Genomic DNA, 55,527 nt, shown 5'->3' with positions numbered 1-55,527 from the left:
GAGTCCGACTCCAGGAGTTCCTGCAGCTTCGTCTCCCAGTACGCGACCGCGTTCTCCGGCATGTTCGGCGGGCCGTAGACACCGCGCCAATTGGTCAGCGTGACGTCGTAGCCGAGTTCAACGGCGGTCGGAATCCCAGCCAGCGGCTCTTCGAGTCGGTCCTCGGACAGGACGGCCAGGCCGCGGAGTTCGCCGGCCTCTATTTGCGGTCCGTACTCCGTGACGCCGGAGACACTGGCGAGCACGTCGCCGTTCATCAGGGCCGTGAGGTACTCGCCGCCGCTTTCAAACGCGATGAAGTTGATGGCGGACGGATCGCCGCCGGCAGCCTCGACCAGCAGCGCCAGCGGCAGCTGGTCGTCGCCGTCGGCCGCGACCGGTACCGACTTCGGATCCTTGACGATCGCGTCCAGCAAGGCGTCGAGGTCGGAGTACTTGGAATCGGCCGGCACCGCCACCAGGAAGTTCTCGATCAGCAACCGGGCGATCACGGTCACGTCCTTGTAGTTCACGTCGCACATGCCGCGCAGCTCCATCGACTGCAGCGGCACCGAGGTCATCGCGATCTCATTGGAGGCATCGGCGTTCTTGTTGATCATGTCGTTCAGCAGCACGCAGCCCACCGACCCAGGACGGTTCTGCACGTTGACCTGCACGGGCACGGCATCCTCGCGTTCCATCACCTCGACCAGTGCACGGGCGGTGCCGTCCCAGCCCGAGCCGGGTTCGGAGCCGACGCTGAAGTTGATGGGACGGTTCGGATAATCTTCGCCGGCGTCGCCGCTTGCGGCGGAACAACCAGTCAGGGCGACAGCGGCGACGAGCATTGCCGTGCCTGCCATAAGGACACGCTTCATCGGGTTCCTCTCAAGAAAACATTTCCGGTGCGACCGAACTTGCAACTCTCATATTTTGGGAGTACATTTCAATCTGTGACAACGGACACAGTAACAGGGGTCGGTGTACTCGACAAGGCCATGTCGATAGTTGACGCGGTCGAGTTCCACCCGATGACCGCAACGGATCTTGCCCAACTCCTCAAGATGAACCTGTCGACCACCCACCGGCTGGCCACTGCGTTGACGCAGCACGGACTGGTCAGCCGCGGCGACGACGGCCGTTACGGCCCGGGCGTCAGGTTCGACATGAGCAACATCGCCTGGGCTTCCCGGCCCCTGCTCACGCAGTTACGCGACGAGACGTCGGAGACCGCCCAGCTGTGGGTGCGGCGCGGAGATGCGCGCCTCTGCCTTGAATCGGTCGACGCAGCGCAGGAGTTGCGGGTGACCCTGCCGGCTGGATGGATGCTGCCGCTTTCAGAGGGCGGTTCTGCGGCGTTTGTCCTGCTCAATGAATCCAGGCGGCGTGATGACGGCTCGGATCCCGGCTGGATCGAGAGCGTGTCGCAACGCACCGTCGGACTGTCCTCGGTGAGCGCGCCCGTGCGGGTAGGCGGCAAGGTTGTTGCGGCGGTCTGCCTCGGCGTGCCGCTGCCCCGCGTCCAGACCTCGCCCGGCCAACAGTGGGGCGAACGCGTGGTGGCGGCGGCCAACGAGCTGGCGCAGCGCCTGAACCGCTAGCATTCCGGTGGCGGGTCCGCCCAAAAGGGAGCTAGGCCCTGGCGCTCGAAGGGGCCCGGGTCTACACCGCGCGCCGCCGCGTGAGGCCGACAGGCCAAGCATCCTCATGGCTGTACCGGATACGCCACAACGGACGCTGGGGAAGTTTTTTCAATCCGTACTTACGGAGAAAACAGCATCTTTGTTGTGCGGAAGCCGGTCAAGCGGCTGCGGCCCAACGTGGCGCATCCTTAACACAGCAGTCTCGGCAGCACCGGCCCCTAACAGCAGGGGCCAGCGGAACGGTCCAAACACTGCGGGTCAGCTGCGGCGGGGAGCGGCAGCAGCCGGCATGATTCAGCCGCGGTGTTTTGCGGCACAGCTGACGCAGTACTGCGCCTCCGGCCTGATCTCCAGCCGTTCGCGCGGAATCGGGTTGCCGCAGGACGTACACCGGCCATAAGTCCCGGCCTCCAGCCGTTCGCGGGCTGCAGCAATGTTGGCCAGCGCCTTTTCCGTGCTGACCAGCAGCGCCACCTCGCGGGCCCGTTCCAGCGTGGCCGTGGAACCTTCGGGGTCATGCTCGTCGTCGGCCGGGATGTCGCGGGTCGCCTCGGTGACTTCCGCAATGTCCATGGTGAGACGTTCTACTTGTGCCCGGTCGGACGCCTCCCGCGCATCCAGCAAGGCAGCGAAGTGCTCCACCTCGTCCTGGGTTAGCTGGTCGCTCATGCTGGCCTCCCATCCTCGCGCAGTCCGGCGGTTTCCGAACCGGAGTGCCCCTAGAATACGCCGTTGCCGCAGACCCGGCGCGGTCGGCCGGAGAAAAGGCCGGGTTACTGCGCCCGGTCAGCCGTTGAGCTTGCCGGCCATCCGCTCGCGCATCGCCACGCTGGCGGCGTTCAGCCCGATGATCTGCACGTTCTTTCCGTGCTGACGGTACTTCTCCGTGATCGCATCGAGCGCCGCCACGGTGGAGGCGTCCCAGAGGTGGGAGGCGTGCATGTCGATGACCACTTGGTCCGGGTCCAGCGCATAGTTGAACTGGGTGTAGAGGTCGTTGGAGGAGGCGAAGAACAACTCGCCGTCGACCACGTAGGTGGCCGTTTCTTCACCGTTCAGCTCCAACACCGTCCGCTCCACCGTCACCAGGTGGGAGACCCGGTTGGCGAAGAGCACCGTGGCGGTCAGCACGCCGAGGCCCACGCCGATGGCCAGGTTGTTGGTCGCTACGGTGGCGACGACGGTGACCAGCATGACGGCTGTCTCGCTCTTCGGCATCATCTTGAGGGTCGAGGGCTTGATGCTGTGCCAGTCGAAGGTTGCCCAGCAGACGAAGATCATCACGGCCACCAGCGCGGCCATCGGGATCAGCGCCACCACGTCGCCCAGGGCCACTACCAGGATCAACAGGAACACACCGGCCAGGAACGTGGAGATCCGGGTCCGGCTGCCCGACGCCCGGACGTTGATCATGGTCTGGCCGATCATCGCGCAGCCGCCCATGCCGCCGAAGAAGCCGGTGATGATGTTGGCCGCCCCCTGACCCCAAGACTCGCGGGTCTTGGACGAACGGGTGTCGGTGATGTCGTCCACCAGCTTCGCCGTCATCAGCGATTCGAGCAGCCCCACGAAGGCCATCGCCAAGGCATACGGGAAGATCACTCCGAAGGTGTCCCAGGTCAGCGGCAGCTGCGGAAAGAACAGTGCGGGCAGGCTGTCCGGCAATTCGCCCTTGTCTCCCACCGTCGGCACGGTGATGGATGCGAACACCGTGATCAGCGTCAGTACCACGATCGCCACCAGCGGCGCCGGCACCACCGTGGTCAATTTCGGCAGGCCAAAAACAATCACCAGTGCCAGCGCGGTCAACGGGTACACCAGCCACGGAACGCCCAGGAGTTCGGGCACCTGCGCCAGGAAAACCAGGATGGCCAGCGCGTTGACGAAGCCCACCATCACCTGCCGCGGAATGAACCGCATCAGTTTGGCCACCCCGAGCAGCGCCAGCAGCACCTGGAACACGCCCGCCAGGATCACGGCGGCCACTAAATAGTCCAGGCCGTGGCTGTCCACCAGCGGGGCGATCACCAGCGCCACCGCACCGGTGGCCGCGGAGATCATCGCGGGCCGGCCGCCCAGGAAAGCAATCGACACGGCCATGGTGAAGGAGGCAAACAACCCGATGCGCGGGTCCACGCCGGCAATGACGGAGAACGCAATGGCCTCCGGGATCAGGGCCAGCGCAACCACCAGGCCGCCGAGCACTTCGGTCTTCAGCAGCCGCGGCGATTTGAGCGTCCGGAGTACGGACTGGCGCTCCTCGGGGGTCAGCTCCGGCTGCGCTGTCGTGGTGGGCACCAGTGGGCTCCGATCTTCTTGCGGGGGACCGATCAATTCTACCGGCGGCCCTTGCCCGCTGGGCTTCCATCCCCTCTGCCGCTGCCGCACCACCAGCGGTACCCTCGGTTCAGGAGGTACCGCCATGGCAGCCGAACTGCAGACCGACGTGCTGGTCATCGGGGCCGGCCCCACCGGACTCATGCTCGCCAACTGGCTGGCCAAGCTGGACATCAAGCACATCATCGCCGACAGCAAGTCGGGCCCCACCCGGGAATCGCGGGCCTTGGGCGTGCAGTCGCGCAGCATGGAAATCTACGACCAACTGGGCCTCGCCGGGACCGTTGTGGCCGAAGGAAATCTGGCGGAGGCCATCATCATCGGATTCGGGCCCAGGCCCCGGGGTAGGATCCCGCTGGGCCGAATGGGCCGCGGCATCACGCCGTTCCCGGGCGTCATGTTCTACGAACAGAGCAAGAACGAAGAGATGCTGCTGCGAAACCTGAAGGCACTGGGCGGCGAGGTGCTCTGGGAGTGCCGGCTGGCCGAGCTGGACCTGGTGGACGGAGGCGCGCACCCGGACTACCCCGTCCGGGCCCAGCTGACAGGCCCGGCCGGCGAGGCCTCGGTCCGTGCCCGCTACTGCGTCGGGGCGGACGGGGCCTCGTCCACCGTGCGGGCCAGCCGCGGCATCGCCTTCGAAGGTTCCACCAGTCCGCACACGTTCTTCGTCTGCGACGCCACCGACGTGCAGGGCCTGTCCCATGAAGAGGTCAACGTCCGCGCCGGGATCGACGAATTCCTGCTGGGGTTCCCCATGACGGGTTCCGGCCACGAGCGGCTTATCGGTGTGGTCAGCGACGCCTCGTCCGCCACCCAAGGGCCCAGCAACGACGGCGGTGCGGACGTTTCGGAGGAGGCCATCCGGGAGCGTCTGGCCAAGAAGTTCAACGTCGGCTACGGCGGCTCGAATTGGTTCTCCACCTACCGCGTGCATCACCGGATCGCCGGGCAGTTCCGCGACGGCCCGGTGTTCCTCGCCGGGGACGCCGCGCACGTTCACTCCCCCGTGGGCGCGCAGGGCATGAACACCGGGCTTCAGGACGCCCATAATCTGGCCTTCAAGTTCGCCGACGTCCTGGGCGGCCGGGCCGCGGACTCCTATCTGGACCGCTACCAGGCCGAGCGGCGGCCGGTCGCGGTGCGGCTGCTGCAGACCACTGACCGGGTGTTCGGGTTCATCACGTCGACCGCGCGCTGGGCCATCGCCGCCCGAAAATGGGCGCTGCAGTTCCTCATCCCGGTTGTCACACGCATCGTGCCGCGGTCCCGGGGCGCCTCCCGCATGTTCGGCTACATATCGCAGACCCGGATCCACTACTGGATGAGCCCGGATGCGAAGGAAGCGGCCGGAGGCCGACGCGGCAAGGTCGTGGGACGGCGACTGCCGTACGCAGGCAGCAATTTCGATACGCTGCGCAGCCTGCAGTGGCAGGTGCACTCTTACGGCGAGCCGGGCCCCGCCGTCGTCAATCATGTGCAGTCGGCACTGGGGCTGGCCATGCACGTGCTACCGCGCGAAGGGAACACCACACTGGATCCGGAGCAACTGTATTTGGTGCGGCCGGACGGATTTGTTGCGGCCCAGGCGGTGCCCAGTTACGCCGTGTCAACGTTCGCCCAGGCGCTGCGGCGCGGGCGCCGGTCTGCCAAAGTCTGACCCGTCGTCCCGCCGCGGGCCGAACAGTTCGAAAGGAATGAAGATGGCGCTCTATCTATCGAAGTTCAGCTACACCCCGGAGGCCTGGGCCAGGATGGTCAACAACCCCGAGGATCGGCGGAAGGCGGCCAAGGCCTACATCGAATCCGTCGGCGGGAAGCTGCACGGCTTCTGGTACGCCTTCGGCGCGCACGACGGCTATACGGTCTGGGAGGCCCCGAACAACGTATCCATGGCCGCAGTGGCGCTGGCCATCAGCGGCGGCGGCGCCATGAGCTCCTTCGAAACCATCCTGCTGCTGACCGTCGAGGACACCATCGATGCCTTGCGCATGGCCGGAGAAGTCCGGTACCGGGCCCCCGGCACCGGAGGCACCGGCTAGACCTCCACGCCCTTGGGGACCACCATCATCGGGCACATTCCGTGGTGCAGCACGGCCTGGCTCACCGAGCCGAGCAACAGGCCCGGAAAGCCGCCGTGGCCGCGCGTGCCCAGCACCATCAGTTCGGCTGTGCGGGTGGCGTGGATCAGGATCTGGGCAGGTTTATCCAGGTAGAAATTCCAACTGGCATCCAGCTCCGGGAACCGGCCCCGGACCTCGCCCAGCGCGGCGTCCAGTTCGGCGGTGACTTCCTCACGGAACCGCTGCGCCCCTGCCACGTTGTCCAGCCAGAGCGAGTCGCGGTAGAACGGCGCCCGGGCGGATAGCATCCGGAGCGGGATGGCATGCCGGCCGGCTAATTCGGCGGCCGCCCACAATGCCGGATTGGAGCTGCCCGCGGCATCGACACCAACCACCACCTGGCCGGCATAGCTGAACTTCTCGTTGGGGTCCGGCGGATGCAGCCCCTGGTCCGTTCCACCCTGCGGCGACGGGACCAGCCACGGCACCGGGCCGCCGGGCAACGCCGCGGCGGCGTCACCGGATACTTCGGCCGCCGTTGTGCCGGGCGTCCACCGCTCCGGCACCACTACCGTGGGACACTCTCCGTGCGCTGCCAGCCCCGAGGAGACACTGCCCAGCAGCCGGCCCGCAAAGCCGCCGCGGCCACGTTTGCCCACCACGGCCAACCCTGCGGACGCCGTTTCGTCCACCAGCACCTCGCTCGGGTCGCCGGCGACCACGTGCCCTTCCGCCCGCAAGCCCAAGGCTCCCGCTCGGTCCAGCGCGGTCTGCAGCACACCCTCCCCGCCGCGCCGGGCGGACGCCAGATACTGGTGGTCCACCTGGGGATCGTCAACACCGGCGGACGAGATCACGGTGACCAGCCGCACCGACCATCCCCGCGAATGCGCCTCGGACAGCCCCCAGTCAAGCGCCCGGCCGCTGGTTTCCGAGCCGTCGAACCCCACCAAGACGACCTCTTCCATGCCCCCACCTTAGGGGAAGCCGGCGGCGCTGAGTAGGTGTGGCAGCAAGGACGACGGCGCGCCGGCGGCAGGGCACGGCAGGGGGGCGGTCCCGCCGTCGAGATCACACCACCACGGTTCCGGCGGCCCGGTCGTGCGGACCGCGACCGGTGACCAGCACCATGGCAATGTAGGCCACTGCCGCCGCTGTGGCGGCCTGCTGCCCGATGAAGATCCACGTGGGCGGCATGGCCTGATAGCCGTGCAGGTAGTAGAACCACATCATCTGCCAGACGAAAATGTGCGCACATTCCCACGGCAGCAGCTTCACGACCGTGCGGATCAGGATTTGCTTCCGAGACGGCGCCGTCCCATTCAGCGCGGCCACCGTCAGGCCCATCCGGCGCTTGCCCCAGGTGGCGTGCCTGGGGCCGGCTTCCGTCCGGTACAGATACACGCCGACCACGAACGTGAGCAGGAAGAAGAACAGGGTCTGGCTGCCCAGCGGCCCCAGCACGGCGAGCGTGTCGGGAAAGTCCCCGAAGACACCCCGCCACAGCAGCGACAGCAGGGCCAGCACCGCCATCCAGGTGAGGATCACCAGATAGTCCAGCAGCAGCGCCAGCAGGCGCCGTCTGAAGCCGGCTCCGGTGCGCGGTCTCGTCATGGCCATGCCATGGGACGCTACGCGAGGAAACCCAGACTGGAAAGGACTGCCCGAGGCGCCGGCACCGTCCTCCAGCAGGTCCCCTAGCCGGCGAGCACCATGGCGAGCAACCCCACCAGGGCGGACAGGAGGCCAACCCCGGTAAGGATCTTGCCCAACAGCAGCACAATCCGGCCCGGCGGCTCCGGTTCGGAAACCTGCCATCGGTCGGGCCGTCGGGCGTCGTAGTAGACCAACACATCCGAGCCGGCCGCCACATCGGCGCTGGTTCCGGCCGGAAAAACACCTTCCAGGAAGCCGTGCCGGGTGTCGAACCAGCGCACGCCCCGTCGGCGTCCGTCGTCGAACGCAACGCCATCGGCTCTGTGCCACCGAATCCCGGCCAGCCGCAGCACCGCGGCCACCAACAGCAACAGCACTCCCGGAACCAGGGCAGCCCACGTCAGCACCTCGGTGACTAATCCGATGGACGTGGCAAGATCTGGCATGGACAGATCGTATGCCACGCTGCGGAATCTCCGGGGAAAATTTTGCTGAACATTGCACGGCCGAAGCCATCTAACGACGACGGCGCTCACCCGGTCTCCGCGCGGGTCTCCACGCGCTCGCTGGCGCTCGCTAGGTCGACCACCGTGCGTTGGCGCTCGCTTGATCGACCATCGTGCGTTGGCGCTCGCTCGGTCGACCACCGTGCGTTGGTGCTCGCTTGATCGACCACCGGGCGCGCTAGGGCAAACCGAGGATGCCGGCAAGTACGTCCAGATGATGCTCAAACAGCAACCCGGGATCGGTGAAGGTTTCCCGCCCGTACTGGCCGAACACCTCGAAATTCAGCGCACCGAAGAGGGAAGTCCAGACCAGCGTGCCGCGGGCCACCAGCGCATCCGGAGCCGCCAGACCAAATTCGCGGCGAATGGCGGCGAGGTCATGCTGGAGCGGGTCGGGCAGGGCCGCTGCAGGATGCGCGGAGGCTGGCGGCGTCGGCTCCTGCACCAGCTGTGGTCCGGTGCCCGCCGGATTGGCCGCGAGTGCGCCGGCGCGGTAGGCGTCGTCGATAAGCCGCACCAGCGCGACCACCACCCGGATGCCGGGACCGGTGGTGCGCTCGGCCGGGGCCTGGTACCCGGGTACCGGCGAGCCGAACAGCAAGGCGTAGCGGGCCGGTTCTCGCAGGCCCCATTCCCGAACCGCCCTGCACAGGGCCCGGAACCTGCCCCCGGCGTCGTGTTCCCCCGCAGCAGCGACCGCTTGCTCCACTGCCTCGCCCAGTTCGTTGTAAGCCTCCACCACCAACAGGGTCAGCAGCTCGTCCCGGCTGCCCACGTAGCGATAGACCGCAGAGGACACCACGCCAAGTTCACGGGCCACGGCGCGCAGCGACAAAGCCGCGGCACCGACTTGGCTCAACTGTTCCCGGCCAATCCGGACAATTTCGTTGATCGTTTGCTCGCGGGCGCGTTCGCGCGGGGTCCCTGCCATGTCCCGATCCTGTCGCACCGGTGAGAGCAGTGTCAACTTTCGAGAGCACTGCTCTTGACAAGCGCGTGACTTGAGGTCCACAGTGGTTTCGAGAGCACTGCTCTCTCCGCCAGCGGAACGGCGAAATGCCGCCGCGGCCGCGGCGAACCAGACTTTGGACGCGGACAGGAAGATCATCATGAGCAACCTCTACATCGTCACCGGGGCCGGCCCGGTGGGCAGCACCATCGCCGAGCAACTGGCCGGGCAGGGCCACCGCGTGCGGATCCTGACCCGTTCCGGCAGCGGGCCGGACCACCCGCTGGTGGAGCGCCGGTCCGTGGATGTTTCCCGCCCGGAGGAGTTGGACGAACTCTTCGCAGGAGCTTCCGCGGTCTTCCACTGCATCCACGGCAGCGCCTACAGTGCCGCCGCATGGCAGGCCGAACTGCCGGCGGCCGAGCAGACTGTCCTGGCCGCGGCTGGCCCGGCCGGAGCGGTGGTGGTCTTCCCGGAAAGCCTCTACTCCTACGACCGGCCGGATCAGGTGATGACCGAAGCCAGCCCGCGCCGGGCCGACGGCGGCAAACGGGGCGTGCGCACCGAGCTGCTGGCCGGCCGCGCTTCGTCCCCCACGCCGACCGTGAGCGTGGTGGCCTCGGACTTCTTCGGCCCGCATGTGCTCAACGCGCACGCCGGCGAGCGCATGGTGCCGCTGGTGCTGTCCGGGAAGACCATCCGGGTGCTGGGCAAGCCGGACCAGCCGCACTCCTTCACCTATGTCCCGGACCTGGCCGCCGCAATGATTGCCGCCGCCGGCAACCGGAAGGTCTGGAATACGGTGCTGCACGCCCCGACGCTTCCGGCGGTCACGCAGCGCGGCATGGTCGAGGCCTATGCCCGGGCCGCCGGGACCCCTGCCCCCAAGGTCGGCTCCATTCCGGGCTGGCTGCTGCGCGGCCTGGGCCTCTTTTCAGCCGGGATGCGCGAACTGGCGGAGATGACGTACCAGTTCGAGCGGCCGTTCGTGATGTCCTCGGCACGGAGCGAAGAACTTCTGGGGCTCCGGCCGACGCCGCTGGACAAGGCCGCAGCGGAGACCGTGGGCTGGTGGCGGGACCGCCTGGCGTCCCGGCAGGAAGCCGGATCCGCCGCCTGAGCCGGACCGCCGCCGTCGTCATTTCAGCGGATGGAGATGGTCCGCAGGTCCAACTGCCGCAGCACGTGGTCAACGACTTCCGGATCCATGTCCGGTTCGCTGCGGGCAGCCACCACTTCCTGCCGGGCGGCATTAAGCGCAATGGTCTGGGCGGTGACCAGCACCTCGCGGCCGGCCTTGCGCGACTTGGGATACTTGCTTCCGGCAGCGCTCAGCAGGTCGGTGCCGAGCCGGTGCATCCGCTGCCGGACCGCTTCCACTTTTTCCTCCGGCAGGTCCTTCATTAGTTCGGAATCGCGAAGCGCGGCGATGGCCGCCTCCTGCGCGCGCCCGGCCAGGACGCGGGCCGCTTCACGTTCTACCGTGCCCGTGTCCTGGGCCTTGAGGATGCGCATCAGCCACGGCAGGGTCAGGCCGGGCAGCACCAGCGTGGCCAGCAGCACGGCGCAGGCGACCACCAGGATCTCGTGCCGGCCGGCGAAGGCCGTGCCGTCCGGCAGCGTTACCGGGATGGCCAGGGCCAGCGCCAGGGTCGCGAGCCCGCGCATGCCGCACCAGGTCAGGATCAGCACGTCCTTGGTCGAGGTCGGCGGCAGCGCATCGTCCTTGCCGCGGGACAGCCAGGCCAGCCCTGTCATCCACAGGAACCGCACCGCAATCACCAGGACGCAGACCGTCACCGCCAGGCCGAGCATGCCGAAGACGGCTGTGCCTTCCTCCACGACGACCTGCCGGATCTCCAGCCCCATCAGCCCGAAGGCCAGGCCGGTGGCCAGCAGTTCCACCACGTCCCAGAACGCCCGCCGCGTGACCCGCTCGGCGGCATCCTGCGGTCGGGAACGCCGTTGGATCTCCAGCGCCGTCACCACTACCGCCACCACCCCGGACGCGTGCAACTCTTCGGCCAGGATGTAGGCGGCAAACGGCACCACCAGCGTAATGGCGCTGCGGGCCACCAGCGAGGTGACGAAGTGGGTCATCATCATGGTGATCCAGCCCATCAGGATGCCGAGCGCGACGGCGAGGGCAGCCCCCAGCAGGAACTGGAGCAGCAGCCCCACGCCGATTTCGCCGCCGGACAGCGCCGCCCCGACGGCGGCCTGGAAGATCACGATGGCCGCGGCATCGTTGAAGAGTCCCTCGCTCTGCAGCACCGTGATCAGCCGCCGCGGCATCCGGACCCGCCCGGCAACGGATTCCACCGCCACCGGGTCGGGCGGCGCCATCACGGCGCCCAGCGCGATGGCGGCGGGCAGGCCAATGCTGCCGATCATCAGCCACGCTGCACCGGCCACCACCGCCGTGGTCACCGCTACCAGGGCCACCGCCAGCAGCACGATGGTGCGCCAGCGGATCCGGAACACCGCCCAGGAACTGCGCTGTGCGGTGGCGTAGAGCAGGGGCGGCAGGAAGAGCGGGAGGATCAGCTCCGGCGGAATGTGGATTTCCGGGAACCCCGGGATGAAGGTGAGGGCCACGGCCAACAGCAGCATCAACACCGGATAGGGCAGCCGCAGCCTTTCGCCAAGGCCCACCGCCACCACTGTGGCAAAGAGCAGTCCGATGATGAGTGCCAACTGGTCCACTGTCCCGCTTCCGTCGAGGTGTGCTGAGGATGAGCCGGGTCTGTGAACGCGGTTCCGGGTGCTACAAATCTACCGCTCCGCGCCGGACGCCCGGAGGCACCAGCACGGCCAGGCGGGTCCTTGTGGCCAGCCGCTGGCGGTGAGAAAGTGATTCCATGCCCGCCGATTCCGCCGCCGTGCGCCGTGGCCTCGCCGGACCCTAACTCGATGTACGGTCGCAGTAAGGTTCCTTACTGCCACGTAGTGCGGCGCCGCACCGCGCAGCGGCACCGCCCGTCAACCCATCCGCCCACGTCACCCATCGGTGGCACCAGCCCCACAACCGGCTGGCGCCACCATTTTCCGGAGGTTTAATGACCAGCATGCCTGCACCACAGGACGCGTTTTACGCCGAGCCCGAGCCCGACCTCGCACCCGAGGCGGCCGTCGAGATCAACTCTCCCGCCGCCGTCGTGCGCCTCACCGAGCGCGCCGATGTGGCCAGGGTCAAGGGGGTTTACGCACTGGTCAACACCTCCCTCACGCCGCACCAGGCGATGGTGGAGGACCTGCTGTTTGTCCGCAGGGTCCTTGACCAGGCGCAGATTCCCTACCTTCTGGTGCGTGGCAACGACGCCCGGCCGGTCATGGCTGTCAACTGGGAGCAGCGCGACGAGCTGCGGGCGGCCCTGGTGGCGGCCTGCGCGGACGAACCGTTCTATTCGCTGACCATGGACGCGAAAAAGAAGACCGCCCGGCTGGTGGCCGACGGTGAACTCGCCGACGGCGACCAGACGCGCGCAATCCGGTTGTACCGCCCGCGGATCGAGCCCACCGGCGGGCTGCGGTATGGCCAGGGCACTGGTGTGCAGGTGGAGCTGTGGCGCTGGGACAACGGGCTGATCCACCTGCCGATCGAGAACTCGCTGACCCGGCGCACGCTGCCGGCCGCGGAGGCTGTCCGCGGCGAGGTGGAGCGCTACGGGCACCGCTGGCCGACCATCGAGAACATGTTCGCCGACCATGCCACAGACATCGACTTCGAGATCGACATTGTCTTTTCGTGGGTGGACGGGAACAACCGGGAGTACCAGCAGTACCGGAACAGCTTCATGGAGAACGCGGTGCTGGGCGAGGGCGACGACGCCGATGCGCGCTTCCGCCAGATCGACGAGCTGCGCTATGCCCTGCGCTCGGTCTACATGTTCGCGCCGTGGATCCGGCGCATCTTCATCTGCACCGACTCGCCGCTGCCGGACTGGCTGGACGCGGAGCATCCGGACATTCGGGTGGTGCGCAGCGAGGAGCACTTCCGCGACTCCTCCGTGCTGCCGGTCTTCAATTCGCAGGCGATCGAGGCGCAGCTGCAGCACATCGAGGGGCTGGGCGAGCATTTCCTCTACTCCAACGACGACATGTTCTTTGGCCGGCCGGTGGGCCCGGACATGTTCTTCTCCCCCGGTGGGATCACCAAGTTCGTGGAGGCCGACACCCGGATTGGGCTCGGCGACAACCACCTGGACCGCTCCGGTTTCGAGAACGCGGCCCGGGTGAATCGCAAGCTGCTGCACGACCGCTTCGGACGGATCACCACCCGGCACCTGGAGCACTGCGCGGCGCCGCTGCGCAAATCGGTGCTGCTGGAGATGGAGGAAGAATTCGCGGACGAGTTCAAGTCCACCGCGGCCAGCCGGTTCCGTGCCAAGGACAACATCTCGGTGACCAACTCGCTGTACCACTACTACGCCCTGCTGACCGGGCGGGCGGTGACGAATCCCGGAGCCGAGGTCCTGTACGTGGACACCACCATGTACTCCGGCCTGAAGAAACTGGAGAAGCTGCTGCAGAAGCGCAACCGGGACTTCTTCTGCCTCAACGACGGCAGCTTCCCGGAGGTCCCCGCCGAGGAACGCCAGCGCGTGGTCACCGACTTCCTGGCCCGCTATTTCCCGTTCCGCGCACCGTGGGAGAAGGCACCGGGCGCCTAGCCGACGGCCCCGGCGTCAGGCCCTGGCCTCATCTCCGTGCCGCGGTTCGCCGGTCAGAGGTGGGCGGGGATCCTGCCCGGACGCACGGCGTCGGGAATGACGACGCCGGCGGCCTCCAACCGCTGCCGGGTCTGGGCTGCGGTGACCTGCCGTCCCACCGGCAGCCCGCCGCGGGCCGGAACCACCGAATGGACCACCGTGTCCTCGTAGACGTGGACCATGTTGTAGGCCTGCGCGGCATCGCGGCCGCGGGTGCTGCCGGCGTCGGCGGCCAGATCCTGGGTGTAGCAGGTTGCCGAGGCGACGGACACTGGGATGCCGGCGAACGTGGCGGTGGTGGAATAGTGCAGGTGGCCGGCGATGATCCCGTTCACATCGCTGCCGCGCAGCACCTCGGCCAGCTCGGCTTGGCCCCGCAGCTCCACCAGCACCGAGAGGTCCTGCACGCTGGGCACCGGCGGGTGGTGCATGGCCAGGATGGTTCCGTGCGGTGCGGGTTTGGCCAGCTCGTCGGCGAGCCACTGCAGCTGCTCGTCCTCCAGCCGGCCGTAGTGGGCACCCGGAACGGTCGAATCCAGCGTCATCACGCGCAGACCGTTGACGTCGTACACCCGGTCCAACGGTTCGGCGCCGGCGGGCTCGTCCAGCAGCATGGTCTTCAGCCCGGTGCGGTCGTCGTGGTTGCCCATCGCCCAGATCACTTGGGCGCCGAGGCTTACCGCCGCCGGTTCGACGATTCTCCGCAGTCTGGCGTAGGCCTCCGGTTCGCCCTTGTCCGCCAGATCGCCGGTAAACACCAGGGCTTCGGGCCGGGAGCCGGAGTCTTGCAGATCCTCGAAGATCTGCCCCAGTCTTGCTTCGCTGTCCACCGCCCCGTAAAGCCGGCCGTCGCCGCCCACCAAGTGGGTGTCGCTGATGTGGAGTAGGAAGTGGTTGGGCCGTGGATGCTCGGCCTGACGGAGGTCCATCATCTACCTTCTGCTGCTCGCCGGACGTGTGCTGTCCGGTCCACTACAAACCATACAAACAGAAAAACGCTGAACTGTGGGTGAATTTGGCGCGGCAATTACGTATATTCGGGCTAAGTTTTCTCCACGATGCCGAAATGGGCCGCGAACAACGGAGCTAGTTCACCGATCTGGAACGTTGTCATGGCCGCCCCGCGCAGGCCCTCCAACCCGGCCAGTTCCCGCATCTCCAAGCCCCGCAGGTCGACCTGCTTCAGCTTCGCCGCGGTCAGGTCCAGCCGCCGCACCCGGCTGTCGGCGAAGGCCAACCGGTGGGCAGTGGCGCCGCCGAGATCCAGTTCGTCCAGGATGCAGCCGGTGAACAGCACATCCTGCAGTTCGGCACCGCGCAGGTTCACATAGCCCAGTTTGCAGTTGCGGAACTCGACCGATTCCCACTCGGACTCGTATACCTCGGCCGAACCGAACCGGGAACCGTCGACCACCACCCGCCGGAACTGCGAGCGGGGAGCGCTGAACACCGGCGCGTTCAGCCGCTCGATCGCCACGTCCACGAAGCCGGCGGACCGCAGGTCGGCACCGTCAACCGAGACGTCTTGGAAGGTGCACTCCCTGAACGACACACCGGCCAGCCGCCGGCCGTCCAGCTCGGAGCCAACAAAGCTCAGGCCTGTCAGGCGCCCTTCCGGTGCCAAAGCTGACGCATCGCCGTCGGTCATCAGCCCCAGGTCCGGGGCATCGATACGCGGAGTGAAGTCGGTGGGTCTGGCCATCTTGGGAGCATAGCGGAGAAGACACCGGCGCGGAGGCGGCCTTGCCGGTTGGCGGAAGCGGCCGGCACGCCGTCTCAGGTGACCAACCCGCCAATTCCAGGTCCGTTCTCTGCGCTGGGTGAAGAACAGGTGCGCTGGCCGCCTAATCCGTGTTCGATGGGAATCATGCAGATTCTCATCCTGGGCGGTACCGCTTGGTTAGGACATGAAATCGCCGCCGAAGCACTGCGCCGCGGCCACCAGGTCACCTGCCTGGCCCGCGGGACCTCCGGATCGGTGCCGGCCGGAGCACGGCTGGTCCGTGCCGACCGCGATGCCCCGGACGGCCTGGACACCGTCGCGGAAGAGCGCTGGGACGCCGTGCTCGATGTCTCCCGTCAACCGGGCCAGGTCCGCCGAGCCGCGACCGCCTTGGCCGGCACGGCGGAGCATTTCACCTTCGTATCCTCCGGCAGCGTCTACGCCGACCACGGCAGCCCCGGCGCGGACGAAACCGCCGAATTGCTGCCGCCACTGGAGTCCGACGTGATGACCTCCCCGGACGTCTACGGCGCGGCGAAGGTCGCGTGCGAGGACGCAGCCCGGAACGCGTTCGGCCCCGGCCGCAGCCTGATTGTCCGGCCAGGCCTAATCGCCGGTCCCGGAGACACCACCGACCGCACCGGCTACTGGCCGCTGCGTTTCGCCCGACCAGTGGCCGACGACGGCGCCGTCCTCATCCCCGACGCGCCGGGCTTGGACGCCCAGGTCATTGACGCCCGCGACCTTGCCGCCTGGCTGGTCGCCGCAGCGGAAAAGCGGCTGGCGGGCGAGTTCAATGCCGTGGGTGACACACTCACCTTGGCCGAGCATCTGGAGATCGGCCGCGGCGTTGCGGGCCACACCGGTCCGGTCTTCATGCTGGACCAGCAAGAACTGGCCGCTGCCGAGGTCAACCCCTGGGCCGGCGAGCGGTCCCTGCCGCTCTGGCTGCCGTTGCCCGACTTCGCCGGCTTCATGTCCCGCAGCAACGCCGCCGCCAAAGCGGCCGGCTTGGCCTTGCGCCCGCTGGCGGAGACTCTGGCTGACACGCTGGCGTGGGAGCTGGCGACCGGACCCGAGCGCCCGCGCAGCGCCGGACTGACAGCGGAGGAAGAGCGCCGGCTGCTGACCATCGCGCACCCTCGGACGTAAGGAACTGACCCTTGAGACGTCGCGCCTGCGGTTGTAGCGTGACAGGACAGCAGGCCGACAGGCCCGCCGCTTCCCAAGGAGGCTGCCGTGACCATTCCCCCGCCGCCGGATCCGCCCGATCCGAACGAGCCCCGGCCCACCCCGCCGTTTCCGCCAGAACCGAACCCGGACCCCATGGCGCCGCCGGAACCGAATCCGGATCCCTTTGCGCCGCCGGACCCCGGACCTGGCCCTTTCCCCGATCCCGGGCCGATGGTTCCACCGCGCGGACCCTAGGCTTGGCCCACCGCACCCAGTACCCTGGCTCCGCTCTGCCGCCCGCGGCAACATCCGGCAACACAGCGGGGAAACAACGGCGGACCACCTTAGAATGAGCGGGTGACCGCTACTTTTTGGGCCGCATGAGTTCGCGCCTGCACAGCCTCGTCATCGAGACGCTCGGCAAGCGTATTGTCTCGGGGGAACTGACGGCCGGTGCCACCACCCATTCCGAGCACTTCGAGTCCGAGCTCGGGGTCTCCCGCTCCGTGATGCGCGAGGCCGTCCGCGTGCTGCAATCGCTGGGCTTGGTGGAGTCGGTCAAGCGGATCGGAATCCGTGTGCTGCCGCCCGAGCGGTGGAACAAGTTCGACCCGTCGGTCATTCGCTGGCGGCTGGCCGCCGACGGCAAGGGCGTCCAGTTGCGCTCCCTCACGGAGCTGCGCTCCGCCGTCGAACCCGCTGCCGCCGAACTGGCAGCACAGCACTCCCCGGAGGAGATGTCCGCCGAGCTGATGGCCATCGCCGCGAAGATGCGCGCGGTGGGCCGGGCCGGCGATCTGCAGCACTTCCTGGAATTGGACATCCAGTACCACGCGCTGGTTTTAGCGGCCTCCGGCAACGAGATGTTCGCGCAGATGCACTCGATGATCGCCGAAGTGCTGCGCGGCCGGACCGACTACGGTCTGATGCCCGCACACCCGCACGAAGAAGCGCTGCAGCTGCACGTGGACGTCGCGGACGCCATCCAGTCCGGCCGACCCGAAGCTGCGCGGCAGGCGATGGACCAGATCATGCGCCGGACCATCGAGGAAGTCCGCGGTGTCTGGGATGACGAGCCCCGGCTGTTCGAAGAGTCCGACTCCTAGACCCGGCAGCCGGGCGGAATCCCGTCCAACGGATCCCGCCCGGTCCGGCGCCTACTCGGCGTCGTTGAAGCGCAGCAGCACCTTGCCGCTCTGCGACGAGTCGCGCGCCATCCCGAACGCCTCCAGCGCGTCGACCGCGGCGTATTCGTGGGTCATCACCGGATCCGCGTAGAGCGATCCGTCGGCCAGCGCCGCAATCACCTCGTCGATCTCGTCATTGAAGCGGAAGGAACCCACCAGCTCCAGCTCGCGGGTGATGGCCAGCGAAATCAGCGCCGGCTGCTCCCCCGACGGCAGCAACCCCACCATCACCACGCGGCCGCCGCGGGCAGCACCGCGCACTGCCGACGCGAGTCCGTAGTGGTTGCCGGAGGACTCCAGGCAGATGTCCGCCTCGACCGCGGCGATCGCCTCTGCGTCGGTGGCCAGCAGGGTCCGGCTCGCGCCGACCTCGCGCGCGATCTCCAGCGGCTTCGCGTGCATGTCCACGGCGACAATCTCGGCCGCGCCGGCCCGCTTCAGCACGGCGATGATCAGCGCACCGATCGGACCGGACCCGATCACCAGCACCCGCTTGCCGGCCACGTCTCCCGCCCGAGAGACCGCGTGCCAGGCCACGCTGGCCGGTTCCACCAAAGCGGCCCGGCGCAGCGGCAGGTTTTCCGGCAGCGCGCGCAGCATCCGGGTGGGCAAGTTGATGTAGCGCGCGAACGCTCCCTCGGTGTGCGGGAATCGGGCGGCGCTGCCCAGGTAGGTGCAACCCGGGGACAGGTTGGGGCGGTCCGACGGGTACTTGGAGCCGTCCCCCGGCCCGGGCGTCGCCGGGTGAACGGCCACCGCGGTGCCCGCTGCCGGGCCGCTGCCGTCGGCCGCGGCTGCCGCCACGGTGCCCACCACTTCGTGGCCCAGGAGCATCGGTGCCTTCAGGATGGATTCGCCAGCTGCGCCGTGCTGCCAGTAGTGCAGGTCGGAGCCGCAGATCCCGCCATAGGCAATTTCCACCACTGCCTCGTCCGGCCGGGCGGGTGCCAGCGCCACCGGTTCAACCCGCAGGTCTCCGGCCGCATGGGCCACAACGCCAAGGGACTGCGTGGGAAGGGTTGTCATGGGAACTGCCTTTCACTCTGAAAAAGTACGACGGCGGTGCGCCGCCTGGGGTGCCCGGGGCCGGCGCACCTCGGTGCCGCTACCCCGGCCCGAACCTCTTCGCCTGGGCGGGCCCGGTCCGGCCGGGGTCGGTCCTGTCCGTTCAGACGACGGTGGTCATGCCGCCGTCGATGAAGACCACCTGGCCGTTGACAAAGTTGGACGCGTCGGACGCCAGCCAGATGGCCGGCCCCACGATGTCCTCCACCGTGCCCCAACGGTGTGCGGGGGTCCGGCCCAGGATCCAGCTGTTGAACGTCTCGTCGTCAACCAGGTTCTGGGTCATCTCGGTGTGGATGTAGCCCGGAGCGATCGCGTTGATCTGCAGCCCCTGGGCAGCCCACTCGGCGGTCATCGCCCGGGTCAGGTTGCGGATGCCGCCCTTGGAGGCGGTGTACGGAGCGATCGTCGGACGGGCCAGGTCGGTCTGCACCGAAGCGATGTTGATGATCTTGCCCGCGCCGCGTTCGATCATGTGCCGGGCGGCCTCGCGGCCCACCAGGAACGCGCTGGTCAGGTTCGTGCGCAGCACGCGTTCCCAGTCCTCCACCGCCAGGTCCAGCATCGGCACCCGATGCTGGACGCCGGCATTGTTGACCAGCACCCACAGAGGTCCCACTTCGCGCTCGACCCAAGCCACGCCGTCGGCCGCTGCCTGCGCATCGGTGACGTCAAAGGCGCGGGCAAAGATCTTTTCCTCGCCGAACTCGGCCGCCAATTCCGCCCGGGTGGCTTCCAGCCGATCCTCGTCCAGCCCATTGAGCACCACGACGGCGCCGGCGGCGGCCAGCCCGCGGGCGATGGCCTTGCCGATGCCGCGGCTGGAGCCGGTCACCAGTGCTACGCGGGAGGAAATGTCGAACAGGTTCACAGTCATCTAACTCTCCAAATGCGGACGGGACGGCCGCAGCCGCCCCGTCCTTGATGCTCAGGTTGGTACTAGAACGACGAGGCGATCAGGAAGATGGCCAGTGCCAGCACGAAGCCGACAACGCCCACCAGCGCCTGGCCCACGGTCCAGGTCTTCAGCGTGGTCTTAGTGTCCATCTGGAAGAACCGGCTGACCAGCCAGAAGCCCGAGTCGTTCACGTGGCCAGCGAAGACCGAACCCGCGGCCAGTGCCAGCACAATGGCGGCCAGTTCCACCGGGTTGTACTCCGGGTTGCCCATCACTACCGGCTGGACCAGCGCGGCAGCAGTGGTCAGCGCCACCGTGGCGGAGCCCTGTGCCACGCGGACCACAGCTGCGATGACGAAGCCGGCCACAATGATCGGCAGCCCGATCGCGTCAAGCGAGTCGGCAATCGCGTTGCCGATGCCACTGGCACGCAGCACGCCGCCGAACATGCCGCCGGCACCGGTGATCAGGATGATCGAGCAGACCGGGCCGAGCGCGCTGTCCACCACGGTCTCAATCAGGCTGCGTTCCTTGCCCTGACGGCTGCCCAGCAGCCACATCGCCAGCAGCACTGTGATCAACAGCGCCACCGGGGTCTCGCCCAGCATCCGAAGGATCTGCACCCAGGTGTCCTCCAGCGAAACCACCTTGGCTGTGGCCAGCATGTTCAGGCCGGTGTTCAGGAAGATCAGCGCCAGCGGCAGCAGCAGCAGGAAGAAGATGGTTCCCAGCTTCGGTGCGGAGCGGAATTCGGATTCGACCGAGCCCTTCGGAGCATCCAGGATGTCCGGCACGGCGATGTTGAACTTGCGGCCCAGATAGTGGCCGAACAGGTAGCCCACCACGTACCAGGTGGGAATGGCTATGACGAGGCCCAGGATGAGGACCAGTCCGACGTCGGCGCCCAGCAGGCCGGTGGCGGCCACGGGACCTGGGTGCGGCGGCACGAAGATGTGCATGACCGAGAAGGCGGTAGCTGCGGGGAACGCATAGGTCAGCAGCGATCCACCGAGGCGGCGTGCCACGGTGAAGATGATCGGCAGCATGACTACCAGGCCGGCGTCGAAGAAGATCGGGAAGCCGAACAGCAGCGATGCCACGGACAGCGCCAGCGGTGCGCGCTTCTCACCGAACTTGTTGATCAACGCCTTGGTCATCACATCCGCGCCGCCGGAGACCTCCAGCATGCGGCCAAGCATGGCGCCCAGCCCGACCAGCAGGGCCACACTGGCCAGCGTCCCGCCGAAACCGCCCAAGAGCGTCGGCATTATCTCTGCGGTCGGAATGCCAGTGGCGACGGCGGTGAGCAGGCTGACGATAATCAGCGACAGGAAGGCGTGCACCCGGAACCGCATGATCAGCACCAGCAGCAGCGCGATGGCTGCCACGGCGACAAGCAAGAGGCCCGGCGTGCTCAACGTCCAGTTGAGCTCGAGTTCGGTCATCATTGTCCTTCGTTATTTCGGATGGTTATCCGTTTAGTTGTGTGTTTGAGCCTCAGGCGCCGGCGGAGCCGGCTGTTTCCCGCAGATAGTTCTCCACCCGCACCGAGATCTGGTCCGGCGAATCGGTAACGGGCACCTCCAGCCCTGCCTCGTCGTCGCCGAGCGGTTCCAGGGTCTGGAACTGCGAATCCAGCAAGGTCGGCGGCATGTATTCGTGGTCGCGCCCGCTGATCCGTGCGGCGATCAGTTCACGGCTGCCGGTGAGGTGGATGAATCTGGTCCCCGGCGCAAACGAGCGGATCAGGTCGCGGTAGCTGCGCTTCAAAGACGAACACGCAACGACTGCGGTGGTTCCCTCCGCCAGTTTGTCCGCCATGACCTGGCCGATCGCGGACAGCCAGGGCTGCCGGTCAACGTCGGTGAGCGGGTGCCCAGAGGCCATTTTTTCCTTGTTGGCAGCGCTGTGCAGATCATCGCCGTCGATGAATTCCAGGCCTAGATGCAAAGCGACGGCGGCGCCCACCGTGGATTTTCCGCATCCTTGGACACCCATGACCACCAGCGGGGGATATTGCAGAGACATGGGACAGAACTCCTCAGACGCACCATTACATCTGATTTGGTGACTAATCTCTCGCCAATAAATCAGATTTATCCGAAACAAAGTACCACTGGCTGACGGACTCCGGCAAAACACGAAACACTGATCAGGACGGGATATCCGCCGGACCGTAACGAATTGGCCCCCGCTTGCTTCCGGACCGTACCGCAGGCTCCATCCCGGGGCTAGATTGGTCTATACACGGTGTCCCGGCGCGGCACCATCTGCGGCGCCGCTGAGCCCGAGGAGGTCGGTATGTCCTTATCGGATGAAGAACGGCAGCGCCTGGACAAACTGGGGCATGAACTAGAGGACGACGATCCCCGCCTCGCCCGTTCGCTGTCCGGTCGCGGAGTCGTGGTGTTCGGCCACATCATCAGCGCCGGAACGCTGTGGGCCGTTGCCGGCGCACTACTACTGTTTATCGGCATCGCGGGAAATTCACTGGTTCTGGCCATGCTGGGACTCATCGCCCTGGCGGCTGGCGCCATCCGCGGCGGAGTCGGCTTTGCGGCCCGCCACCGCCGGCTTTAACACGGGCCCGATTGGCACAGTGCGGATTGGCGCAGTACCGATTGGCAGGGTCGGGCTGACACGTTCTCCAGCATGCCTTCGCTGTTCCGATTAGCTTGCACACCTTGTCCGGCAGGGCACAGGCCGGGCTTGGCAGACCGACTATGACCCGCACCGGCTGATGGTGACTCACCGTTGCTGAACGGAGCGGGACCCAACATCTTTCCGCGACTTTCTGCGATTTTCCGCGTCTTTCCGCTCCACACCCCTCGCCCTCCCTCTTCCCGAACAACGCACGGACCCGGCTTACCCCAGCAGGAAAACCTGAATTCGCCAATGCGAACCACGTCACGTTCGTTACCTCGCCGTGTCACAGGGACGGTGGCATAACACACCTCATCATGTACTTTTGCTCAAGCGCATTCGTCGTGAACCGTGCACCCGCACGAGAAGAATGCAGCGGTTGAGTTCGATTCAAAGGTGAAAGAGGTCTCCCTGTGACACAGGTTCAAAAGGAAGCAGTCGCAGCTGAGCAGCAGCCCGGCCGCAAGTCGGCAGGACATGTCATTGTCGATTCGCTGATTGCGCACGGCGTCGAACGAACCTACGTCGTTCCCGGCGAGAGCTACCTGGAAGTGTTGGACGGCCTCCACAACTCCACCATTGACACCATCGTCTGCCGCCACGAAGGCGGCGCGGCCTACATGGCCGAGGCTGACGGAAAGATGAACCAGCGGCCCGGTATCGCCATGGTCACCCGCGGGCCCGGCGCCGCCAACGCCCACGTCGGCCTGCACACCGCATGGCAGGACTCCACCCCCATGGTGCTGTTCGTGGGCCTGATCCCGTTCGAGCACCGCGACCGCGAAGCCTTCCAGGAATTCGACATCAAGTCTTGGTTCGACACCGGCGCCAAGCGCGTGATGGTCCTGGACCACCCCGAACGCGCCTCCGAAATCGTCGCCGAGGCGATGTTCGCGGCAACCAGCGGCCGGCCGGGCCCGGTCGTCGTCGGCCTTCCGGAAGATGTCATCCGCGAAGAAACGGACGCCACGCTGCACCCGGTGATTCCCGTTGCCCAGGGCGGCATGACGGTCACCGACTGGAAGGCGCTACAGGCCGCCCTGAAGGAAGCCGAAAAGCCGCTGTTCGTCGTCGGCGGCAATGACTGGACCCAGGAAGGCTCCAGCGCGCTGACCACCTGGCTCGAAGAGCACAACATTGCGGCCGCCGTTGAGTGGCGCTGCGAGGGAACCATTCCCTTCGACTCCCCGTCCTACGTCGGCCCGATCGGTTACGGCCGGCCGAAGCCCACCTACGATCTGCTCGAGGAAACGGACCTGCTGGTCTTCGTCGGCACCGTGCCCGGCGACGTCATCACCGACGGCTTCCTGGTCCGCCAGGACTGGTCCAAGAAGAACTTCCTGGTCACCATCGACCCGTCGCTGCGCGGGCGCTCCGGCCCCGTCTCCTACCAGATCGTGGCCAAGCCCGACGTATTTGTCCGCGACCTGATCATGATGGACCTGCCGCTGAAGGAAGAGTGGAAAGACTTTACCCAGCGCATGCGCGGCGAACAGGAGAAGTTTGCTGCCCTGCCGCCGGCTGAGCCCACCGACGGACCGGCCCGGATGGACACCATGATGGCCAACCTGGTCGGCGGCCTGCCGCGCGACGCCATGATCACGCTGGGCGCCGGCGAACACACCAACTGGGCGCACCGGTACTTCCCCACCCATGACTACGCCTCCATGCTCTCCGCACGGAACGGATCGATGGGCTACTCCGTTCCCTCCGCCATCGCGGCATCGCTGGCCTACCCCGGACGCCGGGTGGTGACCATCGCCGGCGACGGCGAGTTCCTCATGAACGGCCAGGAACTGGCGACCGCCGCCCAGTACGGCGCCACCCCGTTGGTCATCGTCATGGACAACCAGGAATACGGAACCATCCGCACCCACCAGGAACGCTGGTACCCCGAGCGCATCTCCGGTACCCAGCTGAAGAACCCGGACTTCGCGCTAATGGCACAGGCCTTCGGTGGCTTCGGTGTAAAGGTGGAGCGCGATGCCGATGTGCCCGCCGCCCTCGAAGCTGCCCTGAAAGCCATTGATGAGGACAAGACCTTTGCGCTGATCCACTTGGTAGTGGAGCAGCGGGTCAGGGCATACTGATTCTGAGCAGATCATCGCAATGCCGGTGGGCGGGACGACTTGTCCCGGCCACCGGTATTTTCTTGTCCCGGGTGAGTTTCGCTCGGGTCATCCCCTGGCTTGCAAGGTGTGCGGCCGGCGCACCAATCGTGCCCGACGGCTGTCGCGTGCTCTTCGCCGTTCCACCTCGCCCCTGAAGCGGCCAGCGTCGTGTCTGGCTCCGGTCTCCCCCGCTTCGCGTCCTTCCGGCGACTGGCGCTCGGGCTGCTCCACCGGCGTCCGTTGATGCCAATCCGGCTCGGGCGTGGACGCGCCGGGAAGCGGCGGTGCGTTGGAGGTGTAGACGTGGCCGGTCGGGGTGGTCGTCGCGACGCTGTGCGCCGGGCCCCCGACGGTTCTGGCGGACCAGCCCTCGGCTTCATGGGCATAGTTGCATTCTTCACAGAGACCGCGCCCATTGCTCAGCGTGGTCTCCCCGCCTTCCGACCACGCAACGATGTGGTCAATATGCCGGATCGGGGCATCACACCACGGGCCGGTGCAGGAGGCGTCTCGGGCAACAATCATCCGGCGCAGCCCGTCCGGGAACTTCCGCGCCTTCGAGTCCATCCCCAGCAGCTGGCCCGTACCCGGAGCTGTGAACAGGCGCCGAACCCAGACGTCCTCCAGTCCGCCGACCCTGAGGGTTTTCATTCTCACCTGACGTGCTTCTTCGCGCGCGGTTTTCCAACCCGGTTCAGTTCCCGCTGGCGGTGCATTCTGTTCGGTGCCGGGCGGCCCGGTTTTCGTGGGTGGGTTGTACGGGAGACGGATGAGGTCGCGGGCATACTGAGCCGGGACGATTCCGTACCCTGTCAGCCAGGCTGGTTCGCTGTCGCCCTGCAGCAGCGAACGGTCTGTCATCACCAGCTGTATTTCGGTGCGCGCCGGATCTTTAGTGGAGGCGCCTGTGAGGCGTTCAAACACCGTATCCGCCATCGCCTGGCCCCGGGACCTAGGGTCCCCGGCATTGCGCAGCCGGTCCGCTTCCCGGTTCAATGCCGCCATCACTGCAACCCCCTGGACCACGGGCAACAAGGTGCGAACCGAAACCATGGTGTCGGGTTCGGGCCGCGAGGAAACATGTCGGTCGGCTTCGGCCTTCGCGGCGCGATTCACCACCGAGTGCGGGTCCAACCGGTAGGCCATCCGCTTCGCCTCCGCCGTCAGGGCCTTATCGCCCAGTCCGTGGAGGCGTGCCGGGTTACCGGCCAATTCTTCATCCACTCGTGCCCGGTCCTCACGCCTCAGGCACATGGTTTCGCTGACTAGGATCGAGGCGCGCCGCTCATTCAGACGTCCCCGTTCCAAGGCTTTCAACGTGTGCGGCATCTCGCTGACCAGGGCCTTGGCTGTACCCAGCAGGAGTCCGCCGCGGTGCGCGGATTGCCGCCTGGCCAACCCGATCTGCTTCGCAATCCCGCGGCCGCACCGGTCCTTCGGCACCCCGGCTGCGGCCCGCCGAGCGCGGATAGAGGCATCCACTGCAGCCGAGGCCTTCGCCTGCGCGGCGGCAGCGGCGTCCTTGAGGTTCTCCAAGGCCGTGATCCGGTCAATCCGTTCCGCATCCGGAACGTCAAGGTCAAGGCTGGCCAAGGAACGGGCAAACGCGTTAATCCCCGCCGCATCAACGGCGGGCGGCCCTTCAGGTACTCCAGGTGATGCGGGAGCCAACATCAGCGCCTCAATCGTCAGCATGCCCACAGGGCACGGCATCGAACACGAGCGGTCGTGGAACACGAGTCCACAGACTGCCACCAGAAAACGCGAAAAACCGGTGGCCAACGTATGGTGCTGAACTGCTACTAAAAACAGGCTATCCGCCGGCACTGACGGTTTGGAGCCAGCGGAACTGCAACTAAATACAGCCTATGGATTGCTCCGGCTAGTTTCCGAAGCGAGTTCACGGATGTGGCCAACTCACCCTTCGACACAGGTTGTGGAGGACTGGACAGCCGTTGGCGGGGGTTGAGCGCTAACAGGCGTCTGGCGGGGGCTGAGGGATGAGACAACTTCGGCTGGCACGTGGCCCTGCATCAGGCTGGCGCGTGATCCTGCGACTCGAGACGCCCCGCCAGAGCCAGACTCGGCCCCATCGGTGGGGGCACCGCCGTCGTCGTCAGGCCGGGTCGAGTAGAGAAGCCCGTCAAAAAAGTAATCTCAGAACCGTAACCTTTCACCTCCCCGGCTCGATTACAGAGGTGTACGGGCGCACTGCGGGCTTCGGCTAGCCGCGCGCCAAGCACCAATCGAGGAGATCCATGACGAATCGTTTCCGTACCCTGAGCCTGCCCGCCAAGGGAGCCGCCTTGGCCGCCATCATCGCCGTTGGCGGAGCCGGTGCTGCCGTTGCCGCACCCGCGCTGACCGCCGGGGACACCGCGAGCGCCATCACCGCTCCCGCCGTTCCGGCCACCCCCGCTGTTCCCGCCGTTGAGGGCGAGCAGTCAGTGCCGGCGATTCCGGCCACCCCCGCTGTGCCGGGCGACAAGTCTGCTGCCGACGTTGAGGCCGACGCGGGCGTGAGCGCAGAGGGTACCGAGACTGAGGCAACGGCCGACGCGGGTGCAGAGGCCGAGGCCGGAACCGAAGAAGCCGGCGCCGCCGCAGAGCTCCGCTCGGGTGCCGTGGTGACCCCGGCCGTTCCGGCAACCCCGGCCATTCCGGGAGCCGACGGCGAGCCGGCCATCCCCGCGATCCCCGCCGTGCCGGCCGTTCCGGAACTGCCGGAAAACGCCAACGCCGATGCCCAGGCCAAGATCGACGCCCGCACCGAGGCGGCAGAAGCCCGCGCCGAACTCCGCGGTGGAGCTACGGTCAAGATCGACGCGGGACAGTAATTTCGCACGGTGTCGGGTGCGGTGGCTACACTGAAGCCGCCGCACCCGACGCCCGCAGTTTGAAGGACCTTAGTTTGCTTCGCATGCTCTCCGACGACGTTGTTTCTGCAGCGCAGTCAGGAAAGGCCGAGGCCTTCAGCGACATCTATGCGGCACTGGCGCCCGGGGTCAACGGGTACCTGAAGATGCGCGGCCTGGAGGACCACGAAGGCGCGGTGCAGGAAGTCTTCCTCGCCCTCTTCACACGGATTGGATCTGTGCGCGGTGGCTTCAACGGACTGCGCACGCTGGCCTTTTCCATCGCCCACGCCCGGTATGTGGACGACGTCCGGCGCCGCGCCAGACAACCGCAACTCTCGCCCTATGATCCCGACGCCGATCGGCGGGCGGTGGAATCGGCCGAGACGGCCCTGCTGAAGACGCTGGGCCAAAGCGAGATCGGCAGCCACCTCAAAGAGCTGAAACCGGACCAGCAAGAAGTGCTGCTGCTTCGCGTGGTGGCGGATCTGTCGCTGGAACAGGTCGCCGAAATCATGGGCCGGAGCGCCGGCTCCATCAAGCAATTGCAGCGACGTGCCCTGTTGAAACTGAAATCCGTTGTGGAAAGGAAGGAGGCCCTACTGTGAAACACCTTGAGATTTCCGGCGACGATGCGGTCCGCCGGTTGCTGGATGAAGCTGAAGTGGCCCCTTCTGAACAGCTCGAATCCTCCCTGCTTGCACTCCGCTCCGCCGGTAAAGCCAGTCCGGTGCCCGAACCGTCTGGCGAGGTCATGGCCTTCATGACGACGACGCCGGCACCTGCGCCGGTGGTCCCGCTGCGGCGGCACCGCAACGTGCGCGGTGCCCTGATGGTTGCCGCCGCATTGGCCGGGACAGGCTTGGGCGTCACGGGCGTGGCCGCGGCCAACCCCGATTTCCGGTCTGCCGCAGACCAGGCGGTTCAGAACGTCGTCGGTTTCTTCGCGCCGACCGCGGCCGGTAAACCCGAGGCGCCCGAGCACGCCGGGCGCGGCGTTCCCGCCGGCGTCCCCGCGGCGCCGGATGGGGCGAAGCCGAATGACGCCGGCCGCGACACCGGCACCGGCTCCGATGCAGACGCTCCAACTGACCCCGCCGCAGACCGCGCCACGGATGCAGCCAATCCGGCTCCCCCGGGACATTCAACGTCGCCCGGACAGCAACCCGAAACGCCAGGCGGCAACCGGTCCGTCAAGAGCGATCCGAACGGGGCGGAACGCAATCCGGCCACGCCCTTCCACGGTCTCCTGCCGGGAGAACCGCCGCGTGACGGCACGCTGCCCGAGCCCTCCACACCGAACCTGCCGCCGGACAGACCCGGCAAGGGCTTGCCGCTGGAGGACGGCAGCCTGCCCTCGACCGATCCGGCCCGGATCCCGGAATTGCCGGTGGTGCCGGAACCGCAACGCTAACCGGCCGGCCTGCCGCATTCTGCTCTTCCGGCACACCGAGGATAATGGCAGAGTGTCGCCCAAGGGGACACGTTTCTGTCGGAGCAGGCAGGAGGATTCATGGCTTCATCGCCGCTGGTACTCGGTCCGATGCTGCGTTATGTGGATCAGACCACGGCCAGCATCTGGGTGGAAACCCGAGAAGCCGGCCAGATCGCCGTCGTTGTTGCAGGCCGTTCATGGCAGGCACGTACCTTTGCCGTCCATGGCCACCACTATGCGTTGGTTGAGGTCGACGGGTTAGAGCCCGGCAGCGCCGTGCCGTACCGGCTTGAGATCGACGGCGTTCCGGTTTGGCCGGAGCCGGACTCGCCGTACCCGGCTCCCATGATCCGAACGCTCGCACCGGGGCGCCCGCTCAGCCTGGCGTTCGGGTCCTGCCGCACCAGCACCGAGCATGATGCGGCGGGCAACCGGAAACATGGCGTGGACGCGCTGCGGGCCTACGCGCTGGACCGGGCGGCCGGCGGCACGGCGCCGTCCGATGCTGGCGGCCCCGCCGCAGACGATGCCAGCGGAAGTCCGGCGGACCCGGCCAGGAACAACAACTCCGGCTGGCCTGACCTGGTCCTCTTCCTCGGCGACCAGGTCTATGCGGACTCCACCACCGAGGCGATGCAGGATTTCATCCGCTCCCGGCGCGATATCAAGGAGCCGCCGGGCGAGGAGCTGAAGGACTACCAGGAGTACGCCCACCTGTACATGCTCGCGTGGTCTGACGGCGCCAACCGCTGGCTGCTGTCCACCGTGCCCAGCGCCATGATCTTCGATGACCATGACATCCGCGACGACTGGAACGCTTCGCTGGCCTGGCGGCGGCAGATGGAGGAGACGTCGTGGTGGCACGGCCGGATCGTTTCCGGCCTGACGTCTTATTGGGTCTACCAGCACCTGGGCAACCTGTCCCCGGAGCAACGCGCCCAGGACGAACTGTGGCAGCAGGTGGCGAATTACTCCGGTGACGGCGAGCTGGACCTGACCGACGCACTGGAGGCGTTCGCCGTGCGCGCGGACCAGGATCCGGAAACTTACCGGTGGAGCTTCACCCGCGACATCGGCGGCACCCGGCTGGTGGTTGTGGACTCGCGCGCGGCCCGTGAACTGGAGCCGGAGCGGCGCTCGTTGCTGGACCAGGACGAAATGGCCTGGCTGGACGGCCAACTCCAGGGCGGCTTCAAGCACCTGCTGATCGGGACTTCGCTGCCGTTCCTGCTTCCCCAGGGCCTGCACCATATCGAGTCCTGGAACGAGGCGCTGAGCGAGGGAGCCTGGGGAAAGTTCCCGGCGGCCATCGGCGAGCAGTTGCGGCAGGCGGTGGACCTGGAGCACTGGGCGGCCTTCCAGCAAAGCTTCCGGAAGGTGGCGGCGATGGTGCAGGAGGTGGCCGACGGCGGACGCGGGCCTGCGCCGGAGACCGTCACCTTCCTTTCGGGCGACGTCCACTTCTCCTATGTGTCCGAGGTCCAACGGTCCTCAGGCAGCCGGATCGTCCAGGCGGTCTGCTCGCCCGTGCGCAACCCGCTGCCCCGAGTCCTGCGCTATTTCACCGCCTTCATGTCCTACGGCGTTGCCGCGCCGGTCGGGGCTCTGGTGGCCCGGGGCGCCAAAGTACCGAAACCGCCGTTCGACTGGAAGGGCCTCAAGCGGCCCTGGTTCGACAACAATCTGGCCAGCCTCCAGGTGTCCGGCGACGGCCTGAGGATCCGTTGGGAAACCGGCGTGGTGGACGACGGCGACCACCTCCACCCCCGGCTGAAAGAGGTAGCCGAAGTGACCATCGAGCCGCGCAGCACCGCCCCGCGCTGACCCGGCCAGTTCGCGGCCCGGCCCGCAGCCGCCGCCGTCCACAGCGACGCAGCCCACAGCGGGACCCGACCCACCGCCGTCGCTCTTTAGACTGGTAGGCATGACTTCAACGCTGGTGGCCAAAGACCTCTCGGGCGGCCACGGCCACCGCGCCCTGTTCGCCAACCTGAACCTGACCGTCGCCCCCGGCGATGTGGTGGGCGTGGTCGGCGCCAATGGCGCCGGCAAGACCACGCTGCTGCGCATCCTGGCCGGCGTGGATGCGCCGCTGGCCGGATCGGTAAGCACCGCGCCGTCGGATGCGTTCATCGGCTGGCTGCCGCAGGAACACGAGCGGATTCCCGGCGAGACCATCGCCGCGTACATCGGCCGGCGCACCGGTGCGGCCGAGGCCACCGAAGCGATGGAGTCCGCCGCCGAAGCGCTGGGCTCCGGCTCCAAGCAGGCCGACGACGCTTACGCCGCGGCGCTGGACCATTGGATGGCCAGCGGCGCCGCGGATCTGGAGGACCGGATCCCGCCCGTGCTCGCCGAGCTCGGTCTGGAGGTAGGCCCCGATGCCGCCATGACCAGCCTCTCCGGCGGCCAGGCCGCGCGGGCCGCGCTGGCGGCCTTGCTGCTGAGCCGGTTCGACGTAGTGCTGCTGGACGAGCCCACCAATGACCTGGACCTGGCCGGGCTGGCCCGGCTGGAGTCCTTCGTGCAGGGCCTGCGCGGCGGCGTGGTGCTGGTGTCCCACGACCGCGAGTTCCTGGCCCGCTGCGTGACCACTGTGGTGGAACTGGATCTGGCGCAGAACAAAGTGGCGGTGTACGACGGCGGCTACGACGCCTTCCTGGAGGAGCGTGCCGTGGCCCGCCGGCACGCCCGCGAGGCCTACGACGAGTTCTCGGAGAAGAAGGCCGACCTGGTGGCGAGGGCGCGCACCCAGCGGGAATGGAGCTCGCAGGGCGTCCGCAATGCGATGAAGAAGAACCCGGACAATGACAAAATGCGCCGCAAGGCCAGCACCGAATCATCCGAGAAGCAGGCGCAGAAGGTCCGCCAGATGGAATCCCGGATTGCCCGGCTGGACGAGGTGGAAGAGCCGCGCAAGGAGTGGCAGCTGCAGTTCAGCATCGGCGCCGCCCCGCGCTCCAGTTCCGTAGTCGCCACACTCAATCAGGCAACGGTCTGCCGCGACGGTTTCACGCTCGGCCCGGTCTCGCTGCAGGTCAACGCCGGCGAGCGCATCGGCATCACCGGCCCCAACGGCGCGGGCAAGTCCACCTTGCTGCGCCTGCTGCTGGAACACCAGGAGCCCGACGACGGCGCCGCCGCCCTGGGTGCCAGCGTCGCCATCGGCGAGATTGACCAGGCGCGCGGCCAGCTCGCGGAGGACCAGCCGCTGGGCGCCGCCTTCGAGGCGCTGGTGCCGGACTACAGCCAGGCTGAGGTCCGCACCCTGCTGGCCAAGTTCGGGCTCAAGGCGGACCAGGTGACCAGCAGGGTCGGCGCCCTTTCCCCCGGCGAGCGCACCCGCGCCGCCCTCGCGCTGCTGCAGGCCCGCGGCGTGAACCTGCTGGTCCTCGACGAACCCACCAACCACTTGGACCTGCCCGCCATCGAACAGCTGGAGCAGGCACTGGACGGCTACGACGGCACCCTGCTGTTGGTCTCCCACGACCGCCGACTGCTGGAGAACGTCCGGCTGGACACCCGCTGGGACGTCGACGCCGGCCAGGTTTCGATCAGCTGACCGGCGGGGGCCTTGCAGCGCTGCGCATTCCCAGTGTTGGGCTGTCGGCTATTCGAAGTCGGCCAGCCAGAGGTCCGGGCCGAACACTTCGTACTGAATGTCCTTGGCGGGAATCCCTCGGGCAATAAGGGCGCTCCGCACGGCCTTCATGAAGACCAGCGGGCCGCAGAGATAAAACTCGGCGTCGGTGGGCAGCTCGGTGTTGGTCAGGTCCATAAAACCCACCTGCACACCTTCCACCTGCTGGGTCCGTTCGCCAGGCTGCTCGTACCAGGTGCCCATCGAGGCATAGGGCAGTTTCGCCAAATCCGCCGTGACCTGTTCGTGCAGCGCAAACGTCTCTTCGGAATGGTCCGCGTGCAGCAGGACCACCGTGCGCTGCGATTCGGACTGGACCAGGTGCGACAGCATTCCTGCCATGGGAGTGATGCCGATGCCGGCGCTGGCGAACACGATCGGACGGTCCGAGTACTCCAACACCACGTCGCCGAAGGGAGCGGAAAGGACTACTTCGTCTCCTACCTGCGCGTCGCGGTGCAGCCAGGTCGAGACCTCCCCGTCCGGCTTGCCGCTGTCGCCGTGCACACGTTTGACCGAGAACTGCCGATGCTGGCCATCATCGGCCCGCGTCAGAGAGTACTGCCGGGGCTGGTGAACGCCGTCGGACATTCTTGCTTTCAGCGTGACGTACTGGCCCGGCAACGACGGCTTCACGTCCCGCGCGTCGGTCCGCTCCACCACAAAGGTCACCACGTCCGGCGTTTCCTGGATCCGTTCCGCCACCCGCCAGGTGCGCCAGACTTCGTCTGGTCCCAGATGCACGGCGTCGTAAAGTCCGCGTTCCTTATTGATCAGCAAGTTCGCCATCAGCCAGTAAACCTCATCCCAGGCCGCCGCGACCGGCGGAGTCACCGCCTCCCCCAGAACGTCGCCGATGGCCCACATCAGATTGTCGTGGACAATTTGGTACTGGTCCGGCCGCAGGCCCAGCGAGACGTGTTTATGCGCGATGCGCGACAGCAGGTGGTCCGGCAGGTCGTCCGGCTTTTCGATCAGCGTGGTGGCAAATGCGGCGATGGAACCGGCCAGCGCTTGCTGCTGCTTCCCGTCGGCTTGGTTGCCCCGGTTGAAAAGGCCGTCCAACAGTTCCGGCCGTTCCTCAAACATGTGCCGGTAGAACCGCTGGGCAATCTCCTGGATGTTCTCCCCTACCACGGGGAGGGTTGCCTTGATGATGGGTGTGGACGTATCTGACAGCATCGTCGCTGCTCCTTCCGGTTGTCCCCGACAACTCCCACCTTTCTCGGACTGCAGAGAAAATGCCACCCCCGGCGGCCTCTAAACCTACTGAAATTTGCGCCGTCCTACCCCTTGGCCAGCCCGGCTGACGGTATTCCTTACGATGGCTTCCCGCCTCTTAAAATTCCCCATTGCGTGCCGACAAATCGGCGCTTACCCTGATGCCAAGGGTAGGAGCGCGCCATGGAAGTCACCCTTTTTGTTACCGACGTCGTACTCGCCTTCGTCCCCTTTGTGGTGCTGGTGTTCGGCCCCAAGCGGCGGATCGACAGACCCGTTGCATCGCGCCGCCGCCACACTTCCGGCTTAGCAGCTTACCGACGGGCCAGAAAGAAGGTAGCCCCGGAAATAGCGGGGGTTGCACTCCTTCCGCCTACTCCGGGTGTCGGTGGAGGAACCGGAACTCCGGTGAGACTGCGGGCAGCCCGGCGGCCCACTGGACCGAGGCCCCACCGGGCTCCCAAACGTCATTCCCGGGGACCGCGATGAGGCCCTCGCGATGCCGACTGGGCAGGATCGCCGCCGGTTTTGCTCCAGCCGTTCGCAACTAGGTCGTGCCCGGTCCTCGGCTGCGCGGCTTGGACCCTGTTCCGTCGTAGACGATGCAGCTCACGGCGGCCTTCCGCACGATCTATTGCCAGGGCCTGGCAGCACGCCTGCCAGCCCTTGACCGCGCCTGCAACCCAAGAGTAAGTTGTAATCAACCGAAAGGTTGATCAAGGGAAGAGTTGAATACAGTGACAGATCGCAGCGACGAGGCACTTCTGGATCGGGCCTTCATGGCCCTGGCAGATCCGGCTCGCCGCCGCATCATCGCCCGGCTCAGCCGCGGACCGGCAACGGTCAACGAACTGGCCGAGCCCTTCGAGATCACCAAGCAGGCGGTCTCGAAGCACATCCAGGTCCTCGAGCAGGCGGAACTGGTCACCCGCACCCGGGATGCCCAGCGTCGGCCCGTCCACCTGAACGCCGCACGGCTCGAGACGCTCACGGCATGGATCGACCAATACAGATTGGTCCGCGAGGCGCAGTACCGCGGGCTGGATGCCGTGCTCAACCACCTATCCAAGGACAAATCATGAGCAACGCACTCAAAGTCTCCGTCCCGGACGGCGTCCCGTTCATCGAGACCGAACGAGAGTTCGACTATCCAGTCGCCGAGGTCTTCCGCGCACACAAGGACCCGGAGTTGATCAAGCAGTGGCTGGGTCCACGCGGAATGAAGATGGACATCGACCATTACGACTTCCGCTCCGGCGGCAGCTATCGCTATCTGCACACCGGCCCCGACGGCGTTCAGTACGCCTTCACCGGCGTCTTCCACACCGTCCGCGACAACGAGTTTGCCATCCAGACCTTCGAATTTGGCGGTTATCCGGATGTTGTCAGCATCGAGTTCATGACGTTCGAGGACCTCGGCAACGGGCGCTGCAAGCTGATCGGCCACTCGGTCTACCCCACACTCGAGGCACGCGACGGCATGGCGCAATCCGGAATGGAAGGCGGTATGAGCGAGGGCTACGAACGGCTGGACGAACTGCTCGCCGGCGTCCGGACCGCGTAAAAGCAGGACAGAATCAGGTCGGCAAAGGGGCCGGGACCCGCGGGCTCCGGCCTCTTCGGCGTGGCCTTCGCGGCCCCTTCGCTATCCCCTTCGCTGCGTCTTCGCTGCACCCCTCGCCGTGCCCTTCTCGCGACCTGCGGCCGCACCTCCGCCTGGACAGTCGTCAGCCTCCGACCATTGGCGTCCTCCAGATTAGAAAGTATGCTGAGGATCCCCTGCACCCGAGACGGAAGGTGGTTCCATGGCCAACGATGATGAAGGACGCACGGAAGTCGCCAAGATCCTGAAGGACGCGGATATCTGCATCCTGACCACGGTCAATGCCAGCGGTCAGTTGTTCAGCCGCCCGTTGGCACTGCAGGAAGCCGAGTTCGACGGCGACCTGTGGTTCGTGACGCAGGATCCCTCGCCCAAAGCCGACGAAATCCGCGGCAACCCGCACGTCAACGTTTCGGTCAGCGGCTCGGACGGTTATCTGTCCCTCTCGGGGACGGCCCGGATCGTCCGCGACAAGGCGAAAATTGACGATCTGTGGGGTCCCTCGCTGGAACCCTGGTTCGAGCACGGCAAGGACGACCCGGCGGTGGCGTTGATTCACGTCGAGGCGCACACGGCCGAATATTGGAGGCCGGATTCACCCAAGGTCCTCACGCTCTTCAAGCTGGCCAAAGGCATGGTCACCGGCAAGAAAGCTGACGACATCGGCAAGAACGACGTCGTCGACCTTTAGTGCGGCTCCGACCGCACGGCACCCACCGCACACACACTAAAGGAGTCAGCAATGTCCGGAAATCTCTTGGCCCGTTCTGTGCACGACCTCACCGCTGCCGCCTGGTTCGGCGGTTCGCTGATGGGCGCCGTGGGCCTTAACGGAGCGGCCGCTGCCGCCAAGGACCCGCGCGAACGCACCCGACTGTCCAGCGCCGGGTGGATGAAATGGGCTCCGGTCCAGACCGCCGCATTCGCAGGGCACCTTGCTTCCGGAGTACCCCTGCTGATGGGCAATAAGGGCAGGATGCTCAAACAGGAAGGGGTCATGCGGTACACCGTCATCAAGAGCGCCGTCACCTTGGCGGGTGCGGCGGTGACCCTTTACGCCGGGATGCTGGGCAAGAAGGTGGAACGGCTGTCCGAGGAAGGAGCCCAGGGGGCAACCGAACCCTCTCCCGCGGCGTCGCCGGAGCTGAAATCCGCTCAGGTGCAGCTCAAGGCGCTGCAGTGGACCATCCCCGTCTTCGCCGGCGCAGTCATCGTGCTGGGCGCCAAACACGGCGAGATGCAGCGGCCCGTCACCTTCCTTGAGGGTCTGCTGAAGCACGGCGAGATGCAACGGCCCGCCGCCTTCCTTGAGAGCCTGCTGAAGCACAGCGAAATGCAACGGCCCGCCGCCTTCCTCGGCGGCCTGCTGAAGCACAACGAGATGCAACGGCCCACCAGCTTCCTCGGGGGGCTGCTGAAGCACTAAGTGAGGGACGCTTGCACCGAAAGATGAGGGCGCTGGCGGGGGTCACCGCTCCCCTGCTGCTCGTGACGGGCTGCAGCACCGGGCTGGCCGAACCGCTGGGACAGTCCGCCAAGGAGGCATCGGCGGCAGCGGGATCGGCGGCCATGGTGCTGCGGCTGGAAACCGAGGGCAAGGCCACGGACGCGCTTGCGCAGACCACCCTCGGCGACATGGTGGCCCAGAGCTCGGCGGCCTACAAAAGTGCCGCCGAGCTGACGCCGAAGACGCCCGGCGATCTGGCGCTGCAGCAGAACGTGCTAAAGAACCTGGACAAGGCTCTCCGCAGTCTGCACAGCGCCGAGGTGGCGCAGGAAACCGGAGACGACTCCGCCTACCAGGCCGCGGTGGACCAACTGCAGGCGCAGGCGGCGGAGCTGGCGGAACTGGGCAAGGAGCTCAAGCCGTGAGCGGCAAGGACGCCGGTTCCGTTGCGGACCAGGCCACGGGCAAGTCGTCGGCCAATCTCAGCATCCTCGGCGTCGCGCTCGGCATCCTGACCGCCATCGGCGGCTTCGTGGACATCGGCGACCTGGTGACCAACGCCGTCGTCGGATCCCGCTTTGGGCTCAGCCTGGTCTGGGTGACGGTGCTGGGCGTGGTGGGCATCTGCATTTTCGCGCAGATGTCCGGCCGGGTGGCGGCGGTGAGCGGCCGGGCCACGTTCGAGATCATCCGCGAACGGCTGGGACCGCGGGCGTCGCTGCTGAACCTGCTGGCATCGTTCTTCATCAACCTGATGACGCTCACGGCGGAGGTGGGCGGCGTGGCGCTGGCGCTGCAGTTGGCCAGCAGCGTGCACTACCTGGCGTGGGTGCCGGTGGCCGGATTCGCCGTGTGGCTGGTGGTGTGGCGGGTGAAGTTCAAGATCCTGGAGAACGTGACCGGTCTGCTGGGCCTGACGCTGATTGTGTTCGCGGTGGCCCTGTTCCTGCTGAACCCGGACTGGAACCACCTGTTCACCCAGGCCACGCATCCGGCAGTGCCGGAAGGCGAGGCTCCGGCGACGTACTGGTACTACGCGGTGGCGCTGTTCGGCGCGGCGATGACGCCGTACGAGGTGTTCTTCTTCTCCTCGGGCGCGGTGGAGGAGAAGTGGACGGTGAAGGACCTGTCCCAGTCGAGGCTGAACGTGCTGGTGGGCTTCCCGCTGGGCGGGTTTTTGTCCATCGCCATCGCCGCGTGCGCCGCCGTCGTGCTGTTGCCGGCGGGAATCGGCGTGACCTCGCTATCCCAAGTGGTGCTGCCTGTGGCCGAGGCCGGCGGGAAGTTGGCGCTGGCGTTCGTGATTGTGGGAGTGCTGGCGGCAACCTTCGGGGCGGCGCTGGAAACCACGCTCTCCAGCGGCTACACGCTCTCGCAGTTCTTCGGCTGGTCCTGGGGAAAGTTCCGGCGTCCGGTGCGCGCAGCGCGGTTCCACTTGGTGATGATCCTGTGCTTGCTGGTGGGCATGGGCGTGTTGGCCACCGGCGTGGATCCGATCAAGGTCACCGAGTTCTCCGTGGTGTTCTCCGCGGTAGCGCTGCCGCTGACCTATATCCCCATCCTGATTGTGGCCAATGACCCCGAATACATGGGCGAGCATGTGAACGGCAGGGTACTGAACTTCGCGGCGATCGTGTTCATGGTGATCATCCTGCTGGCCGCCATCGCCGCCATCCCGCTGATGGTCCTGTCGGGAGCCGGCGCATGATCCCCGCAGGCAAAATGTTCGACGCCGTCATGCATCTGCTGGACCGGCAGGTTTTGGACGTGGACAAGATGCCGGTCACCGTGGCGGACGATATTGAACTCTCCGACATCCCGTCCGGCCGCATCCCAGCGGGCACGCCCGCACCGGTGATCACCAACCTGCTGGCCGGCTCGGTGCTCGGCACGCGCATGTTCGGCGGCCGCCCGCCGTCCTCCCGGCTGAACCGGATCCGCTGGAAGCACGTAGCGGAACTGGGCACCGCGCTGCGGCTGAACGTCCGCGGCGAGAACCTGGACGTGCTCTGGACCGAGCGCTGGGTGCAGCAGCGGATCATCGGCCGGATTCCGGGAGGCCGCCATGATCCTGAGTGACCTGCTGACGGCGAAGGTGTTCGACCACGCCGGCGCTCGGTTGGGGCGGGTGATCGACGCCCGGTTCGCGCTCGACGGGCCGCCGCAGGCGGAGGCATCGCTGGCCCAGGCACGACTGGTGGGCCTGCTGGTCAGCCCCCATTCGCGCGGGTCCTACCTGGGGTATGAGCGGCGCGACCTCAACGCGCCGTGGCCCATCGCGAAACTGGAGCGATGGCGGCACCGCGGCTCGTTCCTGGTGCTGTGGGAGGACCTGCACAGCATTGAGGACGACGGCGTGCACCTCCGCGCGGGATTCACCCGCCACGACGTCCGGTTGAGTTAGGCAGGATTTCCACGCGGCCGGATCTCCACGCGGCCGCAAGCGGCCTTGGTCGATCACCGGCAGCAAACCCGGACGGGCCTTGGTCGATCACCGGTGCGCCAATACCTGGCGGCATGTGTCGATGCCGGCGGCAAACCCGGACGCAGTGCGATCACCGGCATCGCCGCGGAGAGTCAGCGTTGATAGCTTGCATATCACAGCTACCATTGGTGAAACGAAAGCATCAGACGGCAGAAGTGGGGGAACGGCATGCCGGCAGTATCATGACGGCCACCACCAAAGCGGCGGTCGCCTTGTCGTGGGCTGCCATCGCCGGCATTTCCGCCGCGGGGCTGCTGGTACTAGTGCAGGTAGTTGCCGCCTCATTCGTCGCGCCGCCCCGCTTCAGCCTGGTGGCGGCTATTTCCGTGGTGGTCCTGGTCCTGGCCTGGCACCTCCGCGTGGATACGCCCTTGATGCGGCGCCAGACCACTGCGGCGATGACCGCCGTGGTCATTGCCTGCAACGACCTGACCGCGCCACTTCATCAGACCGTGGCGGTGGTGGGAGTGGGGCTGCTGGCCACGCGGGTGGTGTTCCGGCGGTTCCGGTGGGCGGACCTGTATTGGTTCATCAGCCGCCTGCTTGCCTCCGCCATCCTGGTGGCGGTATTCCAGGATGCCCAGGCAGCCGGCATCTTCTGGCCGGTCGCGCTGGTGGCCGGCTGGCTTGCTTTCTTCCTCACGGCGATTGCGGTCGAGGGCGCGTTCACCACGTCGTCGAATCGGCGCAGCACGTTCCGCAACGGCATCGGCTGGCCGCCCGCGCTCGGCACGCTGGCCATCAATCTTCTCCTCTGCCTGGCCGGGCAGCACGCCGCGATACAGTTCCACCGCGAGGGCGTCCAAGCGTTCTTTCTGGTCTTCTCCTCCGTCCTGGCGCTGGCCGTGACCGGCTGGCTGCGCAACCGGGACCTGCGCCGCCGCCTCACCGGACTGGTGGACGCTTCGCTGGAGCTGCCCTGGAATCCGGATGGACTCGACAAAACCTTGCTCGCCGCCGCCAGCGCCTCCGTGCGGGCGGACAACGTGACGCTGCAGCCCGAGGCTCCGGCGGACAAGGAAATCGGCGTCCGGATGCGCCGCTGGGACGACGGCGACAACTATCTGGTGGCCTCACGGAACGGCGGCGCCCAGTTCACCGAAGAAGACGAGCAGGTGCTCGACGCGCTGGCGCACGTGGGCAGCATTATGGTCCGGCACGACGAACTGGTGCACGAACTGCGGCTGCAGGCGGACACGGACGCCTTGACCGGCCTGGGCAACCGGCGCACGCTCTGGCACCGGTTGGCCGAGATTAACACCGGCAGGGAACCCGGCGAGGCCATCGCCGTCGTCTATCTTGATCTGGACGAGTTCAAGTCCGTCAACGACCAGCACGGCCACGACGTGGGCGACCTGCTGCTGACCGCCACCGCGCAGCGCATCCGGTCGGAGATCCGTCAGGAAGACGTCGCTGCGCGCATCGGCGGCGACGAATTCGTCGTCGTGCTCCGCGACGTTGGCACCGAGGCGGACGCCCGCGTGGCGGCCGAGCGCATTGCTGCCACGATCTCCCGGCCGCTCACCGCCCGCGGCAGTACTGTGCAGGTCAAAGCAAGCATCGGCGTGGCCTACTCCGGCCGCCCGGCAAAGGACATCGAGGAGCTGCTAAGGAACGCCGACGCCTGCATGTACGGGGCCAAGCGCCTGCAGCAGCGGCTGCGTGAGGGCGGGCGCACCGGTTCCGGTTCCGGTTCCGAAACCAGCCTGACCGTGGCCGTGGAACGCGGCATCCGGCGGCACCGGCTGCGGGTGGCGCTGCAGCCCATTATCGCGCTGGATCTGGACGCGATTGTGGGTTTCGAGACGCTGGCCCGCTACGAAGACGAGGAGCTGGGCAACATTCCGCCGGACCAATTGGTGGAGGAAGCGAACCGGCTGGGCCTGCTCAACGAGCTGACCATTCAGATCATCGACGGTGCGGCCGCCGCGATGGAGCGGGTGTGCGAGATCAGCGACCTGCGCTCGATCTCCGTCAACGTGGAGCTGGGCCAGCTCACCCCGGGCTCCACCGTGGTGGATCGGCTACGCCGGATGCGCGCCGAGGCGCCGGAATTGAACGTCATCATTGAGTTGACCGAGAACTCGCTGGACACCATGACCGAGGAGTGCCGGATCATGCTGGCCCAGCTGCGCAGCGAGGGCTTCAAGATCGCCGTGGACGACTTCGGCTCCGGCTATTCGTCCATGAACTCGCTGACCGAGTTCGCCTTCGACATCGTCAAGGTGGACCGCGCGCTGGTCAGCGGGCACGACGGCAGCGCCCGGAACATCGTGGTCAGCCACCTGATCGCCATGTTCACCGCGCTGAAGGCTGATGTGGTGATCGAGGGCATCGAGACCGAAGAGGCCGTGGAATGGCTGGCCGGCTGCCCGAACCTGAACGTGCAGGGCTTCTACTTCGGCCGGCCCATGTGGCCGGATGAGCTCATCGCCCGGCTGGAAACTTCCGGTAAGGCTGCGCGTCCGGCATCGGCGAGGCTTGCGCACCCCGCCATGGTCGACTAACGACGGCGGAGCCCGGCTCAGCTCGCCGTCCCACCCCGCCGTCGTTGACTAGGGACGGCGGAGCCCGGCTCAGCTCGCGGCTTGCCTGACTAGCTCGGCGATCTTGGCTTCCCCGGCTTCGCTCAGCTTCGACAGGGCGTACGACGTGGGCCACATGCCATCATTCTCATCGAGGTTCGCGTCCTCGTTGAATCCGAACGTGGAGTACCGCACTTTGTCTCCCTGCCCGCTGCGGAAGAAACAGACAACCTTCCCGGCTTTGGCGTAGGCGGGCTGGCCGTACCACAGCTTGGGCAGCAGCTCCGGCGCTGCCGTAGTCACGATGTTGTGCAGGCGCTCCGCCATGTCGCGGTCCGGCATCGGCATCTCCGCGATCTTTGACAGCACTGCTGCCTCATCGGCTGCTGCCTTTTTCTTCTGCTTCTCGCTGGCTTTGGATTCAGCTGCCATCACACGGCTCCTCTAGTGGCTGGTGGTTTCTCCTACGACGAAGCTACTGCAATTGCTCCAAGGCCTTCAGTTGCAGCACGATCCATGGGCTGAACGCCCAGGGCGCAGCAGTTGCGGCTGTCTGCAAATCCGACGGGAGCACCCAGCGGTACTCGGCTACTTCGTCATCCCTCGGATCGGGTTCACCCACTGCCAGCGCGGTGTAGACAGGGCAGAACTCGTTCTCGACCACTCCGGAGGCGTCCACCGCCCGGTAGCGGAAGTCCGGCAGCACCAGCTTCAGGTCTTCGAGTTCCAGCCCCAGCTCGTAGCGCACGCGGCGCCGCACGGCGTCGGCCATCTGCTCCCCCGGTGCAGGATGCCCGCAGGCGGAGTTGGTCCATACGCCCGGCCAAGTCAACTTGTTCAACGCGCGGCGGGTGACCAGCACCCGTCCTTCGGCATCGGAAATGTGGCAGGAGAACGCTAAGTGCAGTGGCGTCTCCCCTGTGTGGATTGCGGCCTTGTCGGCCACGCCGGACGGCTTCAGATTCTCGTCCAGCAGTACTACCTGCTCAGCGCCGTTGACCGTCATGTTCGCCTGCCAACTGCAGGCCGCTGCCTGCGAAAGAACCCCGCACAGCGGTCAATCGTCGTCATGTCCGCCATCTTACGGGCGCAGCGGACGGACCCGAATTCGAGTTGTGCCGTCTCCACCCGTTCCAAGAGCCCTCCCGTCGGGAAACCTGACGTCACCTACATAGGTCCATCCCGCTGATTTCAGACGAGCACGCCGGCCGGTTGAAGCTTATCCCGGGCGTTCTTCCAGGGTTTCACCCAAGCCATCTCCTCCGGGACCAAGACTCCCCCGCACACACTGCAGCTCTCCGCCTGGGTGGTTTCGTTGCCGCAGGCCTCGTGGATCATGGTCATGTGTCCTCCGCCGGCGGGCATGTCGGTATGCCGTTCGCCCCAGAGGGCGAGTTGCTGCAGCACCGGCAGTAGTTCTGCCGCTGCCGCGGTGGCGGCGTACCCCTGACGGGTGCGGCCGCCGTCACGGTAGTCGACGCGGACCAGCAGGCCGGCATCCAGCATGGAGCGGAGCCGACGGCTGAGCACAGCCTCGGAGACACGCAGGTTGTCCCGTAGCGAGTCGAACCGTCCGCGCCCATGAAGGACGTCGCGAACGATCAGCAGGACCCACGGATCACCCAGAACGTCGAGTGAGCGCCGGATCGGACACAGTTCAGCTGACCAGTCGGATCGAAGCGGCATGTCGTTCCCTTCCCGTCGATTCCTCGATTACACTGCTGCTGACAGTATAGCTTCCTTCAAGAAAGTCAGCTCATGGCGCGCCCCTTACCCGGCCCACTCCACCCGCCCAAGCGCTTCCGCATCCACCCGGCATGGTGGGTCGCCGCGGTGGCGTTCCTCGCGCTCCTCAGTGCCGCCGGCTTCCGAGCAGCGCCGGGTGCACTGATGATGCCGCTGCACCACGAGTTCGGCTGGTCAACGAGTGCTATGTCGCTGGCGGTGAGCGTGAACCTCTTGCTCTACGGGTTGACCGCACCGTTCGCTGCCGCCTTGATGGACCGGTTCGGCATCCGCCGCGTCGTCGCGACGGCGCTGGCAATGGTGGCATTGGGTGCTGGTGGCAGCGTATTCATGACCGCTTCGTGGCAGCTGCTGGTCTTCTGGGGATTGCTGATCGGCCTGGGCACCGGTTCGATGGCGTTGGTGTTCGCCGCGACCATTGCCAACAGATGGTTCGTCCGGCGCCGCGGACTGGTCATGGGCATCCTCACCGCGGGCTCCGCAACCGGCCAGCTCGTCTTCCTTCCGCCCGTTGCCGCCCTGGCCGAAGGGGTGGGGTGGCGAGCCGCGTCCCTTCTGGTTGCGGCCGCGGCACTCATAGCCGTCCCTGCCGTCTGCCTGGTGATGCGCGATTACCCCGAAGACCGCGGCGTCCTTCCCTACGGCGCCGAAGCAGCGTCATACGTCCGTCCGGCACGTGCCGTCGGCGGCGCGTCCCGGCGGGCGTTCGAAGGCCTTGCCTACGCGGCCCGGCAACGCTCGTTCTGGGCTCTGGCGATTGCGTTCGCGATCTGCGGCGCAACCACGAACGGACTCATCGGCATCCACTTCATCCCCTCCGCACACGACCACGGCATGCCCACCACCACGGCCGCCGGCCTGCTGGCCGTCGTCGGCATCTTCGACATAGCCGGCACCATCGCCTCCGGTTGGCTCACGGACAAGTTCGACCCGCGCAAACTCCTTGTCGCCTACTACGTGTTCCGCGGAGCCGGCCTGCTGATGCTCCCCTGGCTCTTGGCGGAATCCGTGCACCCCAGCATGATTCTGTTCATCGTGGTCTACGGTCTCGACTGGGTCGCGACGGTCCCGCCCACCGCCGCGCTGTGCCGCGAGATCTTCGGCGACCGCGGCACCATCGTCTTCGGCTGGGTGTTCGCCGCGCACCAGATCGGCGCTGCGGCCGCCGCGCTGGGGGCAGGCGTGATCCGCGACGTCTTCGGCACCTATACCTACGCGTGGTGGGGTGGCGCCGCCATGTGCGTGCTGGCCGCCATCCTCTCCATCGTCGTCAAGCGCACTCGCGCCAACACACGAATCACGGCCTTGACCGCTGACGAGAAGGAAACAACCCCAGAGGTTCGACGGTAGACCCATATGACCGATATCATCGCCGTATGACGATGCAGCGAGAGCGGACTGTCGACCGAACCGGAGACCTGGCGCCGGCGGCTGCCCTATTCCACAGCCTTTCCGACCCCACCCGCCTGACCATCCTGCAGCACTTGACCACCGGCGAGCACAAGGTCCGGGACCTGACCGAGCATCTGGGGCTGGCCCAGTCCACGGTCAGCGCACACCTGGCGTGCCTGAACGACTGCGGCCTGGTCACCTCGCGCCCGGTGGGACGGGCTTCGCTGTACTCGCTCACCACCGAGCCCGAACTGCTGGCAGCACTATCCGCCGCGGAGCGTTTGCTTGAGGCGACGGGCTACGCCGTCGAACTGTGCCCCACTGTTGCCGGGAGCCGTTCCGGGACGGAGGCGTCTGCATGAGCGGCCACCACCATCATGCCGGGCCGACCCACCGCGGCCGGCTGGCCATAGCCTTCGCCATCACGGCAACCATCCTGATTGCCGAAGTGATCGGCGCCTTCATCACCGGCAGCCTTGCGCTGCTGGTGGACGCCGGACACATGCTGACCGACGCGGGCGGCCTCCTGATCGCGCTGATGGCCGCATCGCTCATGGTCCGCCCGCATACGCCGCGCCGGACCTGGGGTTACCTCCGGATGGAAGTGCTGGCAGCGGGCGCGCAGGCCGCGATCCTGCTGGCGGTGGGTATCTACGCGCTGGTCGAAGGTGTCCAGCGGCTGTTCGCCCCGCCGGAAGTCAACGCGGACGGCCTGCTGGTTTTCGGCATCATCGGCCTGCTGGGAAACATTGCGTCCATGCTGGTGCTCAGCGCCGGCCGCAATGCCAACCTCAACCTGCGGGCGGCGTTCCTCGAGGTGGTCAACGATGCCCTCGGCTCGGTGGCCGTGATTATCAGCGCGGTCGTTATCGCCACCACCGGGTGGACGCAGGCAGATGCCTTGGCCGCCATGCTGATTGCGCTGCTGATTGTGCCGCGGACCATCAAGATCCTGCGGGAAGCCGGCAGCATCCTGCTGGAAACCGTGCCGAAGGGCCTCGATCTGGAGGACGTCCGCCAGCACATCCTGGGAGTGCCGCACGTGCTGGCCGTGCACGACCTGCACGCGTCGCGGATCTCATCGAACATCCCGGTGCTCAGCGCGCATGTGGTGATTGAGGATTCCTGCTTCGTGGATGGCCACGCCCCGCAGGTGCTGGACCAGCTCCAGCAGTGCGTCGCCGAGCACTTCGTGGTCAGCGTGGAACACTCCACCTTCCAGCTGGAACCTGCCGGGCATCTGGAGCACGAACACCCGGCGCACGACTGACTGCCCGCGGCTGCCAAGCAGCGCAGGCGGCTGCCCGCTACGGGATCGGCACGGTGCCGATCGGGCCGAAGCGCTTCATCACCATGGTCGATGTGAGCCGCTGGACGCCGGGCAGGCCGCCGAGCGCGGTGTCATAGAGCACTTGATAGGCGGCCAGATCGCGGGTCAGGACCCTCAGCATGTAGTCGATCTCTCCGAACAGCCGCTGGGCATCGACGATGTTCGGCACGGCGGTGACGGCAGCCTCGAAGGCGGCGATGGTCTCCAGATCGGTGCGTCCCAAGGTCACGAAGAGAATCGCCTCAAAGTGGAGCCCAACGGCCTCCGGAGACACGACGGCGCGGTAGCGTTCGATCGCTCCCGACTGTTCGAGATCCTTCAGCCTTCGATGGCACGAGGAGAGGCTCAGCCCCACCCGACTGGCAAGGTCGGTGGCACTCATCCGCCCGTCGTCTTGGAGCAGTGAAAGAATCTCCCGGCTTAATGCATCCACGCCGGTAATTGTTTCACAAAAACCGGCAATCAGGCAGGAGAAGCGCAGAACATTTCACCGATTTCGGCGTAGCATTTACGGCTGTTGGCAAAGGTCGCGGGAAAGAAGAAGCTCCATGGATATGTCGCTGGTCCTCCAGTTTTGGGTGGTGGCGCTGCTGCTAGCGCTCACGCCGGGGGCGGACTGGGCATATGCCATCGGCGCTGGCCTGCGGGCGCCCTCGGTGGCCCCGTCGGTGCTGGGAATGGCGTTCGGCTATGCGGTGGTGGTCTGCATCATCGCCGTTGGAGCGGGCGCCTTGGTCACGCAGCACCCGATGTCGCTCACCGTGCTGACCATCGCCGGCTCGGCGTATTTGATCTACTTGGGCGTGAACACTCTGGTCAGCAAGGCTGGCCAGGTGACCGCCAGCGACGCTCCCCTCGGGCATGCCCCAGCCGCCCAGTTTTTCCGCGGCGCCGGCGTCAGCGGGATCAACCCCAAGGGACTGCTCCTGCTGCTGGCGCTGCTGCCGCAGTTCACCTCGCCCGCCGGTTGGCCGTCGGCAGCGCAGATGCTGTTCCTCGGCGGACTGCACGTGGTCAACTGCCTCTACATCTACTTCGCCGTCGCACTGCTGGCCCGGCGCATCCTTCGCTCGAAGCCCCGCGCCAGCGCCATCCTTGCCAAGGCTTCCGGCCTGATCATGGTGCTGATCGGGTTGGGCATATTGGTGGAAAAGGGCGCCGAACTGCTCTAGGAGCACGCTCGCATCCACATTTCCAGCTGGGAACTTCACCGGGAGTTGACTGGCCGGCCTTTCCCTTTCGGACTGATTATCCGTGCGAGCCGAGAAATGGCCAACAATCAGTTCGGTTTTCAGCAGCCGCAGCCGAAGCCCCATTAAAAGCTGCGCTCGAATTGATGGTGTCCCCCGGTCGTGCGGGTAGAATATGCGTGGTCGAGAATGGGACCGAAGTCCCCGGCATTTGAGCGGATCCTTAGGAGAGCAACTCGTGGCTTCACCGCTGGCGCTGCAGTCCCAGATCTATCGGTCGCTGCCTGAGATGGAACGCTCTGAAGCCATCGTCCGCCGGATCTCTACAGCAATCTCCTTAGGCATGCTCCGGGTTGGAGAGCGACTCCCTGTTGAGGCGGAACTGTCGGAGATGTTTGGGGTTGCCGGCGCGACCCTTCGGGATGCCCTGGCCGTCCTGCGCAAGCAAGGCGTCGTCGAGACCCGGCGGGGGCGAAACGGCGGGACTTTCGTGATCAAGTCCCCCGCCACCCCGGAAGAGAACTTGCGCCAGTACCTGCGCGAAACCTCCATCGCCGACCTTCGCGATCTGGGCGACGAACAGACGGCGGTGGGCGCGGCCGCCGCACGTCTGGCCTGCGACCGGGCTGACCCCAAGGACTTGGACCGCCTGGAACGGCTGGCCCACGGGCTTGAGCAAGCCACCACGCCGGAAACCCAGGCGCGGGCCGATAGCCGCTTCCATATAGAACTGGCGGTGGTGGCCCAATCCCCCCGGCTGACCAGTCAGGAAATCAAGCTGCAAGCCGAAGTCGGACAACTCCTGTGGACTCCCTTGGCAGGCGTATTCGACGAGCAGCTAGCTGCCCGCGAACACGCGGGGATCGTTACCGCTGTGCGGGAAGACGACCCCGACCGGGCGCAGCGCCTGGTCTTGGAACACATCCGTCGCAACACGTATCACTTGATCGATACCAAGCTGACCCTCACGCATGCCGGCGAAGAACAGGAGAATTCATGACCGCGCCAGCAACTTCACAGGCTGCCGACAGCGCAGCCGCCATCGAGGCATGGCTCAACGGGCTGTACCAGGACCTCCACGCGTCGTCGAAGGACGTGGCAAACCAGCTAGAGGAAAGAATTTCCTCAGGCAGCAACATATCACCCGCCGACATTGTGGGTATTGCCGAAATGGCCGCATCATTTTTGGATTCACACGACATAGCCGTTGGCGCCGGCGAAATATTTTCCCTTTCGGCTATCAAGGATGCCGAAGGCGTGCTGGAATGGTGGATCCGGAACGATTCAGGCGGTATTGAAAAATTCGGCTTTGATTTAGCCCCGGAGGGCGATCGGTTCTACGATTACGAGAAGCTTCCTTGGTTCTCGATTGCAGCGAAAACAGGACGCCAATCGATCTCCGGCCCGTACGTGGACTACTTGGGCTTCGACGAATACATCGTCACCTGCGCCGTTCCTACTTATGTTCACGGCCGGTTCATCGGCGTCACGGGCTGCGACATCCGAATCCGGGACCTGGAGAACAAGCTGATTCCGATCGTCCGTCGAATCCCGGGCGATGCTGCCCTCCTGAACGACCAGAACCGCGTCATCCTGGGCAATTCGGGCCGCTTCATCGTGGGTGAACGCATCAAGTCCGAGCCCGACGGTTTCGCTTTCCTGCCGCTGGACGTGCCCAACCTGAACCTGCGGCTGATCTGCCCAACCAACTAGGCAGACCAGCCCTTCAGGCGTCGACCCGGTCTGCCAGCCGTAAGACGTTATCTCCCCTCCGGTCTTGCTCCAGTCGGCTGAAGCGGACGAACTCGGCAAACAACGCTGTCCGGTCAACCGCGTTCCCGTCCGAATCCTCCGGGTGCCACTGCACGCCGACCACCCAGGTCTTGCCCGGATGCTCGGTCCCTTCGACAACGCCGTCATCAGCAACCGCTATGGCCGTCAGTTCGGTGGCCACCGCCCCCACCGCCTGGTGGTGACCCGAGCGCACGGTGATCCGTTCGCTGCCCATGATCGCGGCCACCTTGGAGCCGGGCAGCAGCCGGACGGACTCGTCCAGAAACATCGGGCTTCCCGGGCCTCCGCGATGCAGGTGCCACGGGTCCAAGTCCGGAATCAGGGTGCCGCCGCAGGCCACGTTCAGTAACTGCGAACCCCGGCAGATGGCCAGCATCGGCTGGTCCCGCATGAGAACACCCCGAATCAGCTCCAGGCAGTACTCGTCGGCGCGGCGGTCCACGCCGTAGGTATTCGGCACCGGATCGTGGTGACCGTACAGCGCGCCGTCCACGTCGCCGCCGCCCAGGAAGAGCACGCCGTCGTAGGCGGCCAGTTCCGCGGCCGGCAGCAGGTCCGCAGCCGCGCTGTCCACCAGTTCGGCGCGGGCACCCGCCGCCACAAGGGTTTCCAAGGCTGTCCGAGTGAACCGCTCCATGAGTTCCAGCGTTTGGTCTGTCATGCCGGGAAAAGTCAGGGAGACCACGACGGCGATCCGCGGCGCGTCTGCCGACAGGTCCGCAAGCCCGGACGGCAGCACCCGTGCGGGCTGCACCTGCAGCTGCCGGGCGCTCACCGCGAACCTGCCCCGGCCAGTCCGCCCTCCGTAACGGCGACACGACGCCGTGCCGCCGCCCGCACCACCCACTGGAACAGCGCGTGGTCGCTGGCATTGGTCTCCGCGGTATCCTCCGGGTGCCACTGGACCGCCAGCATCGGGGCACCCGGCACTTCCACCGCTTCCACCACACCGTCCCTGGCGCTAGCGGCAACCGTCAGGCCTTCACCTAATATGCCGATCGCCTGGTGATGATAGGAGGAGACGTCCGCCGCGTCGCCGCCGATGACCTCAGCCAGCAAGGAGCCCGCGGCGACCTGCACCGGATGGACTGTGCCCTTGTGCTGCACCTCCCCGGGGCCCAGATGCTGGATCAGAGTTCCGCCGCGACCAACATTCAGAAGCTGCAGCCCGCGGCAGATCGCCAGCAGCGGAACGTCCGCGGCAAGACAGCCCTCGATGATCCCGGCCTCGTAGGCGTCCTGGCCGTCATAGTCGGTGGGCCAGTAGTGCTCGTCGGGCTCGGCTCCGTACAGCGACGGCGCCACGTCGGCTCCGCCCGGCAGCACGACGCCGTCCAGCCGGGCAAGCTGCTCCGCCGGAGAATCACCGGTTCCCGGAAACATGATCACGGGCTCACCCCCGGCCCGGACGATGCAGCGGAGCACCGCGGCGGCAACGGCGACGCCGTCGTAGCGCAGGCCGTGGACCGAGCTTGACCACATGCCCGGCACCCCGATCAGCGGACGAGTCATGCCCGGACCTCGGTGGCCAAGGGGAACGGCAGGTGCGGCATCCACTCGGCCCAGGCCGCCCCCAGCCGGCCGTCCGAGATCACGGTGACCAGCGCAGCGTTGAGTCCGGCCAGCAGCTGCTGGTTATCCTTCGCCACGCCGATGCCCCAGTGGTTGCCGGTCCGGGCGGTGAAGGCCACATCGTAGGCAGGATCCTCCCCCAGCGGGACGGTCACGACGTCGTCGTCAATCATCGCGTCCACGTCACCGTTGCGCAGCGCCGCGAGCATGTCGGCGAAAACGTCGTCGCTGGCACCGAAGGCCACCGGAATGATCCCCGGGAAGGTGGAGGCCAGACGCATATTGGCGCTGCCTTCGATGGCGCCGACGCGGTAACCGGACAGGTCCTCCGGCGCACGTGCCGGATCGCCCTTCCGCACCAGGACGGTCTCGTCGAACACCGCGTACGGCTTGGTGAAGTCCACCAGCGCCTGGCGCTCGGGGATGATGCCTTGGCCGCACCAGACCGCGTCGACCTTGTGGTCTTGCACGGACGGGAGCATGTCGTCCCACGGCATGCACGCCCACTCGACGCGCAGGCCCATCACCGAAGCGACCAGTTCGGCAGCCGCGGGTTCGTACCCGCGCCGCTGGCCGCTGGCGTCGGCGCGGCTGAACAGTGGCGGAGCCTCTGAGTCGATGCAGGCCAGCCGCAGGATCCCCGGGGTCAAGGTCTGAACGCCGCTCACGGGATGGTCTCCCAGTACATCTCGCGGTCCCATTCGGTGATGGCGCCGCAATAGCGGGCCCATTCCTCCTGCTTGAGCTGGGTGTAGATCGCCACCAGGTCCTCCGGCAGCGCCGCGGTGAGGTAGGTGTCCGAGACGAACGCGTCGATGGCGTCGCCCAGGGTGAGCGGCAGTTGGCCGCCGCCGGGGCCGTCGGCTCCACTGTCGGGTAGGCCCGGATCCAGTTGACGGTTCAGACCGTCCTGCATCGCGGCGATCAGCAGCGTGTGTGACAGATAGGGGTTCACCGCGGCGTCCGGGACGCGGTACTCCATCCGGCCGTTCGAGGAGATGCGGATCAGGCAGCCGCGGCTGTCCAGCCCCCAGTTAACCAGGCTTGGCGCGAATTGGCCGGCGTCCCAGAACCGTTTGTAGGAGTTTACGGTGGAAGCCATCACCGCCATTGAGCCCGGCGCGTGGGCGAGCAAGCCGCCGATGGCGTGCTTCGCCGTTTCCGAGACGTGAAGCTCCACCCGCCCGGCGTCCTCGATGACGTTGGTGTCGCCGTCCCACAGGCTCAGGTTGTGGTGGCAGCCGTTGCCCATCTGTCCGTTGTAGGGCTTCGGCATGAAGCTGGCGGTGACGCCGAATTCGCGGGCCACCTGCTTGCAGATCTGCCGGTAGGTCACCAGCCGGTCGGCAGTGTTTTCCACCCGGTCATACATCCAGTTCAGTTCGAGCTGGCCGTCGTCCTCATAGTCGCCCTCGATCATGTCCAGGCCCATGGCCTTGGCGTAGGTGATCAGCTGCTTGTAGATGGGACGCATCCTCTCCAGGTTCTCCACCTGATAGGCGGGGCTGGTGCCTGGCTTCTTGACCACCTCCAGTCCGGGTCCTTCCCATGTCATCTCCGGTTCGGTTCCGGAGCGGACCTCGAAACCGGTCCGGGCGGTGAATGCCTCGTGTGATCGGATCAGCAGGGAGCGGGTGTCGACCGGCATCAGGCGGCCCCCGACCTCCGGCAGGTGCGGGGGCTCGTAGGCGGTGCAGAAGATGCGTGCCACCGAGGTGTCCCAAGGCAGCACCACGAAGGTGTCCGGCTCCGGCAGCGCCCAGAACTCGCGGGCCTCGATGCCGCCGCCGATCAGGTTGCCGTAGCGGTCGTTCTGCAGATCGGACAGCGCGGTGCGGTGAAAGCAGATGCCCTTTTCCAAGTTGCGGCGGAAGTGGTTGGCGGGAACCATCTTCGCCACCATGCGCGAGCCGATCGTCGGCAGCGCGTAGTAGACGTATTCCACGCCTGCTTCTTCGATCTTGCGGCCGAGTTCGCGCACCGTTTCGGGGCGCAGGTTGCGCTCTTGATGGCGCATGAAGGCATCGCGGTCGGCCAGTACCGCGTGCATCTCGACGGCGGCCGTGTCCGGCCGTACGGGTGTCAGTGTCATCTCAGTCTTCTTTCGGGTCGGTAACCAGGCTGCCGTCTAGACGGCGGCCAACTGGGAGCCGGCGGGCAGGCCGGCGTCGGTCACGAGCTTGCGGTAATGCAACTGGCGGTCGGCGGGCAGTGCAGAGGTGACGGCGGCGATGAGCCGGTCGCCGCGGTAGTAGGCCAGGGCAGCGCCGTCGGCGGGCCGCAATGGGTCCCCTTCCAGGACCTCTATCCGGTCGGCAACCGCCGGGCTGCCAACGCCTTGGACGCGGATGCCGAAGATGTCCGTCCAGAACGAGGGCAGCGGCGCCGCGGGTTCCGGTGTTGGGCTGCCGTTCAGTCCCGCGACCAGGGCGGGAGCGGCGATCTTGGCGGTATCGGTCGGGGTGGCCCAGTGTTCCACCCGGCGGGGCGCGGTGCCGGCGCGTCGGTCCGGGTAGCGCGCCACGTCACCGACGGCAGCCACGTGGTCCGTCCCGAGCACCCGCAGATGCCCGTCGCAGAGCACGCCGTCGGTCAGGTCCAGGCCGTTGCCGGCCAGCCACTCGACGTTAGGCTGCGAACCGACAGCCTCGATCACGGCATCGGCCGGTACCTCGCTCCCACCGGTCAGGCGGACACCGGTGCAGCGCTGCGGCCCGTCGGTCCCGTCGTCCTGCCAGGTGAACGCGGCGACGCGTTCACCCGAGAGGCACTCGACCCCGCGTTCGGCCAGGAAGTTTCGCATGCCGGTGCTGAGTTCACGGCCGAGTGTGCGCTGCATCGGCCCGCTGCTGCCTTCGATCAATGTCACTCGACAACCCAGCAGCGTCGCTGTGGCAGCTACCTCGCAGCCGATGAATCCTGCACCGATCACAACGATCCGGGCATCCGGCCGCAGATCCCGGTGCAGTCCCAGCGCGTCCTCCAGGGTGCGGATGACGTGTCTGCCGTCCAGCGGACCCGGCACCCGGACCCGCGCCGGCCGCAGCCCGGTGGCCACTACCAGTCCGTCGTAGCCCAGCTCCTCACCGGTAGCCAAAGTCAGCCTCCGGCCGGTGAGGTCCGCCCTCATCACCGGCGCACCGAGCTTCCAGTCGATGTCGGTGGCGGTGCGGCGCTGCCGCAGCGTCACCGTCGCCAGGGCTTCCTGGATCGAGCCCGGAGACTTCAGCAACTCCTTGGATAGCGGCGGCCGGTTGTACGGAGGGTGGATTTCCCCGCCGATGACGAGGATTTCCTCCTCCCAGCCCGCCGACCGTAGCTGTTCGGCGGCGCGCAAACCTCCCATCGAGGCTCCGGCGATGGCGATTCTGCGGGCCATGATCAGTCCTTGAGGAAAATCGCTTGGACAGGGCAGACGTCGATGGCTTCTTCGACAACGTCCAGGAGCGAGTCTTCAAACGTCGGCTCATATTCGAGGACGCCGTCCGGATTCATCCGGAATACTTCCGGGGCTGCGATAGCGCACTGGCCATGGTTGTCGCACAAGCTGCGGTCGACATCAACGGTCTTCATGGGGATCCTGCTTTCTGTTGGTGCTGGGGTGCTGTCTAGTGCTGCCTGCCGGCTAGCCGCGCTGTGTGAAGCCGATCGGCAGGCGGGTGGGGCCCGTGTTGCCGGAATCCGGAAGCCACTCGTCTCCGCCGATCAGGTGCGGGTCGGCAATCCGGCTGGCAAGCAGCGGCAGGGCCTCGCTCATGTCCGCCCGCGCAACGAAGTGGCCCAGGCAGTGGTGCACGCCGCCGCCGAAGCCGTAATGCGGCGCGTGTTCGCCCAGCAGGTCCATTTCGGGGTTGGGGAACGCCATCGGGTCGGTGCCCGAGGACTGGGTGAAGAGGTGGACTGTGGTTCCCTTTTCGATGAAAAGGTCCTGGTAGGTGAAATCCTCCACTGCTTCCCGGGTGACCCAGGTGACCGTCGGATTGGTCCGCATGACCTCCTCGACAGCCTTGGCACCCAGCTCCGGCCGCTCAGCCAGCAGCTCCCACTGCTCCGGGTTGCGGATGAAGGACTGCATCGCCAGGCCCAACTGGTTGCGGGTAGTGTCCATGCCACCGAAGATCAGCAGCACCAGTGCGTTGCGCAGTTCCTCGTCGCTGAGCCGGTCACCGTCCCGGCTGGCGAGCACCAGACGGCTGACGAAGTCCTCCCCCGGGTTGGCCTGGCGGTCCCTGATCAGCTCGTCGGCGTATTCATACAGCTCCGCCACAGCCGCCTCGACCTTGTCCAGGTCCCGCTTGAAGGTCACGCCGAGTGCCAGTCCCACGGTGGAGGCCAACCTGGCGATCTTCGGCCATTCGCTCTCCGGAATGCCCAACAGGATGGTGAGCACCCGGGTGGCGTAAGGCTCGGCGAAGTCGCGGATGAACTCGCACTCGCCCTGGTCGATGAACGCGTCTACCAACTCGTTTGCCAGGGCCTGGAACCGCGGAACCAGGTCCTTGATCAGCCGCGGCGAGAACGCCGGGTTGAGCAGCCGGCGGATGCGGTGGTGGTCCTCGCCTTCCAGCACCAGCAGATTCTTGGTCCACCAGTCGTAGAACAAGCCGCCATGAACCCCGTTGTGGGCGGGCCACTGGGCACTGCCCT

The 55,527-nt window shown here is 66.6% G+C and carries 55 protein-coding genes and 1 pseudogene (2 of these 56 cut by a window edge); 29 read left to right on the top strand and 27 right to left on the bottom strand.

Going from position 1 to position 55,527, the window contains the following annotated elements; translation table 11 throughout:
• Positions 1–857 carry the 5' portion of a Bug family tripartite tricarboxylate transporter substrate binding protein gene (locus ACWF5H_RS09895; RefSeq protein WP_452036527.1) on the bottom strand. 130 nt of this gene lie to the left of the window's left edge, so 857 of the gene's 987 nt are visible here — the first part of the coding sequence; the start codon lies at positions 855–857; the stop codon falls past the left edge of the window.
• 120 nt (positions 858–977) lie between these two features.
• Here ACWF5H_RS09895 and ACWF5H_RS09890 point away from each other — a divergent pair, with 120 nt between their 5' ends.
• Positions 978–1,580: an IclR family transcriptional regulator gene (locus ACWF5H_RS09890; RefSeq protein WP_452036525.1), complete on the top strand. Its 603-nt coding sequence runs from the start codon at positions 978–980 to the stop codon at positions 1,578–1,580.
• A 336-nt stretch (positions 1,581–1,916) separates the two neighbouring features.
• Here the strand turns inward: ACWF5H_RS09890 and ACWF5H_RS09885 are convergent, their stop codons facing one another.
• Both ACWF5H_RS09885 and ACWF5H_RS09880 read right to left on the bottom strand, forming a co-directional pair.
• Positions 1,917–2,291 carry a TraR/DksA family transcriptional regulator gene (locus ACWF5H_RS09885; RefSeq protein ID WP_452036524.1) on the bottom strand — a complete coding sequence of 125 codons (375 nt, stop codon included), beginning with the start codon at positions 2,289–2,291 and terminating at the stop codon, positions 1,917–1,919.
• Positions 2,292–2,408: 117 nt separating this feature from the next.
• Positions 2,409–3,893: a SulP family inorganic anion transporter gene (locus ACWF5H_RS09880; RefSeq protein ID WP_452036731.1), complete on the bottom strand. Its 1,485-nt coding sequence runs from the start codon at positions 3,891–3,893 to the stop codon at positions 2,409–2,411.
• 151 nt (positions 3,894–4,044) lie between these two features.
• Here ACWF5H_RS09880 and ACWF5H_RS09875 point away from each other — a divergent pair, with 151 nt between their 5' ends.
• Together ACWF5H_RS09875 and ACWF5H_RS09870 are read left to right on the top strand one after the other, a co-directional pair.
• Positions 4,045–5,619 (top strand): FAD-dependent monooxygenase, encoded by a 1,575-nt coding sequence (locus ACWF5H_RS09875; protein WP_452036523.1) that lies wholly within the window; start codon positions 4,045–4,047, stop codon positions 5,617–5,619.
• A gap of 43 nt (positions 5,620–5,662) precedes the next feature.
• A complete protein-coding gene (locus ACWF5H_RS09870; RefSeq protein WP_364646583.1) occupies positions 5,663–6,001 on the top strand; it encodes a GYD domain-containing protein in 339 nt (112 codons plus the stop codon).
• On the opposite strand, the gene ACWF5H_RS09865 is transcribed toward ACWF5H_RS09870, so the two are convergent.
• From ACWF5H_RS09865 to ACWF5H_RS09850, 4 genes are all read right to left on the bottom strand, one after another.
• On the bottom strand, positions 5,998–6,990 hold the full coding sequence (locus ACWF5H_RS09865) for a universal stress protein (protein ID WP_452036521.1): 993 nt from the start codon (positions 6,988–6,990) through the stop codon (positions 5,998–6,000). The genes ACWF5H_RS09870 and ACWF5H_RS09865 overlap by 4 nt on opposite strands.
• A 103-nt stretch (positions 6,991–7,093) precedes the next feature.
• Complete coding sequence (locus tag ACWF5H_RS09860; protein ID WP_452036519.1) at positions 7,094–7,636, bottom strand: RDD family protein; 543 nt, start codon at positions 7,634–7,636, stop codon at positions 7,094–7,096.
• 83 nt (positions 7,637–7,719) lie between these two features.
• On the bottom strand, positions 7,720–8,124 hold the full coding sequence (locus ACWF5H_RS09855; RefSeq protein ID WP_452036517.1) for a hypothetical protein: 405 nt from the start codon (positions 8,122–8,124) through the stop codon (positions 7,720–7,722).
• Between the two features lie 238 nt (positions 8,125–8,362).
• The gene (locus tag ACWF5H_RS09850) at positions 8,363–9,115 is read right to left on the bottom strand and encodes a TetR/AcrR family transcriptional regulator (protein ID WP_452036516.1); all 753 of its coding nucleotides are present in this window, start codon (positions 9,113–9,115) and stop codon (positions 8,363–8,365) included.
• Positions 9,116–9,293: 178 nt separating this feature from the next.
• Between ACWF5H_RS09850 and ACWF5H_RS09845 the strand changes: the two genes are divergently transcribed.
• Positions 9,294–10,253 carry an NAD-dependent epimerase/dehydratase family protein gene (locus ACWF5H_RS09845; RefSeq protein ID WP_452036514.1) on the top strand — a complete coding sequence of 320 codons (960 nt, stop codon included), beginning with the start codon at positions 9,294–9,296 and terminating at the stop codon, positions 10,251–10,253.
• 23 nt (positions 10,254–10,276) lie between these two features.
• On the opposite strand, the gene ACWF5H_RS09840 is transcribed toward ACWF5H_RS09845, so the two are convergent.
• On the bottom strand, positions 10,277–11,839 hold the full coding sequence (locus tag ACWF5H_RS09840) for a cation:proton antiporter (protein ID WP_452036513.1): 1,563 nt from the start codon (positions 11,837–11,839) through the stop codon (positions 10,277–10,279).
• A gap of 362 nt (positions 11,840–12,201) precedes the next feature.
• Between ACWF5H_RS09840 and ACWF5H_RS09835 the strand changes: the two genes are divergently transcribed.
• On the top strand, positions 12,202–13,806 hold the full coding sequence (locus ACWF5H_RS09835) for a stealth conserved region 3 domain-containing protein (protein WP_364646560.1): 1,605 nt from the start codon (positions 12,202–12,204) through the stop codon (positions 13,804–13,806).
• A gap of 53 nt (positions 13,807–13,859) precedes the next feature.
• Here ACWF5H_RS09835 and ACWF5H_RS09830 read toward each other — a convergent pair whose 3' ends face one another.
• Both ACWF5H_RS09830 and ACWF5H_RS09825 read right to left on the bottom strand, forming a co-directional pair.
• Entirely contained in the window at positions 13,860–14,774 is a 915-nt protein-coding gene (locus ACWF5H_RS09830) for a phosphodiesterase (protein WP_452036730.1), read from the bottom strand.
• A 113-nt stretch (positions 14,775–14,887) separates the two neighbouring features.
• Positions 14,888–15,547, bottom strand: a complete 660-nt coding sequence (locus ACWF5H_RS09825) for a pentapeptide repeat-containing protein (protein ID WP_452036511.1) — start codon at positions 15,545–15,547, stop codon at positions 14,888–14,890.
• Between the two features lie 165 nt (positions 15,548–15,712).
• On the opposite strand from ACWF5H_RS09825, the gene ACWF5H_RS09820 reads away from it, so the two are divergent.
• The gene (locus tag ACWF5H_RS09820; RefSeq protein ID WP_452036510.1) at positions 15,713–16,720 is read left to right on the top strand and encodes an NAD-dependent epimerase/dehydratase family protein; all 1,008 of its coding nucleotides are present in this window, start codon (positions 15,713–15,715) and stop codon (positions 16,718–16,720) included.
• Positions 16,721–17,121: 401 nt separating this feature from the next.
• On the top strand, positions 17,122–17,847 hold the full coding sequence (locus ACWF5H_RS09815) for a FadR/GntR family transcriptional regulator (protein ID WP_452036509.1): 726 nt from the start codon (positions 17,122–17,124) through the stop codon (positions 17,845–17,847).
• Positions 17,848–17,898: 51 nt separating this feature from the next.
• On the opposite strand, the gene ACWF5H_RS09810 is transcribed toward ACWF5H_RS09815, so the two are convergent.
• The 4 genes from ACWF5H_RS09810 to ACWF5H_RS09795 form a co-directional block, all read right to left on the bottom strand.
• The gene (locus ACWF5H_RS09810; RefSeq protein ID WP_452036508.1) at positions 17,899–18,954 is read right to left on the bottom strand and encodes an L-idonate 5-dehydrogenase; all 1,056 of its coding nucleotides are present in this window, start codon (positions 18,952–18,954) and stop codon (positions 17,899–17,901) included.
• Between the two features lie 142 nt (positions 18,955–19,096).
• The gene (locus ACWF5H_RS09805) at positions 19,097–19,870 is read right to left on the bottom strand and encodes an SDR family oxidoreductase (protein WP_452036506.1); all 774 of its coding nucleotides are present in this window, start codon (positions 19,868–19,870) and stop codon (positions 19,097–19,099) included.
• A gap of 62 nt (positions 19,871–19,932) precedes the next feature.
• A complete protein-coding gene (locus ACWF5H_RS09800) occupies positions 19,933–21,339 on the bottom strand; it encodes a GntP family permease (RefSeq protein ID WP_452036504.1) in 1,407 nt (468 codons plus the stop codon).
• A gap of 49 nt (positions 21,340–21,388) precedes the next feature.
• Positions 21,389–21,919 (bottom strand): gluconokinase, encoded by a 531-nt coding sequence (locus ACWF5H_RS09795; RefSeq protein WP_452036502.1) that lies wholly within the window; start codon positions 21,917–21,919, stop codon positions 21,389–21,391.
• 273 nt (positions 21,920–22,192) lie between these two features.
• Between ACWF5H_RS09795 and ACWF5H_RS09790 the strand changes: the two genes are divergently transcribed.
• Entirely contained in the window at positions 22,193–22,471 is a 279-nt protein-coding gene (locus tag ACWF5H_RS09790) for a DUF3040 domain-containing protein (protein ID WP_364646543.1), read from the top strand.
• A 476-nt stretch (positions 22,472–22,947) separates the two neighbouring features.
• On the top strand, positions 22,948–24,624 hold the full coding sequence (locus tag ACWF5H_RS09785; protein ID WP_364646540.1) for a thiamine pyrophosphate-dependent enzyme: 1,677 nt from the start codon (positions 22,948–22,950) through the stop codon (positions 24,622–24,624).
• An 87-nt stretch (positions 24,625–24,711) separates the two neighbouring features.
• On the opposite strand, the gene ACWF5H_RS09780 is transcribed toward ACWF5H_RS09785, so the two are convergent.
• Positions 24,712–26,340, bottom strand: a complete 1,629-nt coding sequence (locus ACWF5H_RS09780; RefSeq protein WP_452036729.1) for a DUF222 domain-containing protein — start codon at positions 26,338–26,340, stop codon at positions 24,712–24,714.
• 563 nt (positions 26,341–26,903) lie between these two features.
• On the opposite strand from ACWF5H_RS09780, the gene ACWF5H_RS09775 reads away from it, so the two are divergent.
• The 5 genes from ACWF5H_RS09775 to ACWF5H_RS09755 all read left to right on the top strand — a co-directional run bounded on the left by ACWF5H_RS09775 (position 26,904) and on the right by ACWF5H_RS09755 (position 32,497).
• Positions 26,904–27,482 carry a hypothetical protein gene (locus ACWF5H_RS09775; protein ID WP_452036500.1) on the top strand — a complete coding sequence of 193 codons (579 nt, stop codon included), beginning with the start codon at positions 26,904–26,906 and terminating at the stop codon, positions 27,480–27,482.
• A gap of 83 nt (positions 27,483–27,565) precedes the next feature.
• Positions 27,566–28,108, top strand: a complete 543-nt coding sequence (locus tag ACWF5H_RS09770; RefSeq protein ID WP_452036727.1) for an RNA polymerase sigma factor — start codon at positions 27,566–27,568, stop codon at positions 28,106–28,108.
• Positions 28,105–28,914, top strand: coding sequence for a hypothetical protein (locus ACWF5H_RS09765; RefSeq protein WP_452036499.1), 810 nt, complete (start codon positions 28,105–28,107; stop codon positions 28,912–28,914). The genes ACWF5H_RS09770 and ACWF5H_RS09765 overlap by 4 nt, the downstream gene beginning before the upstream one ends.
• Positions 28,915–29,013: 99 nt before the next feature.
• Entirely contained in the window at positions 29,014–30,759 is a 1,746-nt protein-coding gene (locus ACWF5H_RS09760; protein ID WP_452036497.1) for an alkaline phosphatase D family protein, read from the top strand.
• Positions 30,760–30,859: 100 nt separating this feature from the next.
• On the top strand, positions 30,860–32,497 hold the full coding sequence (locus ACWF5H_RS09755; protein WP_452036496.1) for an ABC-F family ATP-binding cassette domain-containing protein: 1,638 nt from the start codon (positions 30,860–30,862) through the stop codon (positions 32,495–32,497).
• A gap of 48 nt (positions 32,498–32,545) precedes the next feature.
• Here ACWF5H_RS09755 and ACWF5H_RS09750 read toward each other — a convergent pair whose 3' ends face one another.
• A complete protein-coding gene (locus tag ACWF5H_RS09750; protein ID WP_452036494.1) occupies positions 32,546–33,757 on the bottom strand; it encodes an FAD-binding oxidoreductase in 1,212 nt (403 codons plus the stop codon).
• Between the two features lie 818 nt (positions 33,758–34,575).
• On the opposite strand from ACWF5H_RS09750, the gene ACWF5H_RS09745 reads away from it, so the two are divergent.
• The 9 genes and pseudogenes from ACWF5H_RS09745 (at position 34,576) to ACWF5H_RS09705 (ending at position 41,838) form a co-directional block, all read left to right on the top strand.
• Positions 34,576–34,878, top strand: coding sequence for an ArsR/SmtB family transcription factor (locus ACWF5H_RS09745; protein WP_452036725.1), 303 nt, complete (start codon positions 34,576–34,578; stop codon positions 34,876–34,878).
• Complete coding sequence (locus ACWF5H_RS09740) at positions 34,875–35,360, top strand: SRPBCC family protein (protein WP_364646514.1); 486 nt, start codon at positions 34,875–34,877, stop codon at positions 35,358–35,360. The genes ACWF5H_RS09745 and ACWF5H_RS09740 overlap by 4 nt, the downstream gene beginning before the upstream one ends.
• A 241-nt stretch (positions 35,361–35,601) precedes the next feature.
• Positions 35,602–36,090 carry a pyridoxamine 5'-phosphate oxidase family protein gene (locus ACWF5H_RS09735; RefSeq protein ID WP_452036492.1) on the top strand — a complete coding sequence of 163 codons (489 nt, stop codon included), beginning with the start codon at positions 35,602–35,604 and terminating at the stop codon, positions 36,088–36,090.
• Positions 36,091–36,141: 51 nt separating this feature from the next.
• Positions 36,142–36,669: pseudogene (locus ACWF5H_RS09730) on the top strand (hypothetical protein); the annotation flags it as partial.
• Positions 36,670–36,836: 167 nt separating this feature from the next.
• Entirely contained in the window at positions 36,837–37,271 is a 435-nt protein-coding gene (locus ACWF5H_RS09725; protein ID WP_452036491.1) for a hypothetical protein, read from the top strand.
• A gap of 62 nt (positions 37,272–37,333) precedes the next feature.
• Complete coding sequence (locus tag ACWF5H_RS09720) at positions 37,334–38,554, top strand: Nramp family divalent metal transporter (RefSeq protein ID WP_452036724.1); 1,221 nt, start codon at positions 37,334–37,336, stop codon at positions 38,552–38,554.
• A complete protein-coding gene (locus ACWF5H_RS09715) occupies positions 38,551–38,925 on the top strand; it encodes a hypothetical protein (protein ID WP_452036489.1) in 375 nt (124 codons plus the stop codon). The genes ACWF5H_RS09720 and ACWF5H_RS09715 overlap by 4 nt, the downstream gene beginning before the upstream one ends.
• Positions 38,912–39,250: a PRC-barrel domain-containing protein gene (locus tag ACWF5H_RS09710; RefSeq protein ID WP_452036487.1), complete on the top strand. Its 339-nt coding sequence runs from the start codon at positions 38,912–38,914 to the stop codon at positions 39,248–39,250. The genes ACWF5H_RS09715 and ACWF5H_RS09710 overlap by 14 nt, the downstream gene beginning before the upstream one ends.
• A gap of 263 nt (positions 39,251–39,513) precedes the next feature.
• Complete coding sequence (locus ACWF5H_RS09705) at positions 39,514–41,838, top strand: putative bifunctional diguanylate cyclase/phosphodiesterase (RefSeq protein WP_452036486.1); 2,325 nt, start codon at positions 39,514–39,516, stop codon at positions 41,836–41,838.
• Between the two features lie 69 nt (positions 41,839–41,907).
• Here the strand turns inward: ACWF5H_RS09705 and ACWF5H_RS09700 are convergent, their stop codons facing one another.
• The 3 genes from ACWF5H_RS09700 to ACWF5H_RS09690 form a co-directional block, all read right to left on the bottom strand.
• Positions 41,908–42,288: a DUF1801 domain-containing protein gene (locus ACWF5H_RS09700; protein WP_364646496.1), complete on the bottom strand. Its 381-nt coding sequence runs from the start codon at positions 42,286–42,288 to the stop codon at positions 41,908–41,910.
• Positions 42,289–42,331: 43 nt separating this feature from the next.
• Positions 42,332–42,862, bottom strand: a complete 531-nt coding sequence (idi, locus tag ACWF5H_RS09695; protein ID WP_364646493.1) for an isopentenyl-diphosphate Delta-isomerase — start codon at positions 42,860–42,862, stop codon at positions 42,332–42,334.
• Positions 42,863–43,047: 185 nt separating this feature from the next.
• Positions 43,048–43,542, bottom strand: a complete 495-nt coding sequence (locus ACWF5H_RS09690; RefSeq protein ID WP_452036484.1) for a winged helix-turn-helix transcriptional regulator — start codon at positions 43,540–43,542, stop codon at positions 43,048–43,050.
• A 72-nt stretch (positions 43,543–43,614) separates the two neighbouring features.
• Here ACWF5H_RS09690 and ACWF5H_RS09685 point away from each other — a divergent pair, with 72 nt between their 5' ends.
• The 3 genes from ACWF5H_RS09685 to ACWF5H_RS09675 are packed head-to-tail and all read left to right on the top strand — an operon-like array spanning position 43,615 to position 46,264.
• Positions 43,615–44,952, top strand: coding sequence for an MFS transporter (locus tag ACWF5H_RS09685; RefSeq protein ID WP_452036483.1), 1,338 nt, complete (start codon positions 43,615–43,617; stop codon positions 44,950–44,952).
• 26 nt (positions 44,953–44,978) lie between these two features.
• Complete coding sequence (locus tag ACWF5H_RS09680; protein WP_452036481.1) at positions 44,979–45,356, top strand: ArsR/SmtB family transcription factor; 378 nt, start codon at positions 44,979–44,981, stop codon at positions 45,354–45,356.
• Positions 45,353–46,264 (top strand): cation diffusion facilitator family transporter, encoded by a 912-nt coding sequence (locus tag ACWF5H_RS09675; protein ID WP_452036479.1) that lies wholly within the window; start codon positions 45,353–45,355, stop codon positions 46,262–46,264. Before ACWF5H_RS09680 ends, ACWF5H_RS09675 begins: the two co-directional genes overlap by 4 nt.
• A gap of 37 nt (positions 46,265–46,301) precedes the next feature.
• On the opposite strand, the gene ACWF5H_RS09670 is transcribed toward ACWF5H_RS09675, so the two are convergent.
• Positions 46,302–46,757 carry an Lrp/AsnC family transcriptional regulator gene (locus ACWF5H_RS09670; protein ID WP_364646479.1) on the bottom strand — a complete coding sequence of 152 codons (456 nt, stop codon included), beginning with the start codon at positions 46,755–46,757 and terminating at the stop codon, positions 46,302–46,304.
• A 115-nt stretch (positions 46,758–46,872) separates the two neighbouring features.
• Between ACWF5H_RS09670 and ACWF5H_RS09665 the strand changes: the two genes are divergently transcribed.
• The 3 genes from ACWF5H_RS09665 to ACWF5H_RS09655 all read left to right on the top strand — a co-directional run bounded on the left by ACWF5H_RS09665 (position 46,873) and on the right by ACWF5H_RS09655 (position 49,227).
• Positions 46,873–47,496, top strand: coding sequence for a LysE family translocator (locus tag ACWF5H_RS09665; RefSeq protein ID WP_452036477.1), 624 nt, complete (start codon positions 46,873–46,875; stop codon positions 47,494–47,496).
• Positions 47,497–47,752: 256 nt separating this feature from the next.
• Entirely contained in the window at positions 47,753–48,514 is a 762-nt protein-coding gene (locus ACWF5H_RS09660) for a FadR/GntR family transcriptional regulator (protein ID WP_364646474.1), read from the top strand.
• Complete coding sequence (locus tag ACWF5H_RS09655) at positions 48,511–49,227, top strand: cache domain-containing protein (protein WP_364646471.1); 717 nt, start codon at positions 48,511–48,513, stop codon at positions 49,225–49,227. The genes ACWF5H_RS09660 and ACWF5H_RS09655 overlap by 4 nt, the downstream gene beginning before the upstream one ends.
• Positions 49,228–49,240: 13 nt before the next feature.
• On the opposite strand, the gene ACWF5H_RS09650 is transcribed toward ACWF5H_RS09655, so the two are convergent.
• The 7 genes in view from ACWF5H_RS09650 to ACWF5H_RS09620 are tightly spaced (at most 52 nt apart) and all read right to left on the bottom strand, a layout consistent with a single transcriptional unit that may run on beyond the window.
• Positions 49,241–50,083, bottom strand: coding sequence for a gamma-glutamyl-gamma-aminobutyrate hydrolase family protein (locus ACWF5H_RS09650; RefSeq protein ID WP_452036475.1), 843 nt, complete (start codon positions 50,081–50,083; stop codon positions 49,241–49,243).
• Positions 50,080–50,820, bottom strand: a complete 741-nt coding sequence (locus ACWF5H_RS09645; protein ID WP_452036473.1) for a gamma-glutamyl-gamma-aminobutyrate hydrolase family protein — start codon at positions 50,818–50,820, stop codon at positions 50,080–50,082. The genes ACWF5H_RS09650 and ACWF5H_RS09645 overlap by 4 nt, the downstream gene beginning before the upstream one ends.
• Complete coding sequence (locus ACWF5H_RS09640; protein ID WP_452036471.1) at positions 50,817–51,548, bottom strand: substrate-binding periplasmic protein; 732 nt, start codon at positions 51,546–51,548, stop codon at positions 50,817–50,819. Before ACWF5H_RS09640 ends, ACWF5H_RS09645 begins: the two co-directional genes overlap by 4 nt.
• A complete protein-coding gene (locus ACWF5H_RS09635) occupies positions 51,545–52,972 on the bottom strand; it encodes a glutamine synthetase family protein (protein ID WP_452036469.1) in 1,428 nt (475 codons plus the stop codon). The genes ACWF5H_RS09640 and ACWF5H_RS09635 overlap by 4 nt, the downstream gene beginning before the upstream one ends.
• 36 nt (positions 52,973–53,008) lie before the next feature.
• Positions 53,009–54,259 carry an NAD(P)/FAD-dependent oxidoreductase gene (locus tag ACWF5H_RS09630; RefSeq protein ID WP_452036467.1) on the bottom strand — a complete coding sequence of 417 codons (1,251 nt, stop codon included), beginning with the start codon at positions 54,257–54,259 and terminating at the stop codon, positions 53,009–53,011.
• A 2-nt stretch (positions 54,260–54,261) separates the two neighbouring features.
• Positions 54,262–54,453, bottom strand: coding sequence for a ferredoxin (locus ACWF5H_RS09625; RefSeq protein WP_452036466.1), 192 nt, complete (start codon positions 54,451–54,453; stop codon positions 54,262–54,264).
• Between the two features lie 52 nt (positions 54,454–54,505).
• On the bottom strand, positions 54,506–55,527 hold the 3' portion of the coding sequence (locus tag ACWF5H_RS09620) for a cytochrome P450 (protein WP_452036464.1). 178 nt of this gene lie beyond the right edge of the window; 1,022 of the gene's 1,200 nt are visible here — the last part of the coding sequence; the start codon falls outside the window, past its right edge; the stop codon is at positions 54,506–54,508.

The organism is Arthrobacter sp. NPDC055138, from assembly GCF_053607305.1.
The sequence above is the reverse complement of the archived record's forward strand: the minus strand, read 5'-3'. Positions and strand labels throughout refer to the sequence as shown.

Excerpts from the sequence above, each read along its gene's own strand:
- ACWF5H_RS09890 (WP_452036525.1), top strand. The coding sequence starts at position 978 with ATGTCGATAGTTGACGCGGTCGAGTTCCACCCGATGACCGCAACGGAT.
- ACWF5H_RS09885 (WP_452036524.1), bottom strand. The coding sequence starts at position 2,291 with ATGAGCGACCAGCTAACCCAGGACGAGGTGGAGCACTTCGCTGCCTTG.
- ACWF5H_RS09875 (WP_452036523.1), top strand. The coding sequence starts at position 4,045 with ATGGCAGCCGAACTGCAGACCGACGTGCTGGTCATCGGGGCCGGCCCC.
- ACWF5H_RS09870 (WP_364646583.1), top strand. The coding sequence starts at position 5,663 with ATGGCGCTCTATCTATCGAAGTTCAGCTACACCCCGGAGGCCTGGGCC.
- ACWF5H_RS09865 (WP_452036521.1), bottom strand. The coding sequence starts at position 6,990 with ATGGAAGAGGTCGTCTTGGTGGGGTTCGACGGCTCGGAAACCAGCGGC.
- ACWF5H_RS09860 (WP_452036519.1), bottom strand. The coding sequence starts at position 7,636 with ATGACGAGACCGCGCACCGGAGCCGGCTTCAGACGGCGCCTGCTGGCG.
- ACWF5H_RS09855 (WP_452036517.1), bottom strand. The coding sequence starts at position 8,124 with ATGCCAGATCTTGCCACGTCCATCGGATTAGTCACCGAGGTGCTGACG.
- ACWF5H_RS09850 (WP_452036516.1), bottom strand. The coding sequence starts at position 9,115 with ATGGCAGGGACCCCGCGCGAACGCGCCCGCGAGCAAACGATCAACGAA.
- ACWF5H_RS09845 (WP_452036514.1), top strand. The coding sequence starts at position 9,294 with ATGAGCAACCTCTACATCGTCACCGGGGCCGGCCCGGTGGGCAGCACC.
- ACWF5H_RS09835 (WP_364646560.1), top strand. The coding sequence starts at position 12,202 with ATGCCTGCACCACAGGACGCGTTTTACGCCGAGCCCGAGCCCGACCTC.
- ACWF5H_RS09830 (WP_452036730.1), bottom strand. The coding sequence starts at position 14,774 with ATGGACCTCCGTCAGGCCGAGCATCCACGGCCCAACCACTTCCTACTC.
- ACWF5H_RS09825 (WP_452036511.1), bottom strand. The coding sequence starts at position 15,547 with ATGGCCAGACCCACCGACTTCACTCCGCGTATCGATGCCCCGGACCTG.
- ACWF5H_RS09820 (WP_452036510.1), top strand. The coding sequence starts at position 15,713 with ATGCAGATTCTCATCCTGGGCGGTACCGCTTGGTTAGGACATGAAATC.
- ACWF5H_RS09815 (WP_452036509.1), top strand. The coding sequence starts at position 17,122 with ATGAGTTCGCGCCTGCACAGCCTCGTCATCGAGACGCTCGGCAAGCGT.
- ACWF5H_RS09810 (WP_452036508.1), bottom strand. The coding sequence starts at position 18,954 with ATGACAACCCTTCCCACGCAGTCCCTTGGCGTTGTGGCCCATGCGGCC.
- ACWF5H_RS09805 (WP_452036506.1), bottom strand. The coding sequence starts at position 19,870 with ATGACTGTGAACCTGTTCGACATTTCCTCCCGCGTAGCACTGGTGACC.
- ACWF5H_RS09800 (WP_452036504.1), bottom strand. The coding sequence starts at position 21,339 with ATGATGACCGAACTCGAGCTCAACTGGACGTTGAGCACGCCGGGCCTC.
- ACWF5H_RS09795 (WP_452036502.1), bottom strand. The coding sequence starts at position 21,919 with ATGTCTCTGCAATATCCCCCGCTGGTGGTCATGGGTGTCCAAGGATGC.
- ACWF5H_RS09790 (WP_364646543.1), top strand. The coding sequence starts at position 22,193 with ATGTCCTTATCGGATGAAGAACGGCAGCGCCTGGACAAACTGGGGCAT.
- ACWF5H_RS09780 (WP_452036729.1), bottom strand. The coding sequence starts at position 26,340 with ATGCTGACGATTGAGGCGCTGATGTTGGCTCCCGCATCACCTGGAGTA.
- ACWF5H_RS09775 (WP_452036500.1), top strand. The coding sequence starts at position 26,904 with ATGACGAATCGTTTCCGTACCCTGAGCCTGCCCGCCAAGGGAGCCGCC.
- ACWF5H_RS09770 (WP_452036727.1), top strand. The coding sequence starts at position 27,566 with ATGCTCTCCGACGACGTTGTTTCTGCAGCGCAGTCAGGAAAGGCCGAG.
- ACWF5H_RS09760 (WP_452036497.1), top strand. The coding sequence starts at position 29,014 with ATGGCTTCATCGCCGCTGGTACTCGGTCCGATGCTGCGTTATGTGGAT.
- ACWF5H_RS09755 (WP_452036496.1), top strand. The coding sequence starts at position 30,860 with ATGACTTCAACGCTGGTGGCCAAAGACCTCTCGGGCGGCCACGGCCAC.
- ACWF5H_RS09750 (WP_452036494.1), bottom strand. The coding sequence starts at position 33,757 with ATGCTGTCAGATACGTCCACACCCATCATCAAGGCAACCCTCCCCGTG.
- ACWF5H_RS09745 (WP_452036725.1), top strand. The coding sequence starts at position 34,576 with ATGGCCCTGGCAGATCCGGCTCGCCGCCGCATCATCGCCCGGCTCAGC.
- ACWF5H_RS09740 (WP_364646514.1), top strand. The coding sequence starts at position 34,875 with ATGAGCAACGCACTCAAAGTCTCCGTCCCGGACGGCGTCCCGTTCATC.
- ACWF5H_RS09735 (WP_452036492.1), top strand. The coding sequence starts at position 35,602 with ATGGCCAACGATGATGAAGGACGCACGGAAGTCGCCAAGATCCTGAAG.
- ACWF5H_RS09715 (WP_452036489.1), top strand. The coding sequence starts at position 38,551 with ATGATCCCCGCAGGCAAAATGTTCGACGCCGTCATGCATCTGCTGGAC.
- ACWF5H_RS09710 (WP_452036487.1), top strand. The coding sequence starts at position 38,912 with ATGATCCTGAGTGACCTGCTGACGGCGAAGGTGTTCGACCACGCCGGC.
- ACWF5H_RS09705 (WP_452036486.1), top strand. The coding sequence starts at position 39,514 with ATGACGGCCACCACCAAAGCGGCGGTCGCCTTGTCGTGGGCTGCCATC.
- ACWF5H_RS09700 (WP_364646496.1), bottom strand. The coding sequence starts at position 42,288 with ATGGCAGCTGAATCCAAAGCCAGCGAGAAGCAGAAGAAAAAGGCAGCA.
- idi (WP_364646493.1), bottom strand. The coding sequence starts at position 42,862 with ATGACGGTCAACGGCGCTGAGCAGGTAGTACTGCTGGACGAGAATCTG.
- ACWF5H_RS09690 (WP_452036484.1), bottom strand. The coding sequence starts at position 43,542 with ATGCCGCTTCGATCCGACTGGTCAGCTGAACTGTGTCCGATCCGGCGC.
- ACWF5H_RS09685 (WP_452036483.1), top strand. The coding sequence starts at position 43,615 with ATGGCGCGCCCCTTACCCGGCCCACTCCACCCGCCCAAGCGCTTCCGC.
- ACWF5H_RS09680 (WP_452036481.1), top strand. The coding sequence starts at position 44,979 with ATGACGATGCAGCGAGAGCGGACTGTCGACCGAACCGGAGACCTGGCG.
- ACWF5H_RS09675 (WP_452036479.1), top strand. The coding sequence starts at position 45,353 with ATGAGCGGCCACCACCATCATGCCGGGCCGACCCACCGCGGCCGGCTG.
- ACWF5H_RS09665 (WP_452036477.1), top strand. The coding sequence starts at position 46,873 with ATGGATATGTCGCTGGTCCTCCAGTTTTGGGTGGTGGCGCTGCTGCTA.
- ACWF5H_RS09655 (WP_364646471.1), top strand. The coding sequence starts at position 48,511 with ATGACCGCGCCAGCAACTTCACAGGCTGCCGACAGCGCAGCCGCCATC.
- ACWF5H_RS09645 (WP_452036473.1), bottom strand. The coding sequence starts at position 50,820 with ATGACTCGTCCGCTGATCGGGGTGCCGGGCATGTGGTCAAGCTCGGTC.
- ACWF5H_RS09635 (WP_452036469.1), bottom strand. The coding sequence starts at position 52,972 with ATGACACTGACACCCGTACGGCCGGACACGGCCGCCGTCGAGATGCAC.
- ACWF5H_RS09630 (WP_452036467.1), bottom strand. The coding sequence starts at position 54,259 with ATGGCCCGCAGAATCGCCATCGCCGGAGCCTCGATGGGAGGTTTGCGC.
- ACWF5H_RS09625 (WP_452036466.1), bottom strand. The coding sequence starts at position 54,453 with ATGAAGACCGTTGATGTCGACCGCAGCTTGTGCGACAACCATGGCCAG.